The 54,223-nt window shown below is 70.8% G+C and carries 61 protein-coding genes (2 of these 61 running past the window's edge); 22 read left to right on the top strand and 39 right to left on the bottom strand.

Annotated elements, in window-relative coordinates:
* A protein-coding gene (locus ABD785_RS07705; RefSeq protein WP_344823845.1) for a helicase-associated domain-containing protein crosses the window boundary here: on the top strand, positions 1-808 show its final stretch. Its footprint begins 1,496 nt before the window's first position; 808 of the gene's 2,304 nt are visible here — the last part of the coding sequence; the start codon falls outside the window, past its left edge; it ends in the stop codon at positions 806-808.
* A gap of 63 nt (positions 809-871) precedes the next feature.
* Positions 872-1,291, top strand: coding sequence for a hypothetical protein (locus tag ABD785_RS07710; RefSeq protein ID WP_344823849.1), 420 nt, complete (start codon positions 872-874; stop codon positions 1,289-1,291).
* Positions 1,292-1,305: 14 nt separating this feature from the next.
* Here ABD785_RS07710 and ABD785_RS07715 read toward each other — a convergent pair whose 3' ends face one another.
* The 3 genes from ABD785_RS07715 to ABD785_RS07725 are packed head-to-tail and all read right to left on the bottom strand — an operon-like array spanning position 1,306 to position 2,902.
* Positions 1,306-1,470 (bottom strand): hypothetical protein, encoded by a 165-nt coding sequence (locus tag ABD785_RS07715; RefSeq protein WP_344823851.1) that lies wholly within the window; start codon positions 1,468-1,470, stop codon positions 1,306-1,308.
* Between the two features lie 34 nt (positions 1,471-1,504).
* Positions 1,505-2,035: a TetR/AcrR family transcriptional regulator gene (locus ABD785_RS07720; protein ID WP_344823854.1), complete on the bottom strand. Its 531-nt coding sequence runs from the start codon at positions 2,033-2,035 to the stop codon at positions 1,505-1,507.
* 15 nt (positions 2,036-2,050) lie between these two features.
* Positions 2,051-2,902: an SDR family NAD(P)-dependent oxidoreductase gene (locus tag ABD785_RS07725; RefSeq protein WP_344823857.1), complete on the bottom strand. Its 852-nt coding sequence runs from the start codon at positions 2,900-2,902 to the stop codon at positions 2,051-2,053.
* A gap of 82 nt (positions 2,903-2,984) precedes the next feature.
* Between ABD785_RS07725 and ABD785_RS07730 the strand changes: the two genes are divergently transcribed.
* Both ABD785_RS07730 and ABD785_RS07735 read left to right on the top strand, forming a co-directional pair.
* A complete protein-coding gene (locus ABD785_RS07730; RefSeq protein WP_344823860.1) occupies positions 2,985-3,764 on the top strand; it encodes an HAD-IIA family hydrolase in 780 nt (259 codons plus the stop codon).
* An 11-nt stretch (positions 3,765-3,775) separates the two neighbouring features.
* The gene (locus ABD785_RS07735; protein WP_344823864.1) at positions 3,776-5,407 is read left to right on the top strand and encodes a DNA repair helicase XPB; all 1,632 of its coding nucleotides are present in this window, start codon (positions 3,776-3,778) and stop codon (positions 5,405-5,407) included.
* 12 nt (positions 5,408-5,419) lie between these two features.
* On the opposite strand, the gene ABD785_RS07740 is transcribed toward ABD785_RS07735, so the two are convergent.
* Positions 5,420-6,943, bottom strand: coding sequence for an ATP-binding SpoIIE family protein phosphatase (locus tag ABD785_RS07740; RefSeq protein ID WP_344823867.1), 1,524 nt, complete (start codon positions 6,941-6,943; stop codon positions 5,420-5,422).
* Between the two features lie 13 nt (positions 6,944-6,956).
* Positions 6,957-7,592, bottom strand: a complete 636-nt coding sequence (locus ABD785_RS07745) for a class I SAM-dependent DNA methyltransferase (RefSeq protein ID WP_344823870.1) — start codon at positions 7,590-7,592, stop codon at positions 6,957-6,959.
* 103 nt (positions 7,593-7,695) lie between these two features.
* Between ABD785_RS07745 and ABD785_RS07750 the strand changes: the two genes are divergently transcribed.
* Positions 7,696-9,132, top strand: a complete 1,437-nt coding sequence (locus ABD785_RS07750) for an FAD-binding protein (RefSeq protein WP_344823872.1) — start codon at positions 7,696-7,698, stop codon at positions 9,130-9,132.
* Here the strand turns inward: ABD785_RS07750 and ABD785_RS07755 are convergent.
* Positions 9,107-10,372: an MFS transporter gene (locus ABD785_RS07755; RefSeq protein ID WP_344823874.1), complete on the bottom strand. Its 1,266-nt coding sequence runs from the start codon at positions 10,370-10,372 to the stop codon at positions 9,107-9,109. The two genes, ABD785_RS07750 and ABD785_RS07755, sit on opposite strands and share 26 nt — an antisense overlap.
* 85 nt (positions 10,373-10,457) lie before the next feature.
* Between ABD785_RS07755 and ABD785_RS07760 the strand changes: the two genes are divergently transcribed.
* Entirely contained in the window at positions 10,458-11,426 is a 969-nt protein-coding gene (locus ABD785_RS07760) for a GlxA family transcriptional regulator (RefSeq protein WP_344823876.1), read from the top strand.
* A 1-nt stretch (position 11,427) separates the two neighbouring features.
* On the opposite strand, the gene tsaD is transcribed toward ABD785_RS07760, so the two are convergent.
* From tsaD to ABD785_RS07805, 9 genes are all read right to left on the bottom strand, one after another.
* Complete coding sequence (gene tsaD, locus ABD785_RS07765; protein WP_344823879.1) at positions 11,428-12,456, bottom strand: tRNA (adenosine(37)-N6)-threonylcarbamoyltransferase complex transferase subunit TsaD; 1,029 nt, start codon at positions 12,454-12,456, stop codon at positions 11,428-11,430.
* Positions 12,453-12,899 carry a ribosomal protein S18-alanine N-acetyltransferase gene (gene rimI, locus ABD785_RS07770; protein WP_425547746.1) on the bottom strand — a complete coding sequence of 149 codons (447 nt, stop codon included), beginning with the start codon at positions 12,897-12,899 and terminating at the stop codon, positions 12,453-12,455. The genes tsaD and rimI overlap by 4 nt, the downstream gene beginning before the upstream one ends.
* Positions 12,896-13,558 carry a tRNA (adenosine(37)-N6)-threonylcarbamoyltransferase complex dimerization subunit type 1 TsaB gene (tsaB, locus tag ABD785_RS07775; RefSeq protein WP_344823881.1) on the bottom strand — a complete coding sequence of 221 codons (663 nt, stop codon included), beginning with the start codon at positions 13,556-13,558 and terminating at the stop codon, positions 12,896-12,898. The genes rimI and tsaB overlap by 4 nt, the downstream gene beginning before the upstream one ends.
* Positions 13,559-13,591: 33 nt before the next feature.
* Positions 13,592-14,278 carry a hypothetical protein gene (locus tag ABD785_RS07780; protein ID WP_344823882.1) on the bottom strand — a complete coding sequence of 229 codons (687 nt, stop codon included), beginning with the start codon at positions 14,276-14,278 and terminating at the stop codon, positions 13,592-13,594.
* Positions 14,279-14,443: 165 nt separating this feature from the next.
* Positions 14,444-14,890 (bottom strand): tRNA (adenosine(37)-N6)-threonylcarbamoyltransferase complex ATPase subunit type 1 TsaE, encoded by a 447-nt coding sequence (gene tsaE / locus ABD785_RS07785; RefSeq protein WP_344823884.1) that lies wholly within the window; start codon positions 14,888-14,890, stop codon positions 14,444-14,446.
* The gene (locus tag ABD785_RS07790) at positions 14,887-15,972 is read right to left on the bottom strand and encodes an alpha/beta fold hydrolase (protein WP_344823887.1); all 1,086 of its coding nucleotides are present in this window, start codon (positions 15,970-15,972) and stop codon (positions 14,887-14,889) included. Before ABD785_RS07790 ends, tsaE begins: the two co-directional genes overlap by 4 nt.
* Positions 15,973-15,983: 11 nt before the next feature.
* Positions 15,984-17,099, bottom strand: coding sequence for an alanine racemase (gene alr / locus ABD785_RS07795; protein ID WP_344823890.1), 1,116 nt, complete (start codon positions 17,097-17,099; stop codon positions 15,984-15,986).
* Between the two features lie 93 nt (positions 17,100-17,192).
* Entirely contained in the window at positions 17,193-18,659 is a 1,467-nt protein-coding gene (locus ABD785_RS07800) for an NAD(P)H-hydrate dehydratase (protein ID WP_344823893.1), read from the bottom strand.
* On the bottom strand, positions 18,656-19,018 hold the full coding sequence (locus tag ABD785_RS07805) for a holo-ACP synthase (RefSeq protein ID WP_344823895.1): 363 nt from the start codon (positions 19,016-19,018) through the stop codon (positions 18,656-18,658). The genes ABD785_RS07800 and ABD785_RS07805 overlap by 4 nt, the downstream gene beginning before the upstream one ends.
* A 71-nt stretch (positions 19,019-19,089) precedes the next feature.
* Here ABD785_RS07805 and ABD785_RS07810 point away from each other — a divergent pair, with 71 nt between their 5' ends.
* Both ABD785_RS07810 and ABD785_RS07815 read left to right on the top strand, forming a co-directional pair.
* Complete coding sequence (locus ABD785_RS07810) at positions 19,090-19,950, top strand: helix-turn-helix domain-containing protein (protein ID WP_344823897.1); 861 nt, start codon at positions 19,090-19,092, stop codon at positions 19,948-19,950.
* Positions 19,951-20,088: 138 nt separating this feature from the next.
* Positions 20,089-20,289 (top strand): DUF397 domain-containing protein, encoded by a 201-nt coding sequence (locus ABD785_RS07815; RefSeq protein ID WP_344823900.1) that lies wholly within the window; start codon positions 20,089-20,091, stop codon positions 20,287-20,289.
* Between the two features lie 56 nt (positions 20,290-20,345).
* On the opposite strand, the gene ABD785_RS07820 is transcribed toward ABD785_RS07815, so the two are convergent.
* Genes ABD785_RS07820 through glmS form a run of 3 tightly spaced genes read right to left on the bottom strand, consistent with a single transcriptional unit; the run spans position 20,346 to position 24,225 of the window.
* Positions 20,346-21,395 carry an ABC transporter permease gene (locus ABD785_RS07820; RefSeq protein ID WP_344823903.1) on the bottom strand — a complete coding sequence of 350 codons (1,050 nt, stop codon included), beginning with the start codon at positions 21,393-21,395 and terminating at the stop codon, positions 20,346-20,348.
* Complete coding sequence (locus tag ABD785_RS07825) at positions 21,392-22,324, bottom strand: ABC transporter ATP-binding protein (protein WP_344823906.1); 933 nt, start codon at positions 22,322-22,324, stop codon at positions 21,392-21,394. The genes ABD785_RS07820 and ABD785_RS07825 overlap by 4 nt, the downstream gene beginning before the upstream one ends.
* A gap of 56 nt (positions 22,325-22,380) precedes the next feature.
* Positions 22,381-24,225, bottom strand: a complete 1,845-nt coding sequence (gene glmS / locus ABD785_RS07830) for a glutamine--fructose-6-phosphate transaminase (isomerizing) (protein WP_344823909.1) — start codon at positions 24,223-24,225, stop codon at positions 22,381-22,383.
* 65 nt (positions 24,226-24,290) lie between these two features.
* Here glmS and coaA point away from each other — a divergent pair, with 65 nt between their 5' ends.
* Positions 24,291-25,232 (top strand): type I pantothenate kinase, encoded by a 942-nt coding sequence (gene coaA, locus ABD785_RS07835; RefSeq protein WP_344823912.1) that lies wholly within the window; start codon positions 24,291-24,293, stop codon positions 25,230-25,232.
* The gene (locus ABD785_RS07840; RefSeq protein ID WP_344823915.1) at positions 25,233-26,198 is read left to right on the top strand and encodes a DUF2804 domain-containing protein; all 966 of its coding nucleotides are present in this window, start codon (positions 25,233-25,235) and stop codon (positions 26,196-26,198) included.
* 8 nt (positions 26,199-26,206) lie between these two features.
* Here the strand turns inward: ABD785_RS07840 and ABD785_RS07845 are convergent, their stop codons facing one another.
* The 6 genes from ABD785_RS07845 to ABD785_RS07870 form a co-directional block, all read right to left on the bottom strand.
* Positions 26,207-27,658: a hypothetical protein gene (locus ABD785_RS07845; protein ID WP_344823917.1), complete on the bottom strand. Its 1,452-nt coding sequence runs from the start codon at positions 27,656-27,658 to the stop codon at positions 26,207-26,209.
* Between the two features lie 64 nt (positions 27,659-27,722).
* Positions 27,723-28,418 carry an ABC transporter permease gene (locus ABD785_RS07850; protein WP_344823919.1) on the bottom strand — a complete coding sequence of 232 codons (696 nt, stop codon included), beginning with the start codon at positions 28,416-28,418 and terminating at the stop codon, positions 27,723-27,725.
* Positions 28,419-28,438: 20 nt separating this feature from the next.
* Entirely contained in the window at positions 28,439-29,350 is a 912-nt protein-coding gene (locus ABD785_RS07855) for an ABC transporter ATP-binding protein (protein ID WP_344823921.1), read from the bottom strand.
* Positions 29,347-30,282, bottom strand: coding sequence for an ABC transporter permease (locus tag ABD785_RS07860; RefSeq protein ID WP_344823924.1), 936 nt, complete (start codon positions 30,280-30,282; stop codon positions 29,347-29,349). Before ABD785_RS07860 ends, ABD785_RS07855 begins: the two co-directional genes overlap by 4 nt.
* On the bottom strand, positions 30,279-31,172 hold the full coding sequence (locus ABD785_RS07865) for an ABC transporter ATP-binding protein (protein WP_344823927.1): 894 nt from the start codon (positions 31,170-31,172) through the stop codon (positions 30,279-30,281). The genes ABD785_RS07860 and ABD785_RS07865 overlap by 4 nt, the downstream gene beginning before the upstream one ends.
* 82 nt (positions 31,173-31,254) lie before the next feature.
* A complete protein-coding gene (locus ABD785_RS07870) occupies positions 31,255-32,217 on the bottom strand; it encodes a DUF389 domain-containing protein (protein WP_344823930.1) in 963 nt (320 codons plus the stop codon).
* 82 nt (positions 32,218-32,299) lie between these two features.
* On the opposite strand from ABD785_RS07870, the gene ABD785_RS07875 reads away from it, so the two are divergent.
* Positions 32,300-33,055, top strand: a complete 756-nt coding sequence (locus tag ABD785_RS07875) for an HNH endonuclease family protein (protein WP_344823933.1) — start codon at positions 32,300-32,302, stop codon at positions 33,053-33,055.
* Between the two features lie 179 nt (positions 33,056-33,234).
* Here ABD785_RS07875 and ABD785_RS07880 read toward each other — a convergent pair whose 3' ends face one another.
* Entirely contained in the window at positions 33,235-33,618 is a 384-nt protein-coding gene (locus tag ABD785_RS07880) for a luciferase domain-containing protein (protein ID WP_344823937.1), read from the bottom strand.
* A gap of 134 nt (positions 33,619-33,752) precedes the next feature.
* On the opposite strand from ABD785_RS07880, the gene ABD785_RS07885 reads away from it, so the two are divergent.
* Positions 33,753-34,019 carry a hypothetical protein gene (locus ABD785_RS07885; RefSeq protein WP_344823940.1) on the top strand — a complete coding sequence of 89 codons (267 nt, stop codon included), beginning with the start codon at positions 33,753-33,755 and terminating at the stop codon, positions 34,017-34,019.
* Here the strand turns inward: ABD785_RS07885 and ABD785_RS07890 are convergent.
* The 5 genes from ABD785_RS07890 to rplM all read right to left on the bottom strand — a co-directional run bounded on the left by ABD785_RS07890 (position 34,016) and on the right by rplM (position 40,501).
* Entirely contained in the window at positions 34,016-36,013 is a 1,998-nt protein-coding gene (locus tag ABD785_RS07890; protein WP_344823943.1) for a HelD family protein, read from the bottom strand. The genes ABD785_RS07885 and ABD785_RS07890 overlap by 4 nt on opposite strands.
* A gap of 39 nt (positions 36,014-36,052) precedes the next feature.
* The gene (locus ABD785_RS07895; protein ID WP_344823947.1) at positions 36,053-37,837 is read right to left on the bottom strand and encodes a bifunctional metallophosphatase/5'-nucleotidase; all 1,785 of its coding nucleotides are present in this window, start codon (positions 37,835-37,837) and stop codon (positions 36,053-36,055) included.
* Between the two features lie 126 nt (positions 37,838-37,963).
* Positions 37,964-39,304, bottom strand: coding sequence for a phosphoglucosamine mutase (gene glmM, locus ABD785_RS07900; RefSeq protein ID WP_344823950.1), 1,341 nt, complete (start codon positions 39,302-39,304; stop codon positions 37,964-37,966).
* 131 nt (positions 39,305-39,435) lie between these two features.
* The gene (gene rpsI / locus ABD785_RS07905) at positions 39,436-39,945 is read right to left on the bottom strand and encodes a 30S ribosomal protein S9 (RefSeq protein WP_344823953.1); all 510 of its coding nucleotides are present in this window, start codon (positions 39,943-39,945) and stop codon (positions 39,436-39,438) included.
* A 103-nt stretch (positions 39,946-40,048) separates the two neighbouring features.
* Entirely contained in the window at positions 40,049-40,501 is a 453-nt protein-coding gene (rplM, locus tag ABD785_RS07910) for a 50S ribosomal protein L13 (protein ID WP_344823955.1), read from the bottom strand.
* Positions 40,502-40,898: 397 nt separating this feature from the next.
* On the opposite strand from rplM, the gene ABD785_RS07915 reads away from it, so the two are divergent.
* On the top strand, positions 40,899-42,473 hold the full coding sequence (locus ABD785_RS07915; RefSeq protein WP_344823958.1) for a hypothetical protein: 1,575 nt from the start codon (positions 40,899-40,901) through the stop codon (positions 42,471-42,473).
* 50 nt (positions 42,474-42,523) lie between these two features.
* Entirely contained in the window at positions 42,524-44,236 is a 1,713-nt protein-coding gene (locus ABD785_RS07920) for a hypothetical protein (protein WP_344823961.1), read from the top strand.
* Here the strand turns inward: ABD785_RS07920 and truA are convergent.
* The 8 genes from truA to infA form a co-directional block, all read right to left on the bottom strand.
* Positions 44,226-45,053: a tRNA pseudouridine(38-40) synthase TruA gene (gene truA / locus ABD785_RS07925; protein WP_344823964.1), complete on the bottom strand. Its 828-nt coding sequence runs from the start codon at positions 45,051-45,053 to the stop codon at positions 44,226-44,228. The genes ABD785_RS07920 and truA overlap by 11 nt on opposite strands.
* Positions 45,054-45,167: 114 nt before the next feature.
* Positions 45,168-45,665, bottom strand: coding sequence for a 50S ribosomal protein L17 (gene rplQ / locus ABD785_RS07930; RefSeq protein ID WP_344823966.1), 498 nt, complete (start codon positions 45,663-45,665; stop codon positions 45,168-45,170).
* Between the two features lie 149 nt (positions 45,666-45,814).
* A complete protein-coding gene (locus tag ABD785_RS07935; RefSeq protein ID WP_344823967.1) occupies positions 45,815-46,831 on the bottom strand; it encodes a DNA-directed RNA polymerase subunit alpha in 1,017 nt (338 codons plus the stop codon).
* Positions 46,832-46,957: 126 nt separating this feature from the next.
* Positions 46,958-47,584, bottom strand: a complete 627-nt coding sequence (gene rpsD, locus ABD785_RS07940) for a 30S ribosomal protein S4 (protein WP_344823969.1) — start codon at positions 47,582-47,584, stop codon at positions 46,958-46,960.
* 17 nt (positions 47,585-47,601) lie between these two features.
* A complete protein-coding gene (gene rpsK, locus ABD785_RS07945; RefSeq protein ID WP_344823971.1) occupies positions 47,602-48,003 on the bottom strand; it encodes a 30S ribosomal protein S11 in 402 nt (133 codons plus the stop codon).
* Between the two features lie 129 nt (positions 48,004-48,132).
* A complete protein-coding gene (rpsM, locus tag ABD785_RS07950; protein ID WP_344823974.1) occupies positions 48,133-48,513 on the bottom strand; it encodes a 30S ribosomal protein S13 in 381 nt (126 codons plus the stop codon).
* Between the two features lie 182 nt (positions 48,514-48,695).
* Positions 48,696-48,809, bottom strand: a complete 114-nt coding sequence (rpmJ, locus tag ABD785_RS07955; RefSeq protein ID WP_106402415.1) for a 50S ribosomal protein L36 — start codon at positions 48,807-48,809, stop codon at positions 48,696-48,698.
* Positions 48,810-48,895: 86 nt separating this feature from the next.
* A complete protein-coding gene (gene infA / locus ABD785_RS07960) occupies positions 48,896-49,117 on the bottom strand; it encodes a translation initiation factor IF-1 (protein WP_123670005.1) in 222 nt (73 codons plus the stop codon).
* Between the two features lie 323 nt (positions 49,118-49,440).
* Between infA and ABD785_RS07965 the strand changes: the two genes are divergently transcribed.
* From ABD785_RS07965 to ABD785_RS07995, 7 genes are all read left to right on the top strand, one after another.
* Positions 49,441-50,307, top strand: a complete 867-nt coding sequence (locus ABD785_RS07965) for a helix-turn-helix domain-containing protein (protein WP_344823977.1) — start codon at positions 49,441-49,443, stop codon at positions 50,305-50,307.
* Positions 50,304-50,477: a DUF397 domain-containing protein gene (locus ABD785_RS07970; protein WP_344823979.1), complete on the top strand. Its 174-nt coding sequence runs from the start codon at positions 50,304-50,306 to the stop codon at positions 50,475-50,477. The genes ABD785_RS07965 and ABD785_RS07970 overlap by 4 nt, the downstream gene beginning before the upstream one ends.
* 166 nt (positions 50,478-50,643) lie before the next feature.
* Entirely contained in the window at positions 50,644-51,069 is a 426-nt protein-coding gene (locus ABD785_RS07975) for a hypothetical protein (RefSeq protein WP_344823981.1), read from the top strand.
* Positions 51,070-51,231: 162 nt separating this feature from the next.
* A complete protein-coding gene (locus ABD785_RS07980; RefSeq protein ID WP_344823984.1) occupies positions 51,232-51,573 on the top strand; it encodes an ArsR/SmtB family transcription factor in 342 nt (113 codons plus the stop codon).
* A gap of 11 nt (positions 51,574-51,584) precedes the next feature.
* Positions 51,585-52,019: an SRPBCC family protein gene (locus ABD785_RS07985; protein WP_344823987.1), complete on the top strand. Its 435-nt coding sequence runs from the start codon at positions 51,585-51,587 to the stop codon at positions 52,017-52,019.
* A 101-nt stretch (positions 52,020-52,120) separates the two neighbouring features.
* Complete coding sequence (locus tag ABD785_RS07990; RefSeq protein ID WP_344823990.1) at positions 52,121-52,255, top strand: hypothetical protein; 135 nt, start codon at positions 52,121-52,123, stop codon at positions 52,253-52,255.
* Positions 52,256-52,354: 99 nt separating this feature from the next.
* Positions 52,355-52,924: a hypothetical protein gene (locus ABD785_RS07995; RefSeq protein WP_344823993.1), complete on the top strand. Its 570-nt coding sequence runs from the start codon at positions 52,355-52,357 to the stop codon at positions 52,922-52,924.
* 25 nt (positions 52,925-52,949) lie between these two features.
* Here ABD785_RS07995 and ABD785_RS08000 read toward each other — a convergent pair whose 3' ends face one another.
* On the bottom strand, positions 52,950-53,486 hold the full coding sequence (locus tag ABD785_RS08000; protein ID WP_344823996.1) for a D-alanyl-D-alanine carboxypeptidase family protein: 537 nt from the start codon (positions 53,484-53,486) through the stop codon (positions 52,950-52,952).
* Positions 53,487-53,596: 110 nt separating this feature from the next.
* On the opposite strand from ABD785_RS08000, the gene ABD785_RS08005 reads away from it, so the two are divergent.
* Positions 53,597-54,223, top strand: partial view of a response regulator gene (locus tag ABD785_RS08005; protein WP_344823999.1) — the 5' portion only. It continues 48 nt past the right edge of the window; only the first 627 of its 675 coding nucleotides appear in the window; it begins with the start codon at positions 53,597-53,599; the stop codon falls past the right edge of the window.

Consider the following 54,223-nt stretch of genomic DNA (forward strand, 5'->3'; position numbering starts at 1 on the left):
CGCCCCCGGCCCGCTGGTCCCCGAACTGGCCCGCGAGCTGGCCCTGTCCGCCGACGTCGAGTCCAAGGGCGGCGCGACGGTCTACCGCTTCACGCCCGAGTCCCTGCGCCGCGCCCTCGACGCCGGACGCACCGTCTCCGAGCTCATCGACCTGTTGACCAGGCACAGCGCCACCCCGATCCCGCAGCCCCTCAGCTACATGATCGAGGATGTCGGCAAGAAGCACGGTCGGCTGCGCGTCGGCACGGCCCTCGCCTATGTCCGCTGCGACGATCCGGCCGTCCTCGACGAGATCTTCGCCGACCGCAGGGCCGCCGCGCTGCGTCTGTACCGGCTGGCTCCGACCGTCCTGGCCAGCAGGCTCTCGCGCCAGGAGCTGCTGGAGTCACTGCGGTCCCTGGGCTTCGCCCCGGTCGCCGAGTCCACCGAGGGCGGCCTGGTCGTCACCCGCACCGACGTCCAGCGGGCCGAGCCCCAGGCCCGGCAGCCGCACGACCACGAGCACACCGTGGACGCGGGCATCGCGGCCGCCGCCGTGCGGGCCCTGCGGGCGGGCGAGGAGGCGGCCGGAATCGGCGCCCCCCTCGGCGATCCGCCGCGCACCCCGGCGCTGGCGATGATCGAGGAACTGCGCGCCGCGATCGGCACCCGCCTGTGGATCGGCTATCTCGACCAGCAGGGACAGGCCTCCAGCCGGATCATCGAACCCGTGCGGGTCGACGGCGGCTTCCTCACCGCCTACGACCAGACGAGGGCGTCCGTCCAGCGTTTCGCGCTGCACCGCATCACCGGCGTGAGAAAGGCCTGAACCAGCAGATAAGGTTCACAGTCCAATCTCTCAAACCCGACGCCCCGGACGAAGGCTGGAGAAGTGAGCTACGGCTACCCCCCGAAGGACCCCTACGGCCAGGGACGGCAGTACGGCCAGCAGTACGGCGGGCAGTACGGACCGCAGCCGGGCCCGTACGGGCCGCAGCCGGGCCAGTACGGCTGGGGCCCGCCGCCGCCTCCGCCGAACAACGGCGCCGCCCTCGCCGCGCTGATCGCCAACTGCGTCCTCACCGTCCTGTGCTGCGGGATCTTCGCCATCCCCGGCATCATCACGGCCGCCATGGCCCTGAACCGCGTCCACACCGACCCGGTCTCGGCCAAGAACCTGACGATGTGGAGCTGGATCATCTTCGGCGCCGCCATCGTCCTGTCGATCGCCGCCGTCGTCGTCATGGCCGCCCTCGGCGTCTTCGCGAGCTCCGACTCCGGCACCGACTACTACGACGCCCTCGCCGCCTAGATCTGTTTCCCCGGTCAGGGGACGCGGGTCAGGAGGAAGAGGGGGATCTCCCTCGGGGCCGCGGTGGCCCGGTAGCCGGGGAAGTCGGGCCAGACGGCGTCGGCGACGGTGGTCTCGTGGCGGGCGACCTGGTCGCGGATCTCGGTGAACGCGCTGGGCGCGTAGATGTCGTCGGACATGAGCGGGGCTCCCTGGCCTGTGCGGCCGGGCCGCTCAGGTGAGTTCGGTGACGAGGAATTCCAGCAGGTCGAGGCGGTCGCTCGTGGTTCTGGGCTGGGTGAGGAGCCCCTCGACGAAGACGATGATCGTGGTGGTGACGCGGTCGAGGCGCTCGGCCGGGACGCGTGGTGACAGGAGCGCGCGCAGGCGGGAGCACATGGACTCCTGGAGCGCCGCTTCCAGCCTCGCCGCGGCCTCGGAGTGGCGGGCCCTTTCGTGGAGGGCGTGGGTGAGGGGCTGGAGCGCGGTGAGACGCTCGACCGCCCAGCGCAGACGGGCCATGACGTCGTCGCCGGCGGGCGGTGTGCCCAGGTCGGCGGCGTAGACCTCGGCGAGGGCCGCGACGAACAGGTCGTCCTTGGCGGGGAAGTACCAGTAGACGGCGGTGCGGGCCAGCCCCAGCTCCTTGGCGACCGCGCTGTGGGACAGGGCGGGGTGGCCTCCGTCGCGCAGGATGCGCACGGCCGCCTCGCGGATCTCGGCGACCTTGGCCTCCCGGTCGACGTCCTGTCTGTTGCGCGGCATGGTCGGCACGCTATCTCAGCGGCCGTTCTCCCAGGCCGCCTTGGCCTCGGTGATCATCGGATCGCCCGGTCCGAGGACCAGGGTGTCGGCGAGCTCGGGCGGTGGCGGGCCCAGCTCCCGGACGGCCTCGGCCATCGTGGCGCGCAGCCCGGACGGGTCGTCGTAGGCCTGCTCGACGGCCTTCGGGTAGAAGACGCGTTCGCGTTCCTCCCGCACCGCGGCCACGACCAGCTCCGCCAGCTCGCCGGGGGTCCCCGTGCCGAAGATCCCGTCCAGCAGCTCGACGAAACCGGGCAGCAGCCTGCTCGCCCCGAGCGCCGCGGTCTCGACCGGGCCGGGGATCACCTCGACGACGCCGACGCCGCTGCCGGTCAGCTCGAGGCGCAGCGTCGAGGTCGCCTGAGCGAGCGCCGCCTTCGCCGCGGCGCTGTGCCCCAGCGACGGCCAGGCCAGGATCTGCCGGATCGACGTGACATTGACGACGGCACCGCGTCCGCGCTCCCGCATCCCGGGCACCAGCGCGGAGATCAGGGCCAGCGGGGCCCACCAGTCGACCTCGAACATCCGCCGTGCCTCGTCCCTGTCGCCGACGGCCCAGACCGACCCGCCGGTCTCGCTCCCGGCATTGTTGACCAGCACGTCCACCGGCCCGGCCTGTGCGGCGACCTGCGCCGCGCCCCCGTTCTCCCCCAGGTCTCCGACGATGACCACGGCCCCCGGCAGTTCCGCGGCGAGCGCCTCCAGCCGCTCCGCCCGCCGAGCCACCAGAAGCGTCTCGGCCCCTGCGGCCGAGAACGCCCTGGCCATCTCCTCTCCGATCCCGCTCGACGCCCCGGTCACCAGAACCCGCAAGCCCTCGATCTCCATCACGCTCTCCTCTTGTCAGCTTGCCAAGAGAGTAGGCTTGCTCTTGTCGCATCGTCAAGAGAAGGCCGGGTAGAAGAAGGGGATGGCCGTACTTCTGGACATCGACGGGGTGCTGACCGTCTCGTGGGAGCCTCTGCCCGGCGCGGTCGAGGCGGTGCGGGAGCTCCGGAGGTCAGGGCGTCCGTTCGCGCTGCTGACCAACACGACCTCGCGGACGCGGGCGGGGATCACCGCGGCCCTCGTCGGGGCGGGGTTCCCGGTCACCCCGGACGACGTGGTGACCGCGCCGGTGCTGGCCGCCGCGCGGCTGGCCGGGAAGCGCTGTCACCTGCTCAACAGCGGCGACATCCGTGAGGACCTGGCCGGGCTGGAGCTGGTGGACGAGCGCCCCGACGTCGTCCTGATCGGGGGCGCCGGGCCGGAGTTCGGCTACGAGGCGCTGAACCGGGCGTTCGGCTTCCTCCAGGACGGCGCCCGGCTCGTCGCCCTGGCCCGCAATCTGTCCTGGCAGGTCACCGGCGGTCTCAGCCTCGACGCGGGAGCCTTCCTCCTCGGCCTGGAGGCGGCCGCGCGCACCGAGGCGGAGGTGATCGGCAAGCCGTCCGCGGCCTTCTTCACCGCCGCGCTCGACCTGCTGGGCGCCGCCCCGGCGGACTCCCTGATGGTCGGCGACGACCTGGACGCCGACGTGCTGGGCGCCCAGGCCGCGGGCCTCACCGGAGTCCTCGTCAGGACGGGCAAGTACCGGCCGTCCGTCCCGGCGGACGGCGCCGATCACGTCATCGGCTCGATCGCGGATCTTGCCGGGCTCCTCGCGGCCGCGGAAGCGGGTCACGGTCCGGGCATGGGGCGCGGTCAATAGACTGGACGGTTATGACGGGCCCGCTGATCGTCCAGTCCGACAAGACCCTGCTGCTCGAGGTCGATCATGACCAGGCAGCCGACTGCCGCAGGGCCATCGCCCCTTTCTGTGAGCTGGAAAGGGCGCCGGAACATGTCCACACCTACCGGGTGACCCCGCTCGCGCTCTGGAACGCCAGGGCGGCGGGGCACGACGCCGAACAGGTCGTCGACGCCCTCATCAAGTTCTCGCGCTATCCGGTTCCGCACGCCCTCCTCGTCGACATCGCCGACACGATGGGCCGCTACGGACGGCTCCGGCTGGAGAAGCACCCCTCGCACGGCCTCGTCCTGGTCTCGGTCGACCGGGCCGTCCTCGAGGAGGTGCTGCGCGCCAAGAAGATCAAGGGCCTGCTCGGCGACCGGATCTCCGAGGACGCCGTGATCGTCCACCCGTCCGAGCGGGGCAATCTCAAGCAGGCGCTGCTGAAGCTCGGCTGGCCGGCCGAGGACCTCGCCGGGTACGTCGACGGCGAGGCGCACGCGATCGACCTCGAGGAGGACGGCTGGGTGCTCCGTCCGTACCAGAAGGAGGCCGCCGAGGCCTTCTGGCAGGGCGGTTCCGGCGTCGTGGTCCTCCCCTGCGGCGCCGGCAAGACCATCGTCGGCGCCGCCGCGATGGCGCACGCGCAGGCCACCACGCTGATCCTCGTCACCAACACGGTCTCGGTGCACCAGTGGAAGCGTGAGCTGATCAAGCGCACCTCGCTGACCGAGGACGAGATCGGCGAGTACTCCGGCTCCAAGAAGGAGATCCGCCCGGTCACGATCGCGACCTACCAGATCATGACGTCGCGCCGTAAGGGCGTGTACGGCCACCTCGAGGTGTTCGACGCCCGCGACTGGGGCCTGGTCGTCTACGACGAGGTCCACCTGCTGCCCGCGCCGATCTTCCGGATGACCGCCGACCTCCAGGCCCGCCGCCGGCTGGGCCTGACCGCCACTCTGGTCCGCGAGGACGGCCGCGAGGGCGACGTGTTCTCCCTGATCGGCCCGAAGCGCTACGACGCGCCGTGGAAGGAGATGGAGAACCAGGGCTACATCGCGCCCGCCGACTGCGTCGAGGTCCGGGTCACCCTCACCGACTCCGAGCGGCTGGCCTATGCCACGGCCGAGCCGGAGGAGCGCTACCGCTTCTGCGCGACCACCGAGACCAAGACCAAGGTCGTCGAGCGCCTCGTGGAGAAGCACGCGGGCGAGCAGACCCTGGTGATCGGCCAGTACATCGACCAGCTCGACGAGCTGAGCGAGCGCCTCGGCGCCCCCGTGATCAAGGGAGAGACCCGGATCAAGGAGCGCGAGAAGCTCTTCGAGGCGTTCCGCACCGGGGAGATCTCCTGCCTGGTGGTCTCGAAGGTCGCCAACTTCTCGATCGACCTCCCCGAGGCGTCGGTGGCGATCCAGGTCTCCGGCAGCTTCGGCTCCCGCCAGGAGGAGGCGCAGCGCCTCGGCCGGGTCCTGCGCCCCAAATCCGACGGCAAGGGAGCGCGCTTCTACTCGGTCGTCGCCCGCGACACCCTCGACCAGGACTTCGCCGCCAACCGCCAGCGCTTCCTCGCCGAACAGGGCTACGCCTACCGGATCATGGACGCCGACGACGTCTAAAGCCGACGACGTCTAAACAAGGGGCTGCTCGAACCAGACGACCTTGCCGGTGGTGGTGCGGGTGGCGCCCCACCGGCGGGCGAGGCGGGAGACGAGCTGGAGTCCCCGGCCGCCCTCGTCGTCGTCGGCGGCCGAGCGGAGCACCGGCAGCGCGAAGTCGTCGTCGGTGACCTCGACGAGCAGGGCGTCGGTGCGGACCAGGCGCAGCTCGACCGGGCGGGTGGCGTAGCGCACCGAGTTGGTGACCAGCTCGGTGGCCAGCAGCTCGGTCGTGTCGATGTGGTCGGCCAGGCCCCACGACCTGAGGGTGGAGCGGATGAGCCTGCGCACCTTGGCGGGGGTCTGGCGGCGCGGCTGGAGCATCCAGCGGGCCACGTGGGACGCCGGGATGCCCTGGAGGTCGGCCATCAGGAGGGCGACGTCGTCCTGCCGGTCGGGAAGCGCGCGGATCAGCTCCTCGCACTGGGCGTCCAGGGACAGGCGGCGGCGGGCCAGCTCCGTGCGCAGGCCCTCCATCCCGGTCATGATGTCGGAGCCGCGGACCTCGACGAGGCCGTCGGTGCACAGCACCAGCCGGTCGCCGTCCGCGACGGCCATCTCGACCGGCTCGAACGCCACCCCGCCGACCCCGATCGGCACCCCCTCGGGCACCGCCAGCAGCTCGGTGGTCCCGTCGGCGCGCATCAGGACCGGCGGCAGATGGCCGGCGTTCGCGAAGGTCAGCCGCCGCGCCACCGGGTCGTAGACGACGTACAGGCAGGTCGCGAGATAGGCCTCGCCCATGCCCTGGGCGAGGCCGTCGAGCTGGCGGAGCACCTGGCCGGGCGGCAGGTCGAGGGCGGCGAGCGTCTGGACGGCCGTCCGGAGCTGGCCCATGATCGCGGCGGAGCTCATCCCGTGGCCCATGACGTCGCCGACGACCAGCGCGATCCGGCTGGACGGCAGCGGGATCGCGTCGAACCAGTCGCCGCCGATCCGGGCGTGGTCGCTGGCCGGCAGATAACGGTGGTGCAGGTCGATCCCGGCGAGGCGGGGCAGCCGGGTCGGCAGCATGCTGCGCTGGAGGGTGTCGGCGGCGGCGGCCGAGACCCGGTACCGGTGGGCGTTGTCGGCCGCCAGAGCGGCCTGCGCGGCGAGCTGCGCGACCAGCATCAGCTCGATCTCGTCGTCGAAGCCCTGCTCGCGGCGGAGCAGCACGGCCCCGAGGATCCGCCCCCTGACCTGCAACGGGACGGCCAGATCCGTCTTGCCCAGGACGGACTCACCGGACCCCATGGCCTCCTCGAGCCCGTCGGTGAGAACCGTCACCGAGGGCAGGCACACGACCTGGCGGAGCGGCCCCTCGACCCGGTGTCCCTCGACCCGGTGCCCGTCGTCGCGGTGGCCGGTGAACAGCCCCTCGCTCAGGTAGACGGTCGCCGCGTCGGCCAGCCGGGGCACCAGCGCGCCCGCGAGGGCCCGCGCGGTCTCGGCGGGATCGAGCCGGGTGCCGATCCGGGCCGTGGCCTCGCCCAGGTACTCCAGTGCCGCTTTCATGACCGCCCGGCCCTCATCCCTGGGGACGCCTGCAGTTGAGGAACAGCTGGACCTCGGGGACGGCCTTGGTCGTCTGCGGCGCGTAGGAGATCACGTTGAGCTCCTCGACCACGAATCCGGCGGCCTCGACGAGCTCCTGGAGCTCCTCGCGCAGGTACGCCGAGACGATCAGCTCCTGGCCGAGGAAGGCGATCGGGACGTCCTCGAGATCGGCCTCGACCATCGACAGGCAGAACAGCCCGCCGGGCCGCAGCCGGTCGTGGAGCAGGCGCAGCGCCTCGGGGATGCCGTCGAGCGGGATCATCAGCAGGACGAAGAAGGCGACGATCGCGTCGTAGCCGTCGCCGAGCCCGGCCGCCGAGAGATCGGCCTGGCGGAACTCGGCGCCGGGCACGTTCTCCCGCGCCAGCTCGATCATCCGCGCGGACACGTCGACCCCGGTGAGGTGGTGGCCCGCCGCCGTGATCTGGGCGGCGGTCGGCAGCCCGGTGCCGCAGCCAGCGTCGAGGACCCTGCTTCCGGGCGTGAGCCGCTCCAGCAGCCACTCACCGGCCGCGAGCTGCCCGTCCTTGTGCGGGAACGCCTCGTCGTAGCGCGCTCCGATGGAGTCGAAGGCCGCCGCGTGGCGGAGACCGCGTTCGCTCGTCACATGTGCAACATTAGGCCCGTTCGCCACGGTTGGATGACATTTAACCGCCCGGACATGCGATCAGTGGGATTCTTCCGAAGTAGTGGATCTTCAGGAGGTTCCCTTGCACGAGTTCAACCGACGCTCGCTCATGACCGGGCTCATGAGCGGAGCGCTCGTCCTCGGCCTCGACCCGATCACGAAAGGCTGGGTGACCGGCGCGAACGCCGCAGGCCCCTTCGACTCCGTACCCGCACTCGACGGCACCCTCCGCACGGACGCCGCCTCCCTCGACGCCGCCGCCGACGACTTCGGCCACATCGTCCACCACCGGCCGCTGGCCGTCCTCGAACCGGGGTCGGTCCAGGACGTCGTGAAGATGGTGAAGTTCTGCCGCCGGCACGGCATCCCCGTGGCCGGACGTGGTCAGGGCCACTCGACCAACGGCCAGTCGCAGGTCGCCGGCGGCCTCGTCATCGAGCTCGCCCCGCTGTCCGGCATCGAGATCTCCGGGCGCCGCGCCTCCGTCGGCGCGGGCGCCCTGTGGAACACCCTCCTCCAAGCGACGCTGCCGCGCGGCCTGACCCCGCCCGTCCTCACCGACTACATCGACCTGTCCGTCGGCGGGACGCTCAGCGCCGGCGGGCTCGGCGGCCAGATCGGCCACCACGGCGCCCAGGTCGACAACGTCCTCGAACTCGAGGCCGTCACCGGGGCGGGCAGGCTCGTCACCTGTTCTCCGACCAGCCGCGCGCCGCTGTTCTACGCGCTGCTGTCGGGCCGCGGCCAGGTCGGGATCATCACCCGGGCCACGCTCAGGCTGGTGCCGGCGCCGGAGACCGTCCGCTACTACAACCTGTTCTTCGCCACGCTGCCCGAGCTCACCGCGGTCCAGCGGGCCCTGATCGGGTCCGGCCGCTTCGACTACGTGGAGGGCCAGCTCCAGTCGCAGCCGGACGGCACCTGGAAGTACATGCTGGAGGCCGTCGCCTACGGCGCGACCGCCGCCGACGACGCCCGCCTGACCGGCGACCTCGGCGCGACCTCCCTGACGGCCGCCGACCAGGCCTACTACGACTTCGCCAACCGGATCGGCCCGATCGTCGACATCCTCAAGAGCCTCGGCGAGTGGACCAGGCCGCACCCCTGGCTCGACTCGCTGCTGCCCGCCTCGGCCGTTGACGAGCTGGTCGCGGGCGCCCTCCCGACCCTCACCCCGGCGACCGTCGGGTTCAGCGCGGTCATCCTGCTCTACCCGATCGACACCGCGAAGCTGCGGGCGCCGCTGCTGCGGATGCCGGACGAGCGGTACGCCTACCTGTTCTCGATCCTGCGCACCGCCTCGCCCGGGGTCGCCGACCCCGCCGCGATGACGGCCGCGAACCTGGCCTTCTACGAGACGGCCAGGGCCCGCGGCGGTTCCTGGTACCCGATCGGAACGCTCCCGCTGACGCCGCAGGACTGGAAGCGGCACTACGGTCCCGTCTGGCCGGCGTTCAAGCTGGCCAAACGGACCTACGACCCCGACGGCATCCTCACACCGGGACAGGGGATCTTCTGATCCGCTCCTTGCGGGGCCTGGCCACCAGGGCGGCCGAGGCGAACGCGGCACCGAGGCAGAGGACGCCCGCCCCGTACCAGGCGGCGTCGTAACTCCCGAGACGGTCGCGGGTGAGTCCCGCGGCCGTCGCGGCGAACGCGGCGCCGATCTGGTGGGAGGCGAAGACCCAGCCGAACACGATCGCCCCGCTCCGGCCGTACAGGCGGCGGCACAGCGCGACGGTCGGCGGCACCGTCGCCACCCAGTCCAGCCCGTAGAACAGGACGAACAGCAGCATGCTGGGGTGGACGCTCGCGGCGAACAGCTGCGGCAGCACCAGCAGGGACAGCCCGCGCAGCCCGTAGTAGGCGACGAGCAGCTTGCCCGGGTCGACCTTGTCGCTGAGCCAGCCCGACAGGATCGTCCCGATGATGTCGAAGATCCCGACCAGGGCGAGCAGGCTCGCGGCGGCCGTCTGGCCCATGCCGTGGTCGTGCGCGGCGGGGATGAAGTGGGTGCCGACCAGGCCGTTCGTGGTCGCGCCGCAGATCGCGAACCCGCCCGCGAGGTACCAGAAGCCGCGCGTCCGTGCGGCGTCCCTCAGGGTGGCCAGGGTGCGCCGGGCGGCGCCGCGCTGGGGCGTCCTGACGACGGGCTCGTCGGTGCCGTAGGCGGTGAGGCCGATCTCCTCGGGGGTGTCGCGCAGCAGGAACCACACCAGCGGGACGACGGCCAGCGCCGCCGCCGTGACCGTGACGGACGCGCTGCGCCAGCCGTGCTCCTGCGCCAGCACCGACAGCAGCGGCAGGAAGACCAGCTGCCCGGCGGCGCCGCCCGCGGTGAGGATCCCGGTGACCAGGCCCTTCCTGGTGGCGAACCAGCGGTCGGTCAGCGTGGCGGCGAACACCAGGGCCATCGAGCCGGTCCCGAGGCCGACCAGCACGCCCCAGGTCGCGACGAGCTGCCAGCTCGCGGTCATCCAGACGGTCAGCCCGCTGCCGGCCGCGACCAGCAGCAGCGCCGCCGACACGACCCTCCGCATCCCGAACCGGTCCATCAGGGCGGCGGCGAACGGGGCGGTCAGCCCGAACAGCATCAGGTTGACCGAGACCGCAAGGGAGATCGTCCCCTTGCTCCAGCCGAACTCCTGCTGGAGGGGGTCGATCATGACCCCGGGGGTGGCCCTGAACCCCGCGGCGCCGACGATCGCGACCAGCGCGACCCCCGCCACCAGCCATGATCTGTGCAGTCTCTTCGTCATGACCTTGATTCTTCCGGGTCGTCCCTTTTCTCACGAGTGGCCGGGGAGCCAATATCCGAAAGATTCAGGCCATAGAATGGCCGGTATGACCCATCTCGTCGCCGTGCTCGTCCTGGACGACTTCGCCAGTCTCGACGCCGGCATCCCCGGCCAGGTCTTCTGGGCGGCCGAGGCCCCGGCCGACTACGACGTCCAGACCTGCACCCCCGGCGGCCGGGCCGTCCGCTGCGAGGCCGCGGGGTTCTCGATCGTCCCCGACCACGACCTGTCGCTGCTGGAGCGGGCCGACACCGTGGTGGTCCCCGGCGTCCACGGCGGGCCTCCCTACGCCGAGGGGACCGTGGAGACGGCCGTCAGCGAGGCCCTGAGGGCCGCCCACGCCCGCGGGGCCCGCATCATGTCCATCTGCACCGGAGCGTTCGTGCTGGCCGCCGCGGGCCTCCTGGACGGCCGCCAGGCCACCACCCACTGGCGCAACACCGCTCATTTCGCCTCGCTCTTCCCCACCGTCGACCTCGATCCCGACGTCCTGTTCGTCGACGACGGCGACATCCTCACCTCGGCGGGCGTCGCGGCGGGCATCGACCTGTGCCTCCACGTGATCCGCAGCGATCACGGAGCGGAGGTCGCCAACCGCGCCGCCCGCCGCTGCGTGGCCCCGCCCTTCCGCGAGGGAGGACAGGCCCAGTTCATCGAGCGGCCCGTCCCGGCGGCCCCCGACACCACCACGGCGGCGACCCGGGCCTGGGCGCTGGCCCGTCTGCACACGGCCCTGACGCTCGACGACCTCGCCGCGCACGCCGCGATGAGCACCCGGACCTTCACCCGCCGCTTCCGCGAGGAGACCGGGCTCAGCCCGTCGCGCTGGCTCGCCCGGCAGCGCGTCGAGCACGCCCGGCACCTGCTGGAGTCCACCGACCTGTCGGTCGACGAGGTGGCCCGGGCCTCGGGTTTCAACACGCCCGTGTCGCTACGCCAGCATCTGCACGCGGCGCTGGGCGTCGCGCCGCTGGCCTACCGGCACGCCTTCCGGACCCCGAAGGCGCTGCTCTGATTCAGAGCCGGACGGTCGTGACCGGCAGCGAGGAGTCGGCGGGCAGGTCGAGCCGCGAGGCCTCGACGCCGCAGGCCACCAGCTCCGAGCCCAGGGCCGCGACCATGGCCCCGTTGTCGGTGCACAGGCCGGGACGCGGCACCCGCAGATGGATCCCGGCCTTGTCGCAGCGCTGCTGCGCCATCTCGCGCAGCCGGGAGTTGGCGGCCACGCCCCCGCCGATCTGGAGGTGGTCGACGCCGTTGTCCTTGCAGACCGCGATCGCCTTGCGCGTGAGGACGTCCACGACGGCCTCCTGGAAGCTCGCGGCGACGTCGGCGATCGGAACGCCCTGGCCCGCCCGCTCGCGGTTCTCGACCCAGCGGGCGACCGCCGACTTCAGCCCCGAGAAGGAGAAGTCGTAGGTGCCGTCGTCGAGCTTGCCGCGCGGGAAGGAGATGGCCGCCGGATCTCCCTCGCGGGCCCGGCGGTCGATGACGGGGCCGCCGGGGAAGCCCAGGTCGAGCACGCGGGCGACCTTGTCGAAGGCCTCGCCCGCGGCGTCGTCGACGGTCGCGCCGAGCGAGCGGATGTCGGAGGCGACGTCGGGGACCAGCAGCAGTGAGGAGTGGCCGCCGGAGACCAGCAGCGACACGCACGGCTTGGGCAGCGGCCCATGCTCCAGCTGGTCGACGGCGACATGGGCGGCCAGGTGGTTGACGCCGTACAGCGGCTTGCCGAGGGCCAGGGCGTAGGCCTTGGCCGCGGCGACGCCGACCATCAGCGCGCCCGCCAGCCCGGGACCCGCGGTGACCGCGATGGCGTCCAGGTCGTGGAGCGTGACGCCCGCGGTGGCCAGCGCCCTGTCGATGGTCGGGGTCATCGCCTCCAGATGGGCCCGGGAGGCCACCTCGGGGACGACGCCGCCGAACCGCGCGTGCTCCCCGACGCTGGAGGCGACCGTGTCGGCCAGGAGCGTGTGCCCCCGGACGATGCCGATGCCCGTCTCGTCGCACGAGGTCTCGATGCCGAGGACCAGTGGTTCGGTCATGAGAGCTTCCCCCTGCGCATGACGACGGCGTCCATCCCGGACGGCTGGTAGTAGCCCCTGCGGAGCCCGATGCGTTCGAAGCCGAACCGCTCGTAGAGCCCCTGTGCGGTGGTGTTGTCGGCCCTGACCTCCAGGAAGACCGCGGTGCAGCCGCGTCGCTCCGCCTCCTCCAGCAGCTCGGTCAGCAGGGCCTTGCCGAGGCCGCGGCCCTGGTGGGCGGTCCGGACGCCGATCGTCTGGACGTCGGCCTCGCCGCCGGCCGCCGACAGGCCCGCGTAGCCGATGATCTCGCCGTCCTCCTCCAGCACCACGTAGTGCCGGGTGCGCGGCTGGTCGGCCAGCTCGCCGAGGAGCATGTTCTCGGTCCAGGTCTCGTCGCCGAACAGCTCGTGCTCGATCACCAGGGCCGCCTTGACGTCGCCCTCGGTCATCTGGCGGATCACTGGACGGCCTTCTTCCGCGGGCCGATCTCCTGGGCGTCCGGGCGGCGCAGGTACAGCGGGTCGGGGGTGAGCAGCGGCAGCCCGCGCAGGCCCGACAGCCGGGAGATCGTGATCTCCGCGACGGCCTCGGCCGAGGGCAGCAGCGGCTCGCCGGGCTCGCCGAGGATCTCCGAGTAGATCCTGGCGCCCTCGCCGTAGGCGGGCAGGCCGAGCGCGGCGTCGCCCGCCGGTCCGACCATCGGCTCGGTCAGCCGCTCGGAGTAGGAGGCGTAACGGGCCCAGTAGACCTCTTTGCGGCGGGCGTCGGTCGCGACCACGAACGGCTCGTCGCGCCCGGTCGCCCAGGCGATGGCGTCGAGGGTGCACACCCCGTGCACGGGGATCCTGAGGGCGTTCCCGAGCGCGTCGGCGGTCGCCAGGCCCACCCGCAGCCCCGTGTAGGGCCCGGGCCCGACGCCGACGGCCACCACGTCGAGATCCCCCGGACTCACCCCGGCCCGCTTCAGCGCCAGCCCGATCGACGGGCTCAGCACCTCGGCATGCCGCTGGCGCTCCTCCCCCCGGACGACGGAGCGCGGCCGCACGCCCTCACCGGGCAGCCACTCGTACAGGGCAACGGTGACGGCCGAGGTCGCGGTGTCGAAAGCCAGAACCAGCACAGCCAACAAGCCTAAGGCCTGTCCGGCCCAGACCTAGCTCGGCTGCTGGTTCTCTCCGGCCTGCTGGACGGCCGTGACGACGATCTTGGCGGCCTCGGTGGCGCCCGAGAGGGCCTTGCTCTGGGACAGGGGGGTCTCCTCGCCGGCGCGGCCGGCGTAACGGATCGTGATCAGGACGTTGCCGACGCGGGCGTTGATCACTCCGGAGGCGGCGTCGCCGCCCACGATGTACAGGGCGTAGGCGGCCTCGCCGAGACCGCCGACCTCCTTGCTGTACTTGAGCTTCTGACCCGAGATCAGGGTGTCGCCGGTCCGGTCGGAGTTCCACTCGTCGTTGAACTGGTTCTTGGAGTCCTCGACCGAGCCGGATCCGCGCAGCTCGACCGAGAGTTCGCGCGGGTCGCGGGCGCCGAAGTCGCCCCAGCTGCAGCGGCTCTCGTCGTCGGCGGAGGTCGCGGGCGGGACACCCTCCTTGCTGCCGGGCACCAGCCGCCCGGTGAGAGAGCTCTCGAGCATGTCGCAGGCGTCGGGGACCACTTCGAACGGGGTGAAGCTCGGGCTGGCCTCGGCCTTCTGCTGCTGCTTCTGCGGCTCGACCTTGGCGACGGACGAGGAGGCGACCTCGGGCACCTTGCTGCTCGCGCTTTTGAGAATGAACAAACCGGCGATCGCGCAGACGGCCAGCACTCCGGTGAGTGCTCCGCCCAGCAAGATCGCCATGCTCCGCTCGGAGCCGTTGGCCCTCCGACGTTGTCCGCCCACTACAGGACTCCCAGTCCGAATGTCGGGGAAGTATCCCTTTACCGCGAGGAAGAGATTACGACACGCGTAGGTAACTTCGGGAGTACCCACCGGTATCAAACAGCACAGAAGAACAATAAATCTTCATCGTGGAACGATCCCGGCCCATCGGGCGCCCACACCTGCCAGAACGACCTCTCTCTCCTCCCCGTCGCCCACCCTCTCCAACCTGATCTCCAGGCGCTCCTCGCTGAGCCCCTCGACCAGTCCCTCGCCCCATTCGACGATCGTCACGGCCTCCTCCAGGGAGGCGTCGAGATCGAGATCGTCGACCTCGGCGAAACCCCCCAGCCGGTAGGCGTCCACGTGGACCAGCGGCGGCCCGGCGGCCAGCGGCGGGTGGACACGGGCGATCACGAAGGTCGGCGAGGTCACGGGGCCCCGGATCCCGAGGCCCTCGCCGATCCCGCGCGTCAGGGTGGTCTTGCCCGCGCCGAGCCCGCCGGACATCACCAGCAGGTCGCCCGGGCGCAGCAGCCCGGCCAGCTTCAGGCCGAACTCGTGCATCTCTTCGGGGGTCTTGATCCTCAAGAGGCCGCCTCCTCGACGGGACGTCCGGTGGCGCGGGCCAGCAGCCGGCGCAGCGCGGCGGTGACCAGCCCGGGGTGTTCGAGCGGGAGCAGATGGCCCGCCTGGTCGACGCCCACGAACTCCGCGTCGTCCAGGGAGTCGGCGATCAGCTCGCCGTGCGCCCGCGGGGTGAGCTGATCCGCGCCGCCCGACATCACCAGGATCGGCACCTTTGTCAGTGTTTCAAGGGATTTGCGTTTGTCGTGCCGCATGAGGGCGGGGTAGAACTCCGCGATCACGTCGATCGTGGTGGCCCTGATCATCCGCTCCACGAAGTCGACCAGGGTCGGGCTGATGTTCCGGTCCGCGAAGCCCATCCGGCGGATCACGAAGAACGCCAGGTCGGCGCCCGCGGTGCGGGCAGGGTCGATGAGGTTCTTGCGGGCTCCCAGCCCGCGGACCACGCGCGGCGCCACCGGCCGGATGACCTTGGCGAGGATCAGCGGGAGGCCCAGCGTCATCTCGTGGATGTCGCCGGTGGAGGTGTTGATCAGCCCGACGCCGATCACCTGCCGGTCGAAGAACTCGGGCGACCGCTCGGCCAGCGCCATGATCGACATTCCGCCCATGGAGTGGCCGACCAGCAGCACCGGATCCCCGGGACGGGTCGTGGCGCGCAGCACGGCGGCCAGGTCGGCGCCCGTCTGGTCGATCGTGGCCCGGCTGGGACGGCTGCGGCCCGAACGCCCGTGACTGCGCTGGTCCCAGAAGACCATGCGGGTGCCGGCGAGATCGCGCCGCTGGTAGTGCCAGGTGTCCTGGGTCAGGCAGTAGCCGTGGCAGAAGACGATCGTGAGCTGCTTGCGGGGGCGGCGTCCCGGCGGCTGCTCGATCTCCACGTGCAGGGCGAGGCCGTCGTCGGCGAGGACCGTCAGGGGCTCGCCGCGCAACTGCCCGAACGGTTCGTTCACATCGGGGTCGGGCAGCAGCCTGACCCGCCCGACGGCGATCTTGCGGGCCGCCACGGCCGCGCCGATCCCCGCCGCGCCGAGCCCGGCGACCGCTCCCGCGATGCCGAGCCTGCGCTTCCGCCTGCCGTCCATGATCCCCCTGTCTACTCCGAATAGACGCGCGGCACCCGCCCGCCGAGCCTGGTCACGATCTCGTAGGAGATGGTGCCGGTGCGCTCCGCCCACTCCTGCGCGGTCGGCTCGCCCCGGTCCCCCGGGCCGAAGAGGACGACTTCCTCGCCCTCGGCCAGGGAGTCGTCGCCGAGGTCGATCACGAACTGGTCCATGCAGACCCGGCCCGCGACCGTCCGGCGCTTCCCGCCCGCCAGCAGCTCCAGGACGTTGGTCCCGTTACGAGGTACTCCATCGGCATATCCGGCCGGGATCAAGGCGACGTTCGTCTCCCTCGAGGTGGTGTAAAGGTGACCGTAGGACACACCCTCGCCCGCGGCGGCCCGTTTGACCAGGGCGACCTTCGAGGTCACGGTCATCGCCGGCCGCAGCCCGCCGTCCGGCAGGGCGGGGGCGGGATTCAGCCCGTAGGTGGCGATGCCCGGCCGCACGAGGTCCCAGCGGGCCTCGGGCAGGTGCAGCGCCGCCGCCGAGTTCGACAGGTGCCGGACCTGGGGCCTGACCCCGGCCCGCTCGGCCAGCTCGACGGCCTCCTTGAACACCCTGATCTGCCTGCGGACCGAGGGATGGTCGGGCTCGTCGGCGCAGGCGAAGTGCGACCACAGCCCGACGATCTCCACCGCTCCCGCGGCCTCCGCCTTGAGCGCCGCCTCGACCAGGTCGGGCCACTGCTCGACGGTCGCGCCGCCGCGCGTCATGCCGGTGTCGGCGGCGAGCTGGATCCGGGCCGTGCGCCCGGTCGCCTCGGCCGCCGCGACGATCTCCCGGAGCAGCCAGGTCGCGCCGACCCCGAAGTCGACGCCCTGCACCACGCCCGTGCCGTAGTCGTCGCCCGAGGGACAGACCGCGACCATGATCGGTGCATCGATCCCGGCGGCACGCAGCGTGAGCGCCTCGGCGAGGAAGGCCACGCCCAGCCAGGACGCCCCGCCCTCCAGCGCCGCCCGCGCCACCCGCACCGCGCCGTGCCCGTAGCCGTCGGCCTTCACCATGGCCATGGCCTCGGCGCCGCCCGCGGCACCGCGCACCACACCCACGTTGTGCCTGATGGCCGCGAGCTCCACCTGCGCCCGCGTCGGAATCGTCATACCAACAAAGTCTGCCACTCCCTGTTGGAGAGTCCGCCAAGGTGAAGAGTTCGGGTACCGAGCGTGATCACACTGCGGACCCGCTCTTTGCCTTCAGGGCGCCTGCCGGAAGGCCGCGGGGATCGCCGTCAGGACGTCCCACGCGGTGATCGGGTTCGGGCCGGACCGCGGGTCGGGGTGGGCGGCGATCCTGGCGGCGAGCCCGTGCAGGTGGGCGGCCGTGGCGGCGGCCTCGGCGGGGGGCATCCCGGCGGACAGGAGCGTCCCGGCCAGGCCGGACAGCACGTCGCCCGTTCCCGCGGCCGCCAGCCAGGGCGTGCCGGTGAGGTTGGCGCGGACCGGTTCCCCGCGGGTGGCCACCAGCGTGGTGGAGCCCTTGAGCAGGACGGTCGCGGCGAACGTCTCGGCCGCCAGCCGGACGTGGTGGAGGCGCCGGGCCTCGATGTCGGAGCGCTCGGCGCCGAGGAGCCGGGCCAGTTCCCCCGCGTGCGGGGTGAGCACGGTGGGCGCGGCCCGGTCGAGGGCTCCGGGCCCCAGCTCGGCCAGGACGGTCAGCCCGTCGGCGTCGACCAGCACCGGGACGTCGGTGGCGAGCGCGGCCAGCACCAGGTCGCGGGCGCGAGCGTCGGTGCCGAGTCCCGGCCCCGCCACCCAGGCCTGCACCCGGCCGACGCGATCGAGATCGGCGCGATCGAGGCCGGTGGCGTCGAGGACGGTCGTGACGGCCTCCGGCCACCGCTGCCTGACCAGGTCGACGACCCCCTCGGTGGAGGCGAACCGCACCATCCCCGCTCCCGCGTGCAGCGCGGAGCCGACCGCGAGCACCGCGGCCCCGGTGTAGGAGTCGCCTCCGGCGAGGACGCCCACCACGCCCCTGCGGTACTTGTCGGACTCCACCGTCGGCCGGGGCGGCCGCAGATCGGCCGTGGTCGCGGCCACGACGTCGGCCTCGGGGAGATCGAGCCCGATGTCGACCAGCTCGACCAGCCCGGCGAACGAGGCTCCGGGGTCGACGAGCAGCCCCGGCTTCAGGGTGCCGAAGGTGACCGTCACGTCGGCGCTGACCGCTTCGCCCCCGACCTCGCCGGTGTCGGCGTCCACCCCGCTGGGGACGTCGCAGGCGATCACGGCGGCGTGCGGCGGCAGCGCCCGCACGAGGGCGGCGTACGGCTCGCGGAGCGCGCCCCTGCCGCCGATCCCGACCAGCCCGTCGATCACGAGATCGATCTCGCTCTCGGGGACGCCGGCGCCGTCGGCGACCCTGCCTCCTGCCGCGCGGAAGAACGCCAGCGCCGCCTCGTGCGCGCCGGACCCGGCGAGCACCGCCGTGACCCGGGCGCCCCTGCGGGCCAGCTCGCCACCCGCGTACAGGGTGTCGGCCCCGTTGTCGCCGCCGCCGACGAGCAGCAGCACCCGGGTGGCGTAGACGCGGCCGAGCAGCCGCGCGCAGACCGTCGCCAGCCCGGTGGACGCCCTCCGCATCAGCGTGCCCTCGGGCAACAGCGCCATCTGCGCGCCCTCCGCCGCCCGGACCTTCTCGACCGTGTGCGCGTACCTCATGACGTCCCTCCCGCCTCCGCGACGACCACGGCCGTCGCGATGCCCCCGTCGTGACTCAGCGACACGTGCCAGGAGGTGATCCCGAGCGGGTCCGCGACCGCCGCGATGGTCCCCCGCACGTGCAGCGACGGCCGTCCGTTGGCCGCGCTCCGGATCTCGGCGTCGGTCCACAGCAGCCCGCCGGGCGCCCCCAGCGCCTTGGCCAGGGCCTCCTTGGCGGCGAACCGCGCGGCGAGCGACCGCGCGGGCAGCCCCCGTTCCGCCTCGGTGAACAGCCGCTCCCGCAGCCGGGGCGTCCGCTCCAGCGAAGCCTCGAACCGGGCGATCTCCACCACGTCGATCCCGACACCCACGATCACTCTCTGATCGTAACGACCCGTGCCCGGGGAACCGGCTGGCCCGCGGTGAAAGTTGCAGAGTAACGTGAATCATGGCCGCTCCCAGAACGCAGACCGTCCGCCAGCGCAGGCTCGGGGTCGAACTGCGCAAGCTCCGCGAGAACAGCGGGATGACCGGGGAGGAGGTCGCCGCGCGTTTCTCCTGGTCGACGGCCAAGGTCAGCCGCATCGAGACGGCGAAGACGAGCGCCGCGCTGCCCGACGTCAGCGCCCTGCTGGCCCTCTACGAGGTCGACGGCCACCGCAACAACGAGCTCATGGCCCTGGCCCGCGACGCCCGTGAGCGCGGCTGGTGGATGGACGTGGTCAGCCTCGACCCCGAGTACGCCACCTTCATAGCGATGGAGGACGAGGCCGACACCCAGTACATCTGGGACAACTCCATCATTCCCGGGCTGCTCCAGACCAGGGGCTACGCCACCGCGGTGATCCAGCTCGCCAACGCGATCGCGACCGTGACCCCGGGGGCGCTCGGCCGGGCCCTCGACGTCCGGCTCCAGCGGCAGAACGTCCTGACCCGCACCTCGCCGCAGAAGGTCCACTGCGTCATCGACGAGTCGGTGCTCCACCGTCCCTACGGCGGCCCCGTGACGCTGCGCGAACAGCTGGAGCATCTGATGGAACTCTCCCTCAGGGAGAACGTCGACCTGAGGGTCATTCCGCTGGAATTCTCATTTCCGGTCGTCGCGGAGCCATTCATCCTGCTGGAATTCGCCCAGGTCCACGACACCCGTTTCCCCGACATCGTCCATACCGAGGGGCTCACCGCGCACCAGTCGGAAAAGGAGGTCGAGACCTACCGCTACCGCCTGGCCCACCGGCGCCTGAGCGAGGTCGCCCTCACCCCCGGAGACAGCCGTGACCTCCTGGAACGGCTCGTTCAGAAGGTCTAGGCGTTTCACCGGCCCCGGCGGTTCCCGCCCCGCTAAGATCATCTCCTCGCGGGTACGGCTACCGCCGAAAGCGAGATTCATCTCGGGACACAACAATGCCGTCCCATTTCAGGATCTCTCAGAAAGCCAAAAGACAACGTGGAACATCTCAAGCCTGGTGACCTGCACGGTGCGACATGGCGGCGGGCCTCGGCCAGCTTCGCCAACGGGCAGTGCGTCGAGGTGGCCGGACTGCGCACCGGAGTCATCGCGGTGCGCGACAGCAAGAACCCCGGAGGACCCGCGCTCCGCCTGAGCGCCCCCGCGTGGAACGGCCTGCTGAGGCACGCCGCCCGTTAGCACGATGACGACGGGGCGCCACCGGGCATCGGTGGCGCCCCTTTCGCATCGGACGGTCAGGCGATGCGGACGCCCTTGCCCAGGGTCCGGGCCGGGGTCTCCAGCCTGCGGGCGGTGATCCAGAGCGAGCCGCCGGCCACCAGGAGGCCGAAGCCCAGGCCGTAGGGCCAGACCGGGCCCGCGGAACGCTGAACGGGGGCGCCGGCCTCCTCGTCATAGGCGAAGCGGTCGTCCCTCTCGTCCGCGCCGAGACGGGCGTCGCGGACCGACCGGCCGATCTCGCCGAGGGGGTCGAAGGTGTCGGGGCTCTCCAGGTGGCAGCGCCTGACGGGCGGGCTCGTGCCGGTGCCGTCGGTCGTCGAGGGGTAGGCGTAGTCGTAGCACCGCTGGACGCGCGGCAGCCGCGGGGTCGCGTCGGCGAGGATCACGAACGGGTTCGGGGCCAGCAGCCACCAGACGCGCTCGGAGTGGTCGACCGAGTCGATGTAGTCGCCCCGGTCGACGTGGGTGGCCACGAGCGGCTGGGCGATGAAGAAGGCGATGACCGTCCCGATCATCGCGGCGAACACCGCCAGATACGACAGCAGCGTCGAGGTGATCCCCCGCATGACCAGGGCCGACAGCGCCTGGGCGATCGCGCAGACGATGCCGATCAGCAGCGCCAGGACGACCACGCTGACCAGGCCGCGCAGCGGCGGGACCGCCCCCTCCACGATCGGCCAGAGGATGAACGGCAGCGCGAGCAGCAGGGTGGCCAGGCCGGTCGCCCAGCCGGCCGCGAACTTGCCGAGCGTGATCTCCCACGGGGTGAGCCGGGTGACCTGGAGGGTCGCCAGCGTGCCCCGCTCACGGTCCCCGTTGATCGACTGGGCGGTCAGGGCGGGCGCGACGAGCATGGTCAGGATCAGCACGAACAGCAGCAGCGTGCCGAACAGCGGGACGCCCGGATCATCGGTGTCGGTGAGGTCGAGGGCCAGGCGCATCAGCACCGCGAACACCCCGACGACCAGGAACCAGGCCCCGAGGAGGATCTTCCACCGGCCGGTCCGCAGCCGGGTCCGGAACTCCTGGCGCGCCACCAGCAGGACGCCGTCGATGCCGTTCACCTGCGGTCCTCCGTCATCGCGAGGTACACCGACTCCAGCACGCCGCCGACCGGCGCGTAGGACACGATCCTGACCCCGTCGCCGACGAGATCGGTCAGCAGCGAGGCCGCCTCCTGCTCGGTGAGCGGCCCCGCGTCCACGCCGGGGGTCCCGCTCGCGATCCGGTGCGGGACCGACCTGCGGTCCAGCGCGACGCCCAGGGCGTCCTCATCGAGGGCGCGGATCCGCCAGATCCCGGACGCCGACGCCAGGAGCGTCGCCAGGTCGTGTTCCCCGGCGGTCCGTCCTTGGTCGACCAGGACGACCCGGTCGGCGATCTCCTCCAGCTCGTTCAGGATGTGGCTGGAGACCAGCACCGCGCAGCCCTCGGCGGCCAGCCCCCGCAGCAGGTCCCGCAGCTCCACCCGCGACCGCGGGTCCAGGCCCGAGGCGGGCTCGTCCAGCAGCAGCACCTTGGGCCGGTGGACCAGCGCCCGCGCGAGCCCGAGCCGCTGCTTCTGCCCGCGCGACAGCACATGGACGGGCTGCCGCGCGAACTCCACCAGATGGACGCGCTCCAGCAGTTCGGCGATCCGCGTCGCGGCGTCGGCCCGCGGCACCCGGTAGGCGGCGGCGAAGAACTCCAGGTACTCCACCGCCGTCAGCCGGTCGTAGACCCCGAAGGTGTCCGGCATCCAGCCCAGCGAGGCCCTCGCCAGGGCGGAATGGGTGCGCAGGTCGTACCCGGCGACCTTCACCTCCGCGGTCCCCGGGTCGGGCGCCAGCAGCGTCGCCAGGACGAGCATCAGCGTCGTCTTCCCCGCGCCGTTCGCGCCGACGAGCGCGGTCACCTCCCCGTAGGGGACCGTGAGGTCCATCCCGCGCAGCGCCTGGAAGCGCCCGAAGCTCCGGGTCACCCCCCTGGCGAGAACGCCGACGTCTTGGTCCACTCGTGCTCCTCACCGAGATCCGTGAACACTGCGACGCCGCCGGGGCCGTCCTGGTTCTACTCGACCGTGACCGATTTGGCCAGGTTGCGCGGCTGGTCGACGTCGTGGCCCTTGGCGGTGGCCAGCTCGCAGGAGAACACCTGGAGCGGAATGGTCGCCACCAGGGGCTGCAGGAGCGTCGGCACGGCCGGGACCTCGATGAGCGTGTCGGAGTAGGGCACCACCGAGGTGTCGCCCTCCTCGGCGATCACGATGGTCCGCGCCCCCCGGGCCCTGATCTCCTGAATGTTTGAAACGATCTTGTCATGGAGGACGTCGCGGGCGCGCGGCGGCACGACGACGATCACCGGCAGGCCCTCCTCGATCAGCGCGATCGGGCCGTGCTTCAGCTCGCCCGCCGCGAACCCCTCGGCGTGCATGTAGGCGAGCTCCTTGAGCTTCAGCGCGCCCTCGAGGGCGACGGGGAAGCCCACGTGACGGCCCAGGAACAGCACCGACTTCACGTCGGCGAGGGAGCGGGCCAGCTCCCTGACCGGGCCCATGGTCGACAGGACCTGCTCGACCTTCTCCGGCATCGTGGCCAGGAGCTGGACCATGGCGAAGACCTCGTCGCCCCACTTGGTGCCGCGGACCTGCGCGATGTACAGCGCGATCAGGTAGACGGCCACGAGCTGGGTGAGGAAGGTCTTGGTCGCCGCGACCCCGACCTCGGGCCCGGCATGGGTGTACAGGACGCCGTCGCACTCGCGCGGCATGGTCGAGCCGTTGACGTTGCAGATGCACAGCACCCTGGCCCGCTGCTCCCGCGCGTGCCGGACGGCCATCAGCGTGTCCATCGACTCGCCCGACTGCGAGATGGCGATCACGAGGGTGCGGCTGTTGAGGATCGGGTCGCGGTAGCGGAACTCGCTGGCGACCTCGACCTCGCAGGGCAGCCCCGCCCAGTGCTCGATCGCGTACTTGGCGATCAGGCCCGCGTGGTAGGACGTGCCGCAGGCGATGATGACGATCTTGTCGATCTCACGGAGCTGGGCGTCGGTGATGTGCATCTCGTCCAGGGAGAGCCGGCCGTCGCGGCCGATCCGGCCCAGCAGCGTGTCGGCGACGGCGCGCGGCTGCTCGGCGATCTCCTTGAGCATGAAGTAGTCGTAGCCGCCCTTCTCGGCGGCCGAGACGTCCCAGTCGACGTGGTACTCGCGGGTCTCGGCGGGACGGCCCTCGTAGTCGGTGACGGTCACGCCGTCGCGGCGCAGCTCGACGACCTGGTCCTGGCCCAGCTCGATGGCGTCGCGGGTGTGCTCGATGAACGCGGCGACATCGCTGGCCAGGAAGTTCTCGCCCTTGCCGCGCCCGACCACGAGCGGTGAATTGCGGCGGGCGCCCACGACGACCTCGGGGTCCTGGGCGTCGACGGCCACGAGCGTGTAGGCGCCGTCGAGCTGGCGGCAGACCCTGCGCATCGCGTCGGGCAGGTCGTAACCGGCCTTGACCTCCTCCTCGAGGAGGTGGGCGACGACCTCGGTGTCGGTCTCGGACGGGAAGGTGTGGCCGCGCTCGGCCAGGTCGGCCTTCAGCGAGGCGAAGTTCTCGATGATCCCGTTGTGGATGACGGCGATCCGGCCCTCGCAGTCGACGTGCGGGTGGGCGTTGAGGTCGTTCGGCGAGCCGTGGGTGGCCCATCTGGTGTGCCCGAGCCCGATGGTCGAGGCGGGCGGCGGCTCCTCCTCCAGCGCCTTGCGGAGGTTGACGAGCTTGCCCGCCTTCTTGGCCGTGGCGAGCGTCCCCTCGACCACGAGGGCCAGCCCCGCCGAGTCGTATCCCCGGTACTCCAGCCGAGCCAGACCGTCCACGACCACCTGCTGGGCCTGCTGCCCGCCCACGTACCCAACGATTCCACACATGGCGGTCAGACTATCGGGGTGCCGCCCTGAGGGCCTGCGATCACGCACGGATACTCTGGCTCCTCGTGAGCGCACCCTGGGAGAGCATCCCGAGCCCCTATGTCGAGTTCGCCCGGCATGCCTGGAAAGAGCTGCGCGCCAAGACCCCGCTCACCCTCACCCAGGACGACCTCGACGATCTTCGCGGGCTCAAGGACCCCATCGGCATCGACGAGGTCGAGGACGTCTACCTGCCGCTCTCCCGGCTGCTGAACCTGTTCTTCTCCGGCGACAGCGGGCTGCGCGACACCCTGACGACCTTCCTGAACGAGCCGGTCCGCCCGACCCCGTTCGTCATCGGCGTGGCGGGCTCGGTCGCCGTCGGCAAGTCGACGGTCGCCCGGCTGCTCCAGGCCCTGCTGGCGCGCTGGCCCGAGCACCCCAGGGTCGAACTGGTCACCACGGACAACTTCCTGTACCCCAACGCCGAGCTGACCGCCCGCGGGCTGATGAACCGCAAGGGCTTCCCCGAGTCCTACGACCGGCGCGCCCTGCTCCGGTTCGTCTCGGCGATCAAGGCGGGCTCCCGCGAGCAGACCCTCCCGGTCTACTCCCATCTGGCCTACGACGTCCTGCCGGGCGAGCGCCAGGCGGTGAAGACGCCCGACATCCTCATCCTGGAGGGGATCAACGTCCTCCAGGTGCCTCCGGCGGGCGCGCTGGCCGTCTCGGACTACTTCGACTTCTCCATCTACGTGGACGCCAAGGTCGAGCACATCCGCCAGTGGTACCTCGACCGGTTCCTCGCCCTGCGCCACACCCGGTTCGAGGACCCCCGCTCCTACTTCCACGAGCAGACGCGCACCCAGTCCGAGCAGGAGGCCGTCGCCTTCGCCACCTCGGTCTGGCACGAGATCAACGAGCGGAACCTGGTGGAGAACATCCTTCCCACCAGGGCCCGGGCCACCCTGGTCCTGGAGAAGGCCCAGGACCACTCGGTCCAGCGCATCCGCCTGCGGAGGATCTAGATGCGCGAGATCACCGAGCCCGTCGCCCTCTGCCTGCCCGACGGGCGGCTGAACCCCGGGGCCGTCGGCTGGTCGCGGCGGCCGCTGCACGACACCGCCCTGAAGGGGTGGGGACGCACCAAGCGGTGGGAGTACTGGTGCGTGATGACCGAGGGCGCGCTGGTCGCGCTGACCGTCAGCGATCTGGACTTCATCGGCGTCAACGGGATCTACTTCGCCGCCGACGGCCTGCCGCCCGTGACGTCCGAGGCGATCGCGCCGTTCGGGCTCGGGACACGGCTTCCGGCGAGCCTCGGCGGCCGGGCGGCGTCGCGGCTGCCCCGGATCGAGATCGTGGACGGCGCCGACGAGATCGCTCTGCGGTCGCAGGGGAAGATCGAGGTCGATCTGACGGTCCGGCGGCCCGCCGGGCACGAGACCCTCAACGTGGTCGTGCCCTGGAGCGAGCGGCGCTTCCAGTTCACCTCCAAGCAGACGGCGCTGCCCGCGACGGGAACGGTCCGGACCGGCGGCCGCGAGTACGTCTTCGGAGCCGACTCCTGGGCGGTCCTCGACCACGGCAGGGGCCGCTGGCCGCGCGACATGGTCTGGAACTGGGGCGCGGCCTCCGGCAGGACCGGCGGGCACGTGGTCGGCCTGCAGTTCGGCGGCAAGTGGACGGCCGGGACCGGGATGACCGAGAACGCGCTGTGCGTCGACGGCCGGATCACCGCGATCCCCCGTGAGCTGACCTGGTCCTACGACGCCGCCGACGAGCACGCCCCCTGGACGATCACCGGCCCCGGCGTCGACGTCGTGTTCACCCCGTTCCACCGCCGCGCGGTCGACGTCAACGCGCTCCTGCTCCGCAACAGGACCGTCCAGCAGTTCGGCCGCTACAGCGGCGTCATCGAGCCCTCCCCCGGCGAGCGGGTGACCGTCGACGGCCTCCGCGGCTGGGCCGAAGAGGTCACGATGCGCTGGTAGCCGCCTCCCTAGGAGAGGTGGAGGAAGCGGAGGAGCTGCCCGCAGGCGCTCTTCAGCAGGCCGTCCACGAAGGGGAGGACGTTGAGGACCTGGCCGAGGAGGCCGCAGTCGCCCGAGGGCGCCTTGTCGGTGAGGGCGTCGGCCTGCCGGGGGTCCAGTCCCGGGGCCAGCAGGACCACCGGGTGGTAGTCGCCCCTGTCGAGGATCTTGGCGGTGGAGAGCACCTCCCGTGCGGTGTCCACGTAGGCGGGCAGGTGCAGGATCACGTCGAGCGGGCGGATCAGGAACGACAGCGCCCGCTCCTGGAACCTCACGCCGTACTTCCTGATCGTGGCCTCGGCGAGCGCCTTGGCCTCCGGCCAGTAGCAGGTCCTGATCAGGGTGCCGAGGCCGTCGAGGAACGCCCGGACGTCCGGCCGGTCCTGGAGGGCGTCCGCGGTCCGCCGGACGCAGTCCATGAGCCCCTCGGTCGCCTTGACCGGCGGTCCCTTGCCGCTGAGGTCGAGCGGCAGCACCCGGTCGGCGAGGAACGCGGCCAGATCGAAGACGAACGTGGCGACGTCGACGTCGCCGACGACGGACGGCGTCCCCTTGCCGAGGGACTGGACGTCCACGTGGAAGACCCGTTTGGCGTTCGGGAGCAGCACGGTGCCCCGGCGCAGCCGCTCGACCGCCGGAACCCAGAGGCCCTGGCCGGCGGACTGGGGCGCGTTCCCCGCGGCGGCGGAGACCCCGGCGGGCAGGAAGAGGTTGACCGGGAAGCCGTGCGGATTGGCGATCTGGAGCTCCCCCGACGCCGACAGGCAGGCCGTCAGCCGGGGCCCCACGGGGTCGGCGACCGGAGTCCCGCGCAGGTCCCCCCGGCAGTCGACGGCCGGGACACCGCCGCCGAGCAGCCCCCGCAGATAGCCGGAGACGGCCGTGGCGAGGCCCGCGACATCGCGCAGGACGGGCATCCACTGCGAGAAGTGCGTCGTCTCGACCGAGATCCGCCGGGTGGCGGGATCGTACTCGCCGCCGACGTAGGTCCAGTGGTCTCCGGTGCCGTCGCTCCGCATCGCGATCCCGGCGTCCTGCGCGGGATCGGCGCCGGGCACCGCCGGGACGGGGAAGGAGATCCGCGCGGGCCCGTCCAGCCGCACCGGCGCCACCTGGATCGGGCGGCCCAGCGCCGTCGCCCCGGCCAGCTCGGGCGTCTCCTCCAGCTCGACGGCCCGGAGCGTGCCCGCGGCCACCTTCGCGGTGACCACGGCGCCTCCGCGCACCTTCACGGTCCTGACCCCGCCCTCGCCCGCGAAGGCCCACCCGGCCCCGACGGCCAGCGCCAGGACCAGGGCGGCCGCGACGGGCCTGGCCCTCCGCCGCCGCCACGGCGGGACGGCGGGGCGCCGCGGCGGACCCGAGGGCGCACGGCGGCGGACCGGCGGGAGGAGGGAGTCCCGCACCGAGTGAAGATCCATGGATACAGGAAACCCCGTGAACCCCACCCGAAGGTGTGATTCACGGGGCACATTCCGGCCGGATCTACTCCGCCGACGCGATCGTCAGGGAACGGAGCCGGACGGTCGCGAGCAGCATGCTGCCCACCGTGACCACGATCAGCAGGATGACCGCGGTCGCCAGCCCGATGTCCGGATTGATCGACTGGGTGGTGGTGAACTCGTCGGTGATCCTCAGCGCCCACTGCTGGACGCTCAGCGTCTTGGCCCCGGGCGCGAAGTTCCCGACCAGCGACTCCCACACCATCGCGTAGATCAGGCCGATGGTGACGGCGTGCCTGCTGATGACGCCCAGCGCCACGAAGATCGCGCTGTAGGCCACGCCGCCGACGAAGACCCCGATCCCGAACGCCCCCGGCAGCTCGGAGTTCTCCCCGAGGATCACCGCGGACAGGACGGTCGGGATCACCGCGAAGCCCGTCACGAGGACGACCGCGCACACGTACTTGGTGACGATCACCGACGTCCGGGAGATCGGCTTCGTCAGGACGTACATGATCTGGCCGTCGTCGATCTCGGGGCCGATCACCCCGGTCCCGGCGATCAGCGCGAGCAGCGGCAGCAGGGTCGCGAGGGCGAAGCGCTGGAGCACCGCGACCTCGACGTCCAGCATGTTGGTCGTCACGGTGGCCTTGAGCAGGACCGAGAGGGCCAGCAGCATCGCCGGAAGCAGGAACAGCATGATCACTCTGCGGCGGCCGAGCATCCCGCGGAAGGTCATGTACGCGATGGTCGGATTCATCATTTGCCCACCAGGTAGCTGAAGACGCTCTCGAGCGACTCGTCGGACGGGGAGATCTCCCACAGCCGGACGCCCGCGTTCTTGGCCAGCTGCGGCAGCAGCCAGGTGAAGCGGTGGAAGTCCGTGGCCTCGACCTGGAGCTTGCCGTCCGTGAGCTCGACCGAGCTCGCCGAACCGTCGGCGATGATCGCCGAGGCGAGGGTCCGGTCGTCGGTGGACCGGACGGTCACCTGGTAGGGCCGGTCGGTCATCAGCCGGCGGATCTCGCGGAAGTCGCCCGAGGCCGCGTGCCGGCCGGAGACGATCACCTCGATGTGGGTGGCGAGCCGTTCGACCTCCTCCAGGATGTGCGAGGAGAACAGGATGGTCCTGCCCTCGGCCGCCATCCGGCGGATGAGGTCCATGAGCTGGATCCGCTGGCGCGGGTCCATGCCGTTGAACGGTTCGTCGAGCAGCAGCACCGCCGGGTCGTGGACCAGCGCGGACGCCATCTTGATGCGCTGCTTCATGCCCTTGGAGTAGGTGCCGATCGGCCGGGCCGCCGCGTAGTCCATCTCGACCATGGCGATCGCCCGCCTGGCCGCGGCCCTCGGGTCGCCGAGCTTGTGCAGCTTGGCCATCGAGACGATGAACTGCTCGCCGGTCAGGAAGTCGTAGGCGCTCTCCCGCTCGGGGACGAGGCCGATGTTCTCGTACACCGACGGGTTCCGCCAGATCGGCGTCCCCTCGAGCGTCAGGGTGCCGGAGGACGGTTCGAGGAACCCGCCCATCATGTGGATCAGCGTGGACTTGCCGGCGCCGTTCGGCCCGAGCAGCCCCGTGACCCCGGGCCCGATGTTCATGGTGACGCCGTTGATGGCGACGACGTTCCCGTACCAGCGGGAGACGTCCTGGATCTGGATGGAGGTCACTGTCCCGCCTTCCGGAAGCGAGCGAGCAGGACGGACAGCGACCCGGCGACGACCGCCACGTTGGCCGCGAGGAACAGCAGGCCGCCGCCGGCCGTCCGCGGGCCCACGGTCTCGCCGCGGGAGCCGACGTCGGCATGGAGCAGCCCGGTCTGGACGCCGTCGACCAGGGGGAACGGGGTGAACAGGTTCATCCACTTGGCGAGGTCCCAGTTGCCCGAGCTGATCGCCACCCCCTGGATGATCGCGACGACCACGTTGGAGATCAGGTAGACCGCGATGACGGCGGCGACGCCGAACCCGCGGCGCGGCGTGTAGGCCGCGATGACGAGCGCGAACGAGGCCAGCACCAGCGCGAACAGCAGGCAGCCGGCGAGCGCGGCCAGGTACAGCCCGCTCTGGTGGACGACCGAGGGCACCTTGCCGAGCTCCGCGAGCGGCCCGGCCTCCCGGACGTTCTTGACCATGCCCGAGCGCGTCAGCAGGAAGCCGAGGTGCAGCAGGGTCAGCGGGATCGCGATCAGCGCGAACAGGGCCGTCACGAAGGCGAGGAACTTGGCCAGCACGAAGTCGAGCGTGCGGACCGGCCGCGAGAAGTACAGCGGGACGGTCTTGAAGCGGATCTCACGCGAGGCGATCACGGGCGCCTGGGTGGCCAGGAAGATCGCGATCAGCGGCTGCACCCACAGCGGGTACATCGAGTAGTTCATCAGGAGCTTGGGCTCCTTGATGAACGCCAGGATCGCGACGTCGACGGCGGCCGGGAGCAGCAGGCAGACGAACAGGAAGACCGGGATGATCTTCGCCTTGGCGCCGCGTCCCAGCCCGAAGACCGCGCGCAGGTTGTACAGGTACAGCGAGCGCACGATGAACGCGCGCCCGTGCCGGGGACCGTCGTAGTGCCGGTATCCGATGTCGTGGATGGCGGTGGTCACTGCTGGAACACCTCCTCGATGTGGTGGCGGGCCTGTTCCATGCGGATGAGCGCGAGCCCCAGCTCGACGACCCCGTCACGGATCTGGTCGTAGGTCTTCTCGTCGGCGATGTCGATCATCAGGAAGCGGCCCTCGGGCCGGACGGCGACACCGCGGTCGAACAGCAGCCGGCCCAGGTCGTCGCTGCGGTCCTCGACCTCGACCAGGAGCTGGCCGCTGGTCTGGGTGAAGGCCTCGACGGCCTGCGAGCGCAGCAGCTTCCCGCCGTCGATGATGACGACGTGGTCGCAGACCCGCTCCAGCTCACCGAGCAGGTGCGACGTCACGAGCACGCTGATCCCGAACTCGGCGCCGATCCGCCGGATCAGTCCCAGCATCTCGTCGCGGCCGTTGGGGTCGAGGCCGTTGGTCGGCTCGTCCAGGAAGACCAGCTGCGGGTCGTGGACCAGCGCCTGCGCCAGCTTGACCTTCTGCTTCATGCCCGTCGAGTAGCCGCCGATGGGGCGGTAGCGCTCCTCGTAGAGGCCCACGTGCCGCAGCACGTCGGCGGCGCGTTCGCGGGCGGCGGTCGCGGGGAGCCCCGACATCCGGGCCATGTGCACCACGAACTCCGTGGCGGACACGTCCGGCGGCAGGGTGTCGTACTCGGGCATGAACCCCACGCGCTCGCGGATCTGCGAGCCCTGTGCGGCGATGTCGAGGCCGAGGACCTGGGCCTGCCCCCCGGAGGGAGGGAGCAGCCCGAGAAGAATCTTGATGAGGGTGGACTTCCCCGCGCCGTTGGCCCCGACGAGCCCGGTGACCCCGGGTTCGACGGTGAAGCTCAGCGACTCCAGCGCGGTCACCCTGGGGAACCTCATCGAGAGGTCCCGGGTGGCGATGATCGGCATGAGGCCCAGGCTAGAAGGCCTGGACACCCCGCGTCATCACCCGTCAGAAGTACACCCCCTCCTCCTCAGGTTCGCCGCCCGCTCATCCCGCGACGGAGGGCGGGCCCTGGGTGCGCCTCCGGCGCCTGAGAACGGCGTTCCAGGCCAGCCGCTGGACGGCCAGCGTGACGATGCCCGCGATGATCATCCCCAGGAGGTTGACCAGAAGCTGCAGGATCGAGCCCCTGATCTCCGAGGAGTGGCTCAGCGCCAGCGCCACGGCGAGATTGCCCGCTGCGGGCACGGTCGTCACCGAGATGAACACGCCGACCAGCGCCGAGGCCTTCCCCGACGTCATCGACAGCACGCCCGCCGTCCCCGCCAGCAGCGCGACGATGAACGACCACCGGTCGGGCGAGTAGACGAACCCCGTCTGCGGCCGGTCCGTGGGCAGCTCGTCGAGGTCGATCACCCCGATGAGATGGCTGACCCAGGCGCACACGAAGGTGATGGCGATCGCGAGGGCGAACCCGATCGCGAGGGTCCGCAGCGCCGCCCCGACCCGGCGCAGGTCGCCGAACAGCAGCCCGTAGGAGATCGCCGCCACCGCGCCGAACTCCGGGCCGAGGACCATCGCGCCGACGACCAGGACCGAGGAGTCGATGAGGGCGGCGATGCCGGCGAGCTGGGTGGCGAGCGCGAGGAAGGCCAGGAACGTCCAGGTGAGGACGGTCTCCTCCGCCGTCTTGCGGTCGAGGTCCTGCCAGATGACGGCGTCGTCGCCGTAGCCGGGCGCCGCCTCCTCGGCCTCGTCGAAGACCTCGCCGACGGCCAGTTCGAACCGGCCGAGCGTGATCGAGCCGCACTGCTCGACCCCGCGGCTCTTCAGGCCCTCGACGATCTCGTCGGCGCTCTCGCGGGCGACGTCGGCCTGGATGACGTCGCCCTCGGGCGATCGCGCGGCGCCGGGGAGCAGCACGACGTTGGCGACACCAGGGTGCCGCCCGAAGTCTTCGAGAACGGTTTCGGTCAGTTCGGGAGGGACGATCGTCCGGAGATGGAGCACGGGCCCATCGTGCCGGATTGACCGCCGGATCAACGGGCATAGCCTGGTGGCGTTTTCCCGACAAATGCAAAGGATGTGGGCGATGCGCCGGGCGGTCTTGGTGCGCGGTTCGAGTGCGGTGCTGGCGATGGCGCTGCTCAGCGGATGCGCCGGAATCGACGCGGACGGTTCGTCCACCTCACCACAGAAGGGCGGCGAGAACGCCAAGGCTGCCGTCCCGCTCGACAACCCCAAGGGCGAGCGGCCCAGCCTCGCCGCGCTCACCTCCGACGCCGACCAGAAGGCCGGGCGCAAGGTCATCGAACAGGTCAGGACCGCCGGACGCGGCCCGAAGACCGGCTACGAACGCGACCGCTTCGGCCCGACCTGGACCGACACCGCCGACGGCGTCGCGCTGGCGCGCAACGGGTGCGACACCCGCAACGACATCCTCGCCCGCGACGGCGAGAAGGTGAAGTACCGCTCCGGCTCCGACTGCGTGGTCGTCGAGATGACGCTGCACGACCCCTACACCGGCGACACCATCGCGTTCGAGAAGGCCAAGGCCAACGAGGTCCAGATCGACCACGTGATGCCGCTGTCCTACGACTGGCAGATGGGCGCCGCCCGCTGGACGGCCGACAAGCGCGAGCAGATCGCCAACGACCCGCTGAACCTCATCGCCGTCGACGGCCCCACCAACGGCTCCAAGAGCGACTCGGGCCCGGCCTCCTGGCTGCCGCCCGTCAAGCGGATCCGCTGCGCCTACTCGGTCCGCTTCGCCCAGGTCGCCCTCAAGTACGACCTGCCGGTGACCACGGCCGACAAGCAGATCATGCTGGAGCAGTGCGGCGGCTAGGGTCTGTTTCAAAGTCAACTGCCCTACTGCGCGGCGCCCAGGCACGCACCTCGCGAGGTTGTCGTCGGTCGCCGACCCAACCAGGTCGACTCCCTCCTCCGCCCCCGCGAGGCACGCACCTGGACGCCGCTCGCCACGGGCGCCGACTTTGAAACAGCCCCTAGGGTCTGTTTCGGACCCTAAGCCGACCGGGCGATGCGTCCGTGCCGGCACCATGGACCGTTCCCGCCCGGTCTGGCGCGGGAACTCTCCTTGATCGCGACGCTCAGCAGGGACAGCAGCAGGCGCACGTCGTTGTCGCTCTGCAACCGGACCCGGACGGTCTCCGCCCGGAGCTTCACCCGCCCGGTCTGGTCGAGCGCCGCCTTCATCCGCCCGACGGCCTCTGCCCCCAGCCTGACCTCGGCCTCGTCCCCGCCGTGCAGATGTGCGATCTCCCCGGAACCGGTCCGCAGAGCCGGGCCCGATCCGCACTCCGCGTCCGTCACGGCAACGGTCGGCCACGCCCTCAGCTGCGCCAGAACCCGTTGCGTGTAGGGACTCTCCGCACGCGCGTCGTCCATGCCTCCATCGTCGCCCGACATGCCCCTTCTGAGGAACAGCCCTCATCCGAATCGTTACCTCGCCCTTCCCCGGCGGTTCACCGGACCCGGCCTCCGGCGAGCACCGGAGGGGCCCGTGGGGTAGGACTGATCCCATGGATGAGAACGCGGAGCACGCTCCCCACAGGAAGGCCGAGGCCGTCGGGGCGGAGGCGATCGGCGCGAGCGGCACGGGGTTCCGTCTCGACGCCGGAACCGCCCTCGGCGCCCTCGCGATCGGTTCGGCCGCCCTCGGCGCCGTCGCCGTCGGCGCCCTCGTGATCGGCAGGCTCACCGTCAGGCGGGCCCTGGTCGAGCACCTGTCCGCCGGCGTCGTCGAGATCGCCCATCTCAAGGTCGGCAAGCTGGAGATCGAAGGCTAGAGCTGCTCGGGCAGGGCTTCGGAGTGCAGGACGGTCAGGGAGGTGACGGCTCTGGTGAGGACGACGTAGAGGCGGGCGAGGCCGCGGGGTTCGGCGGCGACGATGGCGGCCGGTTCGGCGACCAGGACGTGGTCGTACTCCAGGCCCTTGGCGAGGGTGGCGGGGATGAGGTGGACGCGTTCGCCCTCGACGCCGTCCTCGGTGAGGATCGCGTGGTCGAGGCCGTTCTCGGTGAGCGTCTCGGCGAGGATCGGCACCGTGTCGTCGGCGGCGATGACGCCGATCGAGCCGTCACGGGACAGGGCCTCGATGAGCGCGGTCACCAGGGCGTCGGGAACGTCCCCCACGTGCCGGACCGCGAGGGAGCCGAGGCCCGCCCGCAGTGACCGCGGCGCGGCCAGCCCCGGCGCCACGGACGGCAGCAGCCGGGCCGCGTAGTCGAGGACCTCGCGCGGCACCCGGAAGCCGAGGGTCAGCTCGGTGACCTCGCCGGGCCTGCCGAGATGGCCGAGCAGCTCCTCCCAGGTCCGCGCCGACCACGGGGTGGTGCCCTGGGCGAGGTCGCCGAGGACCGTCGCGGAACCGGTCGCGCAGCGGCGGCCCAGCGCGCGCAGCTGCATCGGCGACAGGTCCTGCGCCTCGTCGACGACGAGATGGCCGATCGACCCGGTGCGCTCCATCTGGTCGGCGAGATCGTCGAGCAGCGCGACGTCCGCCGAGGTCCATCGGACGCTCCTGGCCGATCGCGGCGCCTTCGCCCACAGCAGCAGCTCCCGCTCGCCGGGGTCGAGGATCCCCTTCGCGGCGAGCGCGAGGAACTCCGGATCGCTCAGCAGCCGGAACAGCACGGCCTGCGGGGTCAGCTTGGGCCAGACCTCCTCGACGAGCGCCTTCACCGGCCGGGAGCGGGCGACCGCGTCCTGCACCCGGTCGTCGGGGGCCTCGCCGCGCTCCTCCATCTGCACCAGCACCCGGTGGGCCAGCCGCTGGGCGAGCGCGTTGCGGCCCGCTCCGTAGCGGGTCGTCCCGCGCAGCGACGCCACCAGCTCGCGCACCTCGTGGTCGGGGATCCGGTAGCGGGAGGCGCCCTTGACGAACAGCAGCCCGCCCCCGGGCTTCGCCAGATGCAGCCACAGCGCCTTGCGCAGCACCTCGGAGAGCCGCGCGTCGCCCTTGAGCGCCGCCACCGCGGGCTCCTCCGTGCCGGTGGGCGTGCCGAGCAGGTCGTCCACCGTCGCCTGGTCGACCCGGACCTCACCGAGGGCGGGCAGCACGCTCGCGATGTAGGACAGGAACGCCCGGTTCGGCCCGACGATCAGCACGCCCGACCGGCTGAGCCGCTCCCGGTGGGTGAACAGCAGGTAGGCCGCCCTGTGCAGGCCCACGGCCGTCTTCCCGGTGCCGGGCGCGCCCTGCACGCAGACGGTCTCGGCCAGCGCCGCCCGGACGATCACGTCCTGCTCCGGCTGGATCGTGGCGACGATGTCGCGCATCGGGCCCGACCGTGGACGCTCGATCTCCTCGGCCAGCAGCCGCGACGTCTCCAGCTCCCGGCCGTCGAGGGTCTCGTCCTCGAACGCGGTCAGCTCCCCGCCCCGGAAACCGAACCGGCGGCGCCGCACGACGCCCATCGGCTCGCGCGGCCCCGCCTGGTAGAACGCCCGCGACACCGGCGCCCGCCAGTCCAGGACGAGCGCGAGCCCGTCCTGGTCGTGGACGTGCCGCCGCCCCACGTAGACGGTCTCCGGCAGGTCCGCGACGGCCATCACGTCGGCGGAGTGGTCGAGCCGCCCGAAGAACAGCGGCGTGTCCGGATGGTCGGCCAGAGCCCTGATCCGGATGTCCAGCAGACCCTCCAGGACCTGCTGGGACACCCAGTCGCCGGCGGCGTCCGCGGACAGCGACTCGGCATGCTCCCGCATGGCCGTCAGGGCCTCCCGCGACTGCTTCAGATGGTCGCGTTCGGCCCTCAGTACGTCGGGCTCTCCGGGCATGCCGCTGCTCTCCTTCGAAAAATGGGCGAAGGAGCGAGCTTACCCGAAGACGGGAACGCCTTCCCGGACGAGCTTCCAGTTCACCTCGGCGAAGGTCGCGGCGTCGATGGTGCCCGCGGCCGTCGCGAAGTCGATGAGCGCCTGCCGGATCTCGACCTGCCGGTTGTAGACGATCGGGGCCGCGGTGATGTGCGGGAAGCCGCCGCCGCCCGACTGCCGGTAGTTGTTGACCGCGATCACGAACTGCCGGTCGTCGGCGACCGGCGCCCCGGCCAGCGTCAGGTTCACGATCCGGGAGCCGACGGGACGCGAGACGTCGATGTCGTAGGAGACGCCCGCGAGCTGGTCGTAGTTGTAGTCCGGGGTGCCGCCCGCGTTGGTCAGTTTCGCGGTGTCGACCGGGGCCCCGGGGGCGGTCTGCACGAAGTACTTCGCCGAGTACTCCAGGTAGGCCTTCACCTGCGCGCCGGTGATGAGGCTGGCCATCAGGGTGTTGTCGTAGATGTAGAGGCCGGCGATGTCGCGGATCGACACGTCGCCCGCGGGGAACACCGCGGTGCGGCTGAACGGCGCGGCGATCGACAGGATCGGGAGCGCGGCGTACTGCGTCCCGGCGAGGGCGGCCTTGACGGTCTCGGTCTGCACCTTCTGGATGTAGTCGAGGATCGGGGTGTCCTTCCACGCCGACTCCGCCGCGCTGAGCTCGGTCGCCGACTTCGCGACGACCTGGTTGACGTAGGCGACCGTGGTGTCGTGCTGCGGCTTGATCAGCGCGACGATCGCCGGGTCCTCCGCGACCGTGTTGGAGTTGATGGAGATCGCGGACTTGGCGGTGACCGCCCAGGTCCCGCCGGCGCGCTCCAGCGTGAAGTCCATGACCGACAGGCGGCGGCCCCAGTACGACGGCTCGGCCAGCAGCACCTGCTCGCCGGTCGCCTTGTTGGTCACGAACCGCTGCGGGACGTCCTTGTGCGAGTGGCCGAACAGGATCGCGTCGATGTCGGGAACCTGCTCGGCGACCAGCGCGGAGGCGTTCTCCACCGGCAGCGCGTCGCCGTAGGAGGAGAAGCCGTCGTCGCCGGCGTGCGCGGTGACGACCACGACGTGGCAGCCCTTGGCCTTGAGGACGGGAACCCACTTCTTCGCGGTCTCGACCAGGTCGAGGAAGCGCAGCTTGCCCTCGACGTTGCCCTTGTCCCAGATCGCGATGCCGGGGTTGGTGAGCCCCAGAACGCCGACCAGGATCGGCTCGCCGTGGTTCTTCACCCGCATCCGCTTGATGACGTAGGGGTCGTAGGCGGGGGTGTCCCCGGTCCAGCCCACGGCGTTGGCGGCCAGCGCCGGGGCGTGCATCTGGTGGATCCACTTCCTCAGCAGCGGCAGGCCGTAGTTGAACTCGTGGTTCCCGAGGGTCACCGCGTCGTAGTTGACGGCGTTCATGGCCTTGGCCATCGGGTGGAACTCGCCGGTCTCGGTGATCGGCTTGATCTTCCCGTAGTACGTCGCGAGGGGCGTGCCCTGGATGGTGTCGCCCGAGTCGAACAGCAGGGTGCGGTGGCCGCCCCGGTCGGCGCGGATCTGCTGGACGATGCTGGAGATCTTGGCCAGCCCGATGTCGTTGTGCGCGGAGTCGTCGTACTCCGCGTTCTTGAAGTAGTCCCAGTTCAGGCAGTTGCCGTGCAGGTCCGACGTCCCCATGACGGTGATCGTCACGCTCGTCTCGTCGTCGCCCGCCGCCGCGCGGCCCTGCCAGCCCGCCAGGGACAGGGCCGTGGCCGCGCTGACGCCGCCGGCCAGTGCCTGCCGCCGAGTGATCTCCTGCATGTGCCACCCCAGAGTTCTTCGGTATGCCGTAAGGGCACCGACTCTAGAGAATCCGGGACGTCATACGAATGATGCGCACCTGACGAAGTTCGGGACGAGGACTGTCGAACTTCGCCGGTGCGGGGCTCAGAGGTGGGTGCGGACGACTCCGGCGAGCCGCTCGGCGACCGCGTGGGCCTGGTCCTCGGCCGTGGCCTCGACCATGACGCGGACCATCGGCTCGGTGCCCGACGGCCGGATGAGGACGCGCCCGGTGTCGCCCAGCTCGGTCTCGGCCTCGGCGATCGCGGCGTTCAGCTCGGCGCAGCTCTTCGCGCGGTCCTTGTCGACCCCGCGGACGTTGATCAGGACCTGCGGGAGCCGGGTCATCACCTTCGCCAGCTCGTCCAGGGCGCGTCCGGTGCGGGCCATCGCGCCCAGGAGGTGCAGGCCGGTCAGGACGCCGTCGCCGGTGGTGCCGTGCTCCAGCATGATCACGTGGCCGGACTGCTCGCCGCCGAAACCGAAGCCGCCCTCCTTCATGGCCTCCAGGACGTAGCGGTCACCGACCGCGGTCTCCAGGATCGTCAGGCCGTACTCGCGCAGCGCCAGCTTGAAGCCCAGGTTCGACATGACGGTCGCGACGACCGTGTTCTCGGGGAGCCGTCCCGCCTCGTGCAGTTCGAGCGCGAGGATCGCCATGATCTGGTCGCCGTCGACGACCTCGCCACCGGCGGTGACGGCCAGGCAGCGGTCGGCGTCGCCGTCGAAGGCGATGCCCGCCGCGGCGCCGTTCGACACGACCGCCCGCTGGAGGGCCTCCAGGTGGGTGGAGCCGCAGTCCGCGTTGATGTTGAGGCCGTCGGGCGCGGTGCCGATCTCGATGACGGTCGCGCCCGCCCGGCGCATCAGGCCGGGGGCCAGCTCGGCGGCGGCGCCGTTCGCGCAGTCCACGACGACCTTCAGGCCGTCCAGGGAGACCTTCAGGGTCGACAGGAGGTGCTCGCCGTACGCGGCGACCCGGTCGTGCGCCTCGAAGACGCGGCCGACGTGCTCGCCGACCGGAGCGCGCCAGTCCTCGCCGAGGTGCGCCTCGATCCGGTCCTCGATCTCGTCGGCGAGCTTGAAGCCGCTGCGGTCGAAGAACTTGATGCCGTTGTCGGGCGCGGGGTTGTGCGACGCCGACAGCATGACCCCCAGGTCGGCGTCCAGCTCGCGGGTCAGGTAGGCGACGGCCGGCGTCGGCAGCACGCCGAGGCGCAGCACGTTCACGCCAGCGCTCGCCAGCCCGGCGACCACGGCCGCCTCCAGGAACTCGCCCGAGGCGCGCGGATCGCGGCCCACGACGGCGACGGGCTTGTGCCCCTCGAACGCCCCCGCGTCACCGAGCACCCGCGCGGCGGCGACGGACAGGTCCATCGCCAGCCGGGGCGTCAGATCCCGGTTCGCCAGGCCTCGTACCCCGTCGGTACCGAACAGTCGACCCACGTCACTCACCCTCATCGAACCGTCACGACACGACGTGAGATCGCCTGTCGTACCTGAAAAGTTGGCGAAAACGCCGAACGGCGGGCACCACGATGGTGGTGCCCGCCGTTCGGTCACGCAAGCAGCGGCACTTAGCGCTTGCTGTACTGCGGAGCCTTACGGGCCTTCTTGAGACCGGCCTTCTTGCGTTCCTTGGCCCGCGGGTCACGGGTGAGGAAGCCGGCGGCCTTCAGCGGCGGGCGGCTGTCCGGGTCCGAGATCTGCAGGGCGCGGGAGATGCCCATGCGCAGCGCGCCGGCCTGGCCGGTGGTGCCACCGCCGTTGATGCGCGCGATGACGTCCCACTGGCCGTCGAGGTCGAGCGTCACGAACGGGGAGTTCACGAGCTGCTGGTGGACCTTGTTCGGGAAGTACTCGTCGAGCTTGCGCCCGTTGATCTTCCACTGGCCGGTGCCCGGGACGATCCGGACGCGGGCGATGGCTTCCTTGCGGCGGCCGGTGGCGGACGCCGGACCGGTCGCGGCCGGGGTGCGCACGACGGCTTCGTCGGCGGCCTCCGGGGACTCGGTGGTGTACTCGGACGGGGCGTCCTCGTAGTCGAACGCCTCTTCCGTGGCGACCGACTCGGTGTTCTCAGACACGATTCTCCTGTTGGGTGTTCTGAACCGGGGCGGCGGACCCTAAGACAGCGGTTCCCTGGGCGCCCTGGCGGCCTCTTTTTCGGGTGGTCAGCGCGAAGCTGATCTACTTGACGATCTGCGAGACCTGGGTGATCTCGAACGGGACCGGCTGCTGGGCGGTGTGCGGGTGGTTCGGGCCCGCGTAGACCTTCACCTTGCCGAACATCGCGCGGCCGAGCTTGTTCTTGGGCAGCATGCCCTTGATCGCCTTCTCGACGGCCCGCTCCGGGTGCTTCTCGAGCAGGTCCTTGTAGGACGTGGCGCGCAGTCCACCCGGGTAACCGGAGTGGCGGTACGCCTTCTTCTGCTCGAGCTTCTTGCCGGAGAGGGAGATCTTGTCCGCGTTGATGATGATGACGAAGTCACCGGTGTCAACGTGCGGAGCGTAGATCGCCTTGTGCTTTCCCCGAAGCAGGATCGCGACCTGGCTAGCGAGGCGACCCAGCACGACATCAGTCGCGTCGATGACGTGCCACTGACGCTGCACGTCAGCGGGCTTAGGGGTGAACGTACGCACGGCGTGAGCCTTCATTTCTGTCGACTGCGGAATCCAGGTCCTTAGAGATGAAGGACCGGAGTGCCGGTTGCAAGAATGCCTGCACAGGCACAACCGACATGAGCTTGCCCCGAGCGAGGACGCTGCCTCGTCCAGGGCATTGACAGTGAGCACTGTCGAACGAGCAGGATATCCGAGGGTTCGAGCACGGGTCAAAGCGGCACCCCTCGTCCAGCCTCTGCGGACGGGCGTGAGATACCGCACTCCTACTGCTTCCCAGTATGCCTCAACGGCCACGATGCCCCGGCCAAGACGGGGATTTCGCCCCCTCGGAGGGCCCGTCGTGCAAAGCTGAAGTCGGCCTCGGGTCACGAAACCGCCCGGAGTCCACCCCGAATCAACCGTTAGGCTCCACATCATGGGTTATCCGGGTGACACGAACCAGCCGGGCGGACGCTCCAACGATCCCGCCTGGGCGGCACAGCCAGAGCAGGGCGAGCGCTCCCCGTGGGACGGCGACCCGCTGGAGACCGATCTCGACTGGTCCCGGCATCCCTTGAGCGCCCCCGTCGCGTCCGAGGACTCCTGGCACGGCGCACCCGGCCAGCAGGCCTGGCCGGAGCAGCCACAGCAGCAGGCGCCACAGCAGCAGCCCTGGCAGCAGCAGGAGCAGGCGCAGCAGGGCTCCCCGTGGCAGGACGGCCTCGCCCAGCAGGCCTCCTGGTCCGACCAGGTCGCCCCGCAGCAGCAGCCCTGGCCCGAGTCCCCCGCCCAGCCCTCCTGGGAGGACCCGAACTCCCAGGCCCAGCCCGCCTGGCAGGAGGCGAACTCGCAGGCCCAGCCGTCCTGGCAGGAAGCGAACTCCCAGGCCCAACCCGCGTGGCAGGACGAGCAGGGACGCCAGCCGTGGCAGGACGCCCCCTCCGCCGGCCAGTCCGCGTGGCAGGACGCGAACTCCCAGGCCCAGCCCGCCTGGCAGCAGCAGGAGGGCGTCCCGCAGCAGAACCCGTGGCACGAGGAGCCCGGCCGTCCCGCCGAGGGCGCGCCCTGGGCCGGAGCCGTCTCCCAGCAGCCCCCCGGTGAGCAGCCGTGGGGCGGCCAGCAGGCCCCCGGCGAGCAGCCGTGGGGCGGGCAGCAGCCGCCCGCCTACGGTCAGACCGAGCAGTGGAACGGTGGAGGCGAGGACGACCGTCCGGGTCTCGGCCGCGGCAGGATGCCGTCCGGTGCCAAGAAGAAGAGCAACGTCCCGGTCGTGATCGGCGCCGCGCTGATCGGCGTGGTGCTGGTCGGCGGCGGCGCCTATGCGCTGCTCAGCGGCGGCGACGCCGACAAGAAGACCCCGCCCGCGGCCGAGGGGACCCAGAGCCAGGCCCCCGCCGCGGAGAAGCCCGGCAAGACCAAGCCCGGCACGAAGCCGACCACCCCCAGCTCGGGCCTGCTGGCCGGCAAGAAGACCGACCCGAAGCCGCTGACCCTCGCCGAGGTCTTCGGCAAGAAGAAGTTCACCAGCGGCAAGACCACCTACCTGATGACCACGTCGACCTCCGCCACGTGCGCCAAGAGCGTCCACGGGACGAAGCTGGTCTCGGCGCTGGCGGCGGGCAAGTGCACGCAGTTCCTCCGGGCGACCTTCACCACCTCGGGCGGCAAGCTGATCGGCACGATCGGCGTCGCCAACCTGGGCACCGCCGCGGCGGCCAAGAACGTCGAGACCGTGGCGACCGCCAAGAACGCCAAGGACTCCTACGTGATCGCGCTGCCCGCCAAGGGCGTGACCTCGAAGATCGGCCACGGCGACGCCCTCGGCACCGCCCAGGCCCGCGGCCACTACCTGATCATGAGCTGGGTGCAGCTGCCGAGCGGCAAGGCGATCCCCGCCTCGGCCCGCACCGCCGTCTCCTCCTTCGTCCAGGGCACCGTCCTGGGCAGCGGGCTCGGCCAGGCGCTGCACTACCGCGACCAGAACGGGAAGCCGCTTCCCGCCGGAGGTTGATTTGTCGGCAAGCCCCCAGATCTTGCACGTTATGGCTAGGCTGTCGGTCCATGTCCGGTCCTGACGATGGCCCCAACGGAGCCGAGAACGACGGCACGGTGCCCTCGTTCCCCTCGGCGCCGCCGAGTTTCGGCCACCGATCCGCCGAACCCACCGCTCCCCAGCAGGTGCAGGGCCCACCGCCCACGCCCTGGTGGCAGCAGGCGGAGGCGCAGGCACAGGCGCAGGCCTTGCCCTACGACGACGTCCTCGTGGCGGGCCCGGCCTTCGACGCCGCGAACGCCCGCGCGTCCGTGCCCCCGCCCGGCGACTCCGACGACGCGCCGATCCTCGAGCCGGACGCGATCCACCCGCCGGGCACGGCGCCCACGGCCGCCAACCCGCTCCCCCTGGCCCCGCTCGACGACGAGCCGTCGCTGCCGCGTCCCTCCTTCGACGCCGCCGCCTCCTCGCACCTGGACTCCGCCGCTCCGGTGACGGGCCTCGCCGCCGACCAGACCCTGCTCGACGCTGCCGTGTTCACCCAGCCGCAGCAGACTCAGCCGCAGCAGACCCGGCCGCCGTGGGGCACCCTCGCCGTGGCCGCCGCCCCCGAGGAGCCTCCTGCGGCCCCCGCGGAGCCCGAGCCCGCCGTGCCCGAGGCCCCTGCCGCCGTGGCGGCGGAGGAGGCCGCTGAGCCCCTTCCCGAGCCGGAAGCGGCCGACGCCTCCGCCGCTCCGGTCCTGACCAAGCTCGACGGCATCCCGGTCAAGCCCGCCCTGGAGGCCGCTCCCCGGCAGGCCGCCCTGGCGGCCCCCGCCGGTGCCGAGCAGACCCTCCTGGACGCCTCGGTCCCGGCCCCCGCCGCCGCGGGCTCCCTCGACGGCGTCCTGCAGTGGGGCGGTGCCTCCGCCTCCGCCGCGGGCGGCCCGACCGTCATGGATCTGGCCGCCGCCCGGCCGCCGGTGATGATGCCGCCGAGCCCCGCCTTCGGCCTCCCCCAGGCACCGCCGCCGCCTCCTCCCGCTCCGCCCGTGCAGCAGCACGCTCCGAAGCGGAAGAAGAAGGCCGCCAAGAGGGCCAAGTACGCGGCCGTCGCTCTCGTCCCCGCCCTGGTCATCGCCGGTGCCGCCGCCGTGGTCCTGACCCGGTCGAACAGCGGGGAGGCCAAGACCGTCGCCCAGCCGTCGGCGTCGGTCCCCGCCGTCCCCGTGCCCGTGCCGACCACGCCCGCCCCCGAGCCGGAGGAGAGCGCCCCGCCGGTCAAGCAGAAGACCGGGTCGGCCGCCGACAGCTACAAGACCGACGAGAAGCTGACCCTCGCCCGCTTCTTCGGCGGCAAGGAGATCAAGGTCAGCGCCCACGCGTTCCTCCTGGACGCCCGCTCGCTGAACGACCGCTGCGACTACACCGCCCGCGGCGCGATGGTGAAGGCGCTCAAGACCGGCAACTGCCTGGGCGTGGCCCGCGCGACCTACCTGACCAGGAACAAGCGCATCGGCGTGACGGTCGGCGTCGTCGCGATGCCCACCAAGGCCGTCGCCACCAAGACCCGGGCGGTCGCCAACCCGGGCAAGCTCGACTGGTTCGTCGGACTGCCCGGCAAGCACACCAAGAACGTCATGGACCCCGACGGCTACGCGACGACCTCGTCCGCAGGCCGCTACGTCCTGTACGCCTACGTGCGCTACATCAGCGGCCCGCCGCCCGCCCCGAACGACAGGCAGCTCGCGAAGGTCGCCCAGGGCTTCCTGATCTACCTCAACCAGCCGCTCAGGGGCTGAGCAGGGTCCTGACCCTGCGGGTCTCCTGGGCCCGGGCGGCGAGGTCCTCGTCGGCCGGGTAGGAGATCTCGACCAGGGCGAGCCCGTGCGCGGGCGCGACCTTGACCGCCGAGTCCCGGACGCCGTTCAGGAGCACCTGCGCGGGCCACTCGATGTCGCGGCGGCCGTCACCGACCGACAGCAGCGCCCCGACCAGGGCACGGACCATCGAGTGGCAGAACGCGTCGGCCTCGACCGCGGCGACGGCCAGCCGGTCGCCCTTGCGCTCCCATTCGTAGCGCAGCAGCCGCCGGATCGTCGTGGCGCCCTCGCGCTTCTTGCAGTAGGCCGCGAAGTCGTGCTCGCCGACGAGCAGCGCCGCGGCGGCGTTCATCCGGTCGAGGTTCAGCGGCCGGGGGTGCCACACGGTGTCGTGCCGCTCCAGCGGGGCCACCCCGGTCGGGTCGTCGCACACGCGGTAGGAGTAGCGGCGCTTGAGCGCGGAGAACCGGGCGTCGAACCCGTCCGGCGCGATCTCGACGGCCGTCACCCGCACGTCGGGCGGCAGGACGGCCGACAGCCGCCGCGTGATCGCCCCGTTGATCTGCTGGTAGGCCGGGAACGGCAGCACGACGTGCGCCACCTGGCCGGTCGCGTGGACTCCCGCGTCGGTCCGCCCCGCGACGGTCAGCATCGGCGGCGGATCGAGGCGCATGATCCGCGCCAGGGCCTCTTCGATGGTCCCCTGGACGGTCCGCTGCTCCGGCTGGCGGGCCCAGCCCGCGAAATCCGTCCCGTCGTAGCTGATCTCGAGCCGGAGCCTTACCAACGCCGTCATGTTCCTGCTTTCGCTTCCTCGCTGCCCGGCGTCATTCTCTCAAAGGAAAAGAGCCCGCCGTCCCTCAGCGGGACGACGGGCTCTTTCGAGGCTAGGCCTTTACTCGGAACGCCTTTACTCGGCGGCCTTCTCGGTCTTCTCCTCGGCCGGAGCCTCGGCGACCTCGTCGGTCTCGGTCTCCTCGACCTCGGCGGCGGGAGCGGGGGCCGGGGCCGCCTTCTCCTCGGTCACCTTGCGGGTCGTGACACCGGAGACCTGCTCCTGGACCAGCTCGATGACGGCCATGGGGGCGTTGTCGCCCTTGCGGTTGCCGATCTTGGTGATCCGGGTGTAGCCACCGGGACGCTCCGCGAAGTGCGGGCCGATCTCGGTGAACAGCTTGTGCACCACGCCCTTGTCGCGGATCGTCCGGACCACGAGGCGACGGTTGTGGATGTCGCCCTTCTTGGCCTTGGTGATCAGCTTCTCGGCCAGCGGACGGAGCCGGCGGGCCTTGGCTTCGGTGGTGGTGATGCGGCCGTGCTCGAAAAGCGACGTGGCGAGGTTCGCCAGGATCAGCTTCTGGTGCGCGGCGGACCCGCCGAGACGGGCACCCTTGGTGGGCTGAGGCATTTCGTGTTCCTTTTCGGGCTCCGGCCGTTCGAGGTACCGGAGTCAGTCGTCCCGGCCGTGTGAGGAACCGGGAGCGGTGGGGCGGGAGCCGATTGACTCCCGCCGGTCACAGAGCTTTCGCTCGGCGTCTTCGTCAGCCTACGAAAGGCCTAGTACTGCTCGGTCTCCGCGTAGGACTCGTCGTCGCCGTCGCCGTAGGCGTCGGCGGCGGCGGTCGGGTCGAACCCGGGGGGCGAGTCCTTGAGGGACAGGCCCATGTCGTGCAGCTTCTGCTTGACCTCTTCGATCGACTTGGCGCCGAAATTCCTTATATCGAGGAGGTCCTGCTCGGAGCGGGCCACCAGCTCGCCCACCGAGTGGATGCCCTCGCGCTTGAGGCAGTTGTAGGAGCGAACGGTGAGGTTCAGCTCCTCGATCGGCAGCGCGAGGTCGGCGGCGAGCGCGGCGTCCGTCGGGGACGGGCCCATGTCGATGCCCTCGGCCTCGACGTTCAGCTCACGCGCCAGGCCGAAGAGCTCGACCAGCGTCTTACCGGCGGACGCGACGGCGTCCCGCGGCAGCATGCAGTGCTTGGTCTCGACGTCCAGGATCAGACGGTCGAAGTCGGTGCGCTGCTCGACACGGGTCGCCTCGACCTTGTAGGTGACCTTGAGGACCGGGCTGTAGATGGAGTCGATCGGGATGCGACCGATCTCCTGGCCCGGCTGCTTGTTCTGGGTGGCGGAGACGTAGCCGCGACCGCGCTCGACGGTCAGCTCCATCTCCAGCTTCGCCTTGCTGTTCAGCGTGGCGATCTTGAGGTCGGGGTTGTGCACCTCGACGCCCGCCGGCGGGGCGATGTCCGCGGCGGTCACGTCGCCGGGGCCCTGCTTGCGCAGGTACATGACGACGGGCTCGTCGTGCTCCGAGGAGACCACGAGCTGCTTGAGGTTGAGGATGATGTCGGTCAGGTCCTCCTTGACCCCCGGCACGGTGGAGAACTCGTGCAGGACGCCCTCGACCCGGATGCTGGTGACAGCGGCGCCGGGGATGGAGGACAGAAGGGTGCGGCGGAGGGAGTTGCCGATGGTGTAGCCGAAGCCCGGCTCCAGCGGCTCGATGACGAACCGGCTGCGGTACTCGTCCACCTGCTCTTCGGCGAGGGACGGACGCTGTGCGATCAGCATGCGTTGTTCTCTTCTCTGTCAGGGTCGCCCGCTATTTGACGACTCCCATAAACCGGGGTACCCCCCGAAGCCATATTCCTATGCCTTCGGGGGGCAGCGAGCTCTTTCCGCGAAGCCCGTAATGGACTACTTGGAGTAAAGCTCGACGATCAGCTGCTCCTGCACCTGGGTGTCGATCTGCTGGCGAACCGGCAGGGAGTGCACCAGGATGCGCATCTGGTCCGGGACGACCTCGAGCCAGCCCGGGACGGTGCGCTGGCCGGCCTCGGCCTTGGCGACCGCGAACGGGGTCATCTCGAGGGACTTCTTACGGACCTCGATGATGTCCTTCTCGGACACGAGGGCCGAGGGGATGTCCACCTTGTGGCCGTTCACGGTGATGTGGCCGTGGCGGATCGCCTGGCGGGCGGCGTCGCGGGACTTCGCGAAACCGGCCCGGAAGACGACGTTGTCGAGGCGGCGCTCGAGCAGCGTGAGCAGGTTCTCACCCGTCTTGCCGCTCTTGCGGTTGGCGACCTCGTAGTAGTTGCGGAACTGCTTCTCGAGGATCCCGTAGATGCGACGGGTCTTCTGCTTCTCACGAAGCTGCAGCTGGTACTCGGACTCCTTCGGCCGACCACGGCCGTGCTCACCCGGCGGGTAAGGACGGATCTCGATCGGGCACTTCGGGCCCTCGCACTTGCTGCCCTTGAGGAACAGCTTGGTCTTCTCGCGACGGCAGAGCTTGCAGTCTGCGCCTGTGTAACGAGCCATGTCTCTCTATCTCCTACTCAGACCCGGCGGCGCTTCGGCGGACGGCAGCCGTTGTGCGGGACGGGGGTGACGTCCTGGATCGAACCCACCTCGAGGCCGGTGGCCTGGAGGGAGCGGATCGCGGTCTCGCGGCCGGAGCCGGGACCCTTGACGAAGACGTCGACCTTGCGCATGCCGTGCTCCATGGCGCGGCGAGCGGCGTTCTCAGCGGCCTGCTGAGCGGCGAACGGGGTGGACTTGCGAGAGCCCTTGAAACCCACGTGGCCGGACGAGGCCCAGGAGATCACGTTCCCGTTGGGGTCCGTGATGGAGACGATGGTGTTGTTGAACGTGCTCTTGATGTGGGCGTGCCCGTGAGCGACGTTCTTCTTTTCCTTGCGGCGCAGCTTCTTCGCGCCCTGGCGGCTCTTAGGAGGCATTGCTTTCGTTTTCTCCAGAGGTCATCACTTGCGAGGGAAATGCGTTCTGAATGTCCCTCACACACCGAACGGGTTCCTGAGAGGAAGGAATCCGCTGGTCCCGTAGAAGGACCGCTCCCCTCTACGGGGTTACTTCTTGCCGGCCTTCTTCTTGCCGGCCACGGTCTTCTTCTTGCCCTTGCGGGTGCGTGCGTTGGTCTGCGTGCGCTGACCGTGCACGGGGAGCCCGCGGCGGTGACGGATGCCCTGGTAGCACCCGATCTCGATCTTGCGACGAATGTCGGCCTGAACCTCGCGGCGCAGGTCACCTTCGATCTTGAAGTTGGCGTCGATGTACTCGCGCAGCGGGACCAGCTCTTCATCGGTGAGCTGGTGCACCCGCAGGTCACCGGAGACTCCGGTGGCGGCGAGGGTCTCGAGCGCACGGGTGCGTCCGATGCCGAAAATGTAGGTCAGCGCAACCTCGAGCCGCTTTTCGCGGGGGAGGTCGACACCGGCGATACGTGCCATATCGGGCAGTGTCCCTTCTTACTTGGCGGAGGTCCTACCGACCACGTTCCCGTCCCTGCCCAGGGCGGGCCCGAGCCTCCGACTCGGGGTCATCCGTCCGTATCCCCTGCGGGACGCGACGAACTGCGGCCTGTTGTTGAGTTGTCGTCTTCAGACGCATCGGGCCCGGAGGCCCGGGGCGGCTAGCCCTGACGCTGCTTGTGGCGCGGGTCCTGGCAGATCACCATGACGCGGCCGTGCCGGCGGATGACGCGGCACTTCGAGCAGATCTTCTTGACGCTCGGCTTGACCTTCATGTGGGTCTCCTGATCAGTTGCTCAGGGTCATCCCGCGTCCCAGCCTGCTGGACAGGCACCGGACGGGGAAGGCAACCCCAATCGGTTTACTTGTAGCGGTAGACGATGCGCCCGCGAGTGAGGTCGTACGGAGACAGCTCCACAACGACACGGTCGTCGGGAAGGATCCGGATGTAGTGCATCCGCATCTTCCCGCTGATGTGCGCGAGGACCTTGTGCCCGTTGTCCAGTTCCACCCGGAACATCGCGTTCGGGAGGGACTCGACGACAACGCCCTCGATCTCGATGGCGCCTTCTTTTTTGGCCATGGCCTCCGCGCTTCACTGCTCGGTTACGTCTGTCCACCCGGGCGGGCACAAGCGTCCGCCCTCGGAAGAGAGAAGCGGATTTCCTGAAATCCCACTCGGGACGCCCAGTTGCACCTGGTGAGGTGCCGTGAGACCCTGCCACCAAAGTTCGAAACATCGTTCGAACACTCTGGGCATGCCAGGCCTGACACTGGACCGAATGGTGAGTCTACGCGACGCACCGGCGAAAGCGAAATCAAACGCGATCGCCGCACCCCGGGTGGGAAATTCCAGATCTTGGCCTTCGCACTGACACGCCACGCCCGGATCGTCACCATGAGTGTATGAGCACCCAAAGGTCCCCCGGTGACAGAACCCACCGCCTGGGCTCCCACCTCCGCGACATCCGCGACGGCCTGGGCCTCACCCTCACCACGGCCGCGGCCCGCCTCCACATGTCCCGCGCCGCCCTCTCCCGTCTGGAGACAGGCAGTTCAACCGCCAAGCCCAAAGACGTCGCCTACCTGTTGCTCCAGTACGGCGTCACCGACGAGGTCCTCCGCAAGAAGCTGATGAACCTGGCCGAGGCCCCCAGGCGCCAAGCCGACCTCATACGACGCTTCCCCGCGCTCCAAGGAGTCGGCGGCAACATCGGCATGGAGCTCGACGCCGCTTACAGCCACTGGTTTCACCTTCAGTTCGTCCCGCGCCACCTCCAGACGCTGGACTATGCGCGCGCGATCTTCGCGAGCAGCACGCTCGGCCACCAGGAGATTCAGAAGCGCATCGAGCAGCGGATGGCACACCAAGCGGCGTTCTTCGGGCTAGACGACCGCCTGCGCCATCACGCGATCATTCCCGAGTGGGTTCTTCACCAGAACCTCGGCGGCCCGGTGGTCATGGCGGGGCAGCTCCGCGCGCTGATCCACGCCGTCGCCAACGGCAAAACCCACCTTCAGGTTCTCGCCTTGAGCCAGACCCACCCGCCGGAAATCGGATCCTCATTCGTGGTGTTCGACTTCGCCCCCGGTGACTTCAGCCTGGTCATGGCCGATTCCCTGCTCGGTGCGAGACGGATCGAGGACGACTCTGAAATAGGTGTGTACAAGCAGGCTTGGCTCGACCTCAAAGACGCCTCCCTGCCCCAGGACTCCAGCGTGGACAAGATCGAGCAGATTCTTCAGCAATGCGAGTGCAGAATGACTGCATGACCAACTGGCGCAAGAGCAGCTACAGCGGTACCAGCGATGACGGCGTCACCTGCGTCGAGGTGGCAGAGCTCTCGCAGGGTGTAGGAGTGCGGGACTCGAAGAACCCGGAGCTGGGGCATCTTGATCTTTCGCTGCGGGTGTGGCGGGGGTTGACGGAGGGGCTGAGGTAGGGCATTACAGCTTTCCTGGTGCCGTTCGGCGTTGTACGTTTCCAACATGGCGGCTTATGAGTTCGAACTGGTCTTGAGCAGACCAGTCTTCGAGCATGAGCTCGACCAATTGTTCGAAAGAACCCAGGGATATGTCACGGTCGCGTGCGTTCGCGGGCCTTCGGAAGTGACCGGGCCGGGCCACGCGCGCTGCTCGTGGGAGGCGAAGTCCCTGGCCAAGGCCATGATCGAGGTCATCCTCATCACCGAGGCGACCGCTCCGGGGCTGGCCGTCCGGCGGGCCGAGGCCGATCCGCTGCTCGCGATGCGCGAGATCGCCGACCGGGTCGGGCGCACCGTGGAGTCCGTCAGGCTGGCCATCACCGGCCAGCGCGGGCCCGGCGGGTTCCCGCCGCCCGAAACCCACCGGCTGTGGCGCTGGTCTCATGTCGCCGCCTGGTACGGCATCGAGGACCCCGCCTTCAACGAGGCCGGCCCCACCGCCCTCGCCATCAACGGCTGGCTCGCGCTGCGCGAGGTCGTCCCCGAGGTCGCCCCCGACCCCCGCGTCCTCCTCGCCGCCCTCACCAACGCGGCCCGCGCCACCGCCTGACCGGCGTTCCCCCAGGCCACCGGCCGTCCATCGCCCCCTTGTCCCCCCTTGTCACCTCTCTGTCGCCCCTCTGTCGCCCTTTCGGCGCCCCCTCGCTTGACACCGGCCCTCGCCCGGCCTACGTTTAACACATCGGTTAATTAACAGGAGCGTTAAATACACATGGCCACGGACCGGCTCAGCGTCATCTTCGCCGCGTTGGCGGATCCGACCAGGCGGGCGATCCTCGCCCGGCTGGCGGACGGCGACGCGACGGTCTCCGAGCTGGCCGAGCCGTTCGAGATCAGCCTTCCGGCGATCTCCCGGCACCTGAAGGTGCTGGAGCAGGCCGGTCTGATCACGCGCAGCAGGTCGGCGCAGTGGCGCAGCAGCAGCCTCAATCCCGAGCCGCTCCGCGAGATCGAGGGCTGGATGGAGCGCTACCGCCGCTTCTGGGACGTCAACCTCGACCGGCTCGACGCCCACCTGAAACGCATCCAGCAGAACCAGCAAGAGAACGAGTGAAGGGAACCACCATGAACCTCGAGATGACCCGCGTCTTCAACGCCCCGCGTGAGCTCGTCTACCGCGCCTTCGTCGACCCCGACCAGCTCGCCCAGTGGTTCGGTCCGGTCGGCTTCAGCGTCCCGCGCGAGTCCGTCGACATCGAGGCGAAGGTCGGCGGCCACCAGCGCTTCACGATGGTCGACGACTCCGACCCCTCGATCGCCAACCCGATCGAGGCGACCTTCTCCGACGTCGTCGAGAACGAGCTCCTCGTCGGCTACCAGGACGTCCAGTTCCCCGGGGAGCCCCCCGTCCGCTTCGAGCTCCGCCTGGAGTTCGCCGACACCGACGGCGGCACCCTCCTCACCATCCACCAGGGCCCCTACTCCCCCGAAATGGAATCCGGCGCCCGCCAGGGCTGGGAGAGCTCCTTCACCAAGCTCGACACCCTCCTCGCCGCCTGACCCCGTCACCCTGTGACACACGTCTCTCACGGCGCCGGTCACGCCCGTTCCCCGCGCCGGGTCAACGAGGTGACCGGCAACGTGAGAGACAGGGGACGGACATGGAAGCGCGCATCGACTACTACGGCGACCCCGGCGCCGCGAAGTTCCTGAAGTCCATCAACGCGGCGGGCAGGGCGATCTCGGAATCGACCCTCCCCCCGGCGGGCGGCTACGTCCCGGGCCAGTGGTCCTGACCTGTCCCGCTTTTCGGGTGATAGGGGAATGTGTCGTTTGGGCTTCGCTGGTCGGGAACGGAAGAGGGACGAGCCGAGACGAGCGCGAGGAGAGCGACGATGAGCAACGACCACGGTCCCAGCGGGCGGCCCCCCGGCGCGGGGACGACGCCGACGGGTACGACCACGGACTGGCGTCCGGGGCCCTCGCCCGCCGTCGACGAGCCGGTCGCCTCGGGTGATCCCAGCGACGCCAAGGAGGCCAGGGACTTCGCCGACGAGCATCTCGGCACCGCCAAGGACAAGGCCGCCGAGGCCAAGGCCAAGGCGGTAGAGGCGAAGGACAAGGCCGTCGAGGTGGCCCGGAAGCCCGGCAACGGGGCGAAGATCGGCGGAGCGGCCGCGGCGGGCCTCGCGGTGCTGCTGTGGATGCGGCGCAGGCGCCGGAACCGGCGGCCGTCCACCCGCTGGGAGAAGACGAAGTCGGTGTCGGCGCAGACGGCCTCGATCGTCCGCGACCAGACCGCCGCGCTGCTGGCCAGCGACGCCGCCGCCCGCGCGAAGGACGGCGCCCGCAACGTCGCCGCCAACCCCGACTCCAGGCCGCGCGCCCAGGGCATGGCCGCGACGATCGGCACCATGGTCGTCATGCAGATCCTGCGCAGGGCCGCCCGGCGGACGCCCAAGTAGGGAGCCGACCGGCGTAGGGAGCCGATCAGCCGAGCGCGTCGCGCTTGAGCCCGGGGCATCCGCCCTTGGCGTACCGCGCGGCGTACTCGAAGTGCCACCACTCGTTGGCGTAGATCCGGCAGAGCCCGAACCGGGCTCCCTCGGTCTCCAGCCAGCGGGCGGTGGCCTCCGGCCTGATGTCGAGAGCGGTCCCCTTCACATGGGCGGACCGCTCCGGCGGCAGCACGTAGTGCCGGGCCGCCTCGGGCGAGCCGTACTTGCGGATCCCGTCGAGGAACTCCGCGCGCTGCTCCTCCGGCGTCCGGTAGCCGGAGGTGAGCTCCAGCGGCCGCCCCTGCGCCGCCGCGGCCGCCCGCGCCGCCGCGAACGCCCTGGCCGTGCCGGGCGTGAGCCCGGCCTTCCTGACCGCCGCCGCCCCTCCCACCGCGACCGGCCCCTCCTCCAGGACGGTCCGCGCCCGATCCGGGTCATGGTCGAGACCGGACGACACCGCCGCGAACAGGCCGACACCGGCGAGTGCGACGGGAACACAGAACAGGGCGATGCGGGTGCTGAGGCTCATGACACCAACCTCGGCAACGGGTTTCCCGATCCCGTACGCCCTTTGTCATGGTTTCGCCACAGAACGAGCCCGCCGCGCGGTCACGGCCGTGAGCTGCGGATAATCGGTTCATGGCCCATGTGCTCCTGATCGAGGACGACCCTTCGCTGCGCGGCGGCCTCGGCATGGGCCTGCGCCGCCAGGGCCACCGTCTGGACGAGGCCGCGACGGGCGAGGAGGGCCTGCGGATGCTCCGTGCCTCCCCGCCCGACCTCGTGGTCCTCGACCTGATGCTGCCGGGCATCGACGGATTCGAGGTCTGCCGCCGGGTCCGGGCCCTCGGCACCATCCCGATCGTCATGCTGACCGCCCGCGACGACGACCTCGACGTGGTGTCCGGTCTCGAGGCCGGCGCCGACGACTACGTGGTCAAGCCGATCGCCCCGCGCGTCCTGGACGCCCGGATCCGGGCCATCCTGCGCCGCGGCGAGCACACCCAGACCGGCCCCGAGGTCCACGGCTCCCTGACGATCGACCGCGACGCCCTGACCGTCTCCCGGGACGGCGTGCGGATCCCGCTGACCCCCACCGAGCTGCGGATGCTCCTGGAACTCTCCGCCTCCCCCGGCCAGGTCCTGTCGCGCCAGCAGCTGCTGGAGTCGGTGTGGGAGCACGACTACCTCGGCGACTCCCGGATCGTCGACGCCTGCGTGCAGCGGCTCCGGGCCAAGATCGAGCCCAGCCCGTCGCGGCCGGTG

The organism is Actinocorallia longicatena, from assembly GCF_039534125.1.
Lineage (GTDB): Bacteria > Actinomycetota > Actinomycetes > Streptosporangiales > Streptosporangiaceae > Actinocorallia > Actinocorallia longicatena.

Excerpts from the sequence above, each read along its gene's own strand:
- truA (WP_344823964.1), bottom strand. The coding sequence starts at position 45,053 with ATGACGGCGTTGGTAAGGCTCCGGCTCGAGATCAGCTACGACGGGACG.
- alr (WP_344823890.1), bottom strand. The coding sequence starts at position 17,099 with ATGACGATTCCGACGCGGGCGCAGGTGGAGCTCGCGGCCATCAGGCAC.
- ABD785_RS07850 (WP_344823919.1), bottom strand. The coding sequence starts at position 28,418 with ATGACCTTCCGCGGGATGCTCGGCCGCCGCAGAGTGATCATGCTGTTC.
- ABD785_RS07985 (WP_344823987.1), top strand. The coding sequence starts at position 51,585 with ATGAACCTCGAGATGACCCGCGTCTTCAACGCCCCGCGTGAGCTCGTC.
- ABD785_RS07965 (WP_344823977.1), top strand. The coding sequence starts at position 49,441 with ATGAGCACCCAAAGGTCCCCCGGTGACAGAACCCACCGCCTGGGCTCC.
- ABD785_RS07980 (WP_344823984.1), top strand. The coding sequence starts at position 51,232 with ATGGCCACGGACCGGCTCAGCGTCATCTTCGCCGCGTTGGCGGATCCG.
- ABD785_RS07845 (WP_344823917.1), bottom strand. The coding sequence starts at position 27,658 with ATGGATCTTCACTCGGTGCGGGACTCCCTCCTCCCGCCGGTCCGCCGC.
- ABD785_RS07800 (WP_344823893.1), bottom strand. The coding sequence starts at position 18,659 with ATGAGGTACGCGCACACGGTCGAGAAGGTCCGGGCGGCGGAGGGCGCG.
- rpsD (WP_344823969.1), bottom strand. The coding sequence starts at position 47,584 with ATGGCTCGTTACACAGGCGCAGACTGCAAGCTCTGCCGTCGCGAGAAG.
- ABD785_RS07995 (WP_344823993.1), top strand. The coding sequence starts at position 52,355 with ATGAGCAACGACCACGGTCCCAGCGGGCGGCCCCCCGGCGCGGGGACG.
- ABD785_RS07920 (WP_344823961.1), top strand. The coding sequence starts at position 42,524 with ATGTCCGGTCCTGACGATGGCCCCAACGGAGCCGAGAACGACGGCACG.
- ABD785_RS07935 (WP_344823967.1), bottom strand. The coding sequence starts at position 46,831 with ATGCTGATCGCACAGCGTCCGTCCCTCGCCGAAGAGCAGGTGGACGAG.
- ABD785_RS07780 (WP_344823882.1), bottom strand. The coding sequence starts at position 14,278 with ATGGCGATCTTGCTGGGCGGAGCACTCACCGGAGTGCTGGCCGTCTGC.
- ABD785_RS07715 (WP_344823851.1), bottom strand. The coding sequence starts at position 1,470 with ATGTCCGACGACATCTACGCGCCCAGCGCGTTCACCGAGATCCGCGAC.
- glmS (WP_344823909.1), bottom strand. The coding sequence starts at position 24,225 with ATGTGTGGAATCGTTGGGTACGTGGGCGGGCAGCAGGCCCAGCAGGTG.
- tsaD (WP_344823879.1), bottom strand. The coding sequence starts at position 12,456 with ATGACCGAACCACTGGTCCTCGGCATCGAGACCTCGTGCGACGAGACG.
- ABD785_RS07885 (WP_344823940.1), top strand. The coding sequence starts at position 33,753 with ATGGATGAGAACGCGGAGCACGCTCCCCACAGGAAGGCCGAGGCCGTC.
- rpmJ (WP_106402415.1), bottom strand. The coding sequence starts at position 48,809 with ATGAAGGTCAAGCCGAGCGTCAAGAAGATCTGCTCGAAGTGCCGCGTC.
- ABD785_RS07810 (WP_344823897.1), top strand. The coding sequence starts at position 19,090 with ATGGCCGCTCCCAGAACGCAGACCGTCCGCCAGCGCAGGCTCGGGGTC.
- ABD785_RS07740 (WP_344823867.1), bottom strand. The coding sequence starts at position 6,943 with ATGAAAGCGGCACTGGAGTACCTGGGCGAGGCCACGGCCCGGATCGGC.
- ABD785_RS07720 (WP_344823854.1), bottom strand. The coding sequence starts at position 2,035 with ATGCCGCGCAACAGACAGGACGTCGACCGGGAGGCCAAGGTCGCCGAG.
- ABD785_RS07970 (WP_344823979.1), top strand. The coding sequence starts at position 50,304 with ATGACCAACTGGCGCAAGAGCAGCTACAGCGGTACCAGCGATGACGGC.
- ABD785_RS07865 (WP_344823927.1), bottom strand. The coding sequence starts at position 31,172 with ATGCCGATCATCGCCACCCGGGACCTCTCGATGAGGTTCCCCAGGGTG.
- ABD785_RS07880 (WP_344823937.1), bottom strand. The coding sequence starts at position 33,618 with ATGGACGACGCGCGTGCGGAGAGTCCCTACACGCAACGGGTTCTGGCG.
- ABD785_RS08000 (WP_344823996.1), bottom strand. The coding sequence starts at position 53,486 with ATGAGCCTCAGCACCCGCATCGCCCTGTTCTGTGTTCCCGTCGCACTC.
- ABD785_RS07890 (WP_344823943.1), bottom strand. The coding sequence starts at position 36,013 with ATGCCCGGAGAGCCCGACGTACTGAGGGCCGAACGCGACCATCTGAAG.
- ABD785_RS07840 (WP_344823915.1), top strand. The coding sequence starts at position 25,233 with ATGCGCGAGATCACCGAGCCCGTCGCCCTCTGCCTGCCCGACGGGCGG.
- ABD785_RS07990 (WP_344823990.1), top strand. The coding sequence starts at position 52,121 with ATGGAAGCGCGCATCGACTACTACGGCGACCCCGGCGCCGCGAAGTTC.
- ABD785_RS07725 (WP_344823857.1), bottom strand. The coding sequence starts at position 2,902 with ATGGAGATCGAGGGCTTGCGGGTTCTGGTGACCGGGGCGTCGAGCGGG.
- rpsK (WP_344823971.1), bottom strand. The coding sequence starts at position 48,003 with ATGCCTCCTAAGAGCCGCCAGGGCGCGAAGAAGCTGCGCCGCAAGGAA.
- rpsM (WP_344823974.1), bottom strand. The coding sequence starts at position 48,513 with ATGGCACGTATCGCCGGTGTCGACCTCCCCCGCGAAAAGCGGCTCGAG.
- ABD785_RS07790 (WP_344823887.1), bottom strand. The coding sequence starts at position 15,972 with ATGGACGGCAGGCGGAAGCGCAGGCTCGGCATCGCGGGAGCGGTCGCC.
- rplQ (WP_344823966.1), bottom strand. The coding sequence starts at position 45,665 with ATGCCTCAGCCCACCAAGGGTGCCCGTCTCGGCGGGTCCGCCGCGCAC.
- ABD785_RS07735 (WP_344823864.1), top strand. The coding sequence starts at position 3,776 with ATGACGGGCCCGCTGATCGTCCAGTCCGACAAGACCCTGCTGCTCGAG.
- ABD785_RS07915 (WP_344823958.1), top strand. The coding sequence starts at position 40,899 with ATGGGTTATCCGGGTGACACGAACCAGCCGGGCGGACGCTCCAACGAT.
- infA (WP_123670005.1), bottom strand. The coding sequence starts at position 49,117 with ATGGCCAAAAAAGAAGGCGCCATCGAGATCGAGGGCGTTGTCGTCGAG.
- ABD785_RS07760 (WP_344823876.1), top strand. The coding sequence starts at position 10,458 with ATGACCCATCTCGTCGCCGTGCTCGTCCTGGACGACTTCGCCAGTCTC.
- ABD785_RS07875 (WP_344823933.1), top strand. The coding sequence starts at position 32,300 with ATGCGCCGGGCGGTCTTGGTGCGCGGTTCGAGTGCGGTGCTGGCGATG.
- ABD785_RS07730 (WP_344823860.1), top strand. The coding sequence starts at position 2,985 with ATGGCCGTACTTCTGGACATCGACGGGGTGCTGACCGTCTCGTGGGAG.
- ABD785_RS07755 (WP_344823874.1), bottom strand. The coding sequence starts at position 10,372 with ATGACGAAGAGACTGCACAGATCATGGCTGGTGGCGGGGGTCGCGCTG.
- ABD785_RS07895 (WP_344823947.1), bottom strand. The coding sequence starts at position 37,837 with ATGCAGGAGATCACTCGGCGGCAGGCACTGGCCGGCGGCGTCAGCGCG.